The sequence below is a fragment of the Vibrio sp. QJM3NY_39 genome (assembly GCF_057785895.1).
In genome coordinates this window covers 920,020-977,690 of sequence record NZ_CM173505.1, presented here as the reverse complement: position 1 = coordinate 977,690, position 57,671 = coordinate 920,020, and the positions used below count along the sequence as shown (strand labels likewise).

Sequence of the window (57,671 nt, the reverse complement as noted above, 5' to 3'; positions counted from 1 at the left end):
TAAAGCTAGATTAGCACCTTCATATTTATCATTGTTCCACCCATGACAGATGATGACTAAAGGATTATTGACCGACTCTTTTTTGCAATAGTGTAGATATACAATCTCACCCATATTACTTTTTTCGACTACAACACCTTCCATGAACGCCCCATATATTCAATGTATCCGTTTACGAACACAATAAACCGTCAGACTTCAGAAAACAGCTAACGCCCTGTTAAGGGGTGAGCAACGCAATACAAAAGCCGCCGCAAACCACCTTAATCACTAAATTCAACGCATAGTGAAAATGCCACGCGTTGCGAATCCCTCTTGAACAGTTTGTTATACCCGTGCTATCTGCTAAGTGAAATCATGTGCAGACGTGGCTTTTTTAGCTGCTCAATGAGTACAGGGAACAACGAACTTACCAGCTTTTTTCTGACTTCGTATCTTTCGTCGAACCAGTCGATTTCCTCTAAATCCAAATGTGATTCGTCAATTTCTAAAAGTGTTGCTTTAAATCCACCTGACGGCAATCTGGTTAAACTTTGTACTGTTTCATAGAAATCTTCGACGCTATCCGGAATGTCTAAAAGTATTGCATTCTTATCTTCTGAGTACCAAAGGCTTTTGGGATAACGAGTGATGAGGTAACTTTCGAGACCTATCGTTGCATCAAATTGGTCTCTACGTTCAACTGGTAACTCTATTTTAAATAAATTATACGTACTGCTTTTAGACATAGTTGCTCCTTTTACCAAGTCATTATTTTATCGTAGGGTATAACGCCCAATTAAGGTGTGAAGCACGCTACCACAATACTCAAATTGGACGCCATAAATACTAAACTTGACCCAAACCAAAATTGCCAAGCGTGCTGAATCACTCTTAAATTGTTTGTTAGCCCTGATCTTACTTGGTGCCTAGAGGGCGGAAATTAGGAGAGCGCCACTCTGTCTGTTTCTTGGTGAAACGCTTAAATGGTTTGACGTAGATTGGCATACACTCCCACTTAACTCTCTCCCAATCATGCTTAAGCAAGAACGACATAGCATTTGAAAAGTCAGCCATAGAACCTTTGTGAGTCAGTTGATCAAACAACACCAATAAGTGTTTATCGTAATCACAATTCGGGTTAATTGATGTAGAAAGACGTGCTCTTAACTTTTGGATTTTATCATCTGCCGGAATTAAATCTGCACTAAATAGCTCTGCTACTTCTTGAGTTAATACCCGCATTTCTTGACGCCACTTAGTCCGTTCTTTTGTCACTTGCTCAATATGAACAGCTCTCTCTTCCTTTCGTAGGGACAAAAACGAAGCAAACCACCCACCTATTGCCGTTATGCTGATACCTGCAAACAACGAAATTAAATCTATATCCATTAATACCTAGCTTTATCTAAAATTTAAATTTGTGCGAAAAGGGCTAACGCCGCATTAAGGTGTGAGCGGCGCTTGGCTATACTTGAGCGAAGCGAAAATGCCAAGCGTTGCGAATCACTCTTAAATGCTTTGTTATGTGCCTGAAACGACACGAGGTTTATTTTGGCGTTATCGTAACATTGAAGATCATTTCAAGAACTTGAATTATACCGACCTTTGATGACCATACGATAAATAGTAATACGCCTAATGAAACAATAAAGCCATAAGAACCAAGAATACTTTGATAAACTCCAGTCCAAAAGCTAGGAGTCTTAGCTTGGACTTTGCGCTTGACCTCTGCTTCAAAGAACTTTTCACGATCTTCTAAATCCTCTTCCAAAAATGTTACGGCAAAGTTTTGGAGAATTTCTGCAGCTTCATTTTTATAGAATTCAATTTGAGCTGGTGACCTTGAAATATTTTGAAATGTATCTAACTCACTGTCTCCATTTTCCTTGATAAATTCGATTTTTTGCCGTTTATACACAGAGTAGGCAATAATTCCTGCAATATTATCTTTATCATCACCAACTAACTGATTATAAATGTAATTATAATTATTCGGCATTCTTCCTCGCTTTTATTGAAGCAACCCTTGCTGCTGCTTCAATGTCTTTCCTAGATTTCTTGGCATAAAAATTGGAGAACCGAGTATCAAGATCACCACTAGCGGGTTTATGACTAGAGATACGATCTAAAGTGGAATTCAGTACTTTCTTTATAGATACCTGCATATGCAAACTCCTAAACTTCTTCATATCAATTCTATATGATCCAAGCACTGATTGAAATAATGTACGCAACTGGGCACATAACATTTTAATATCGTGCCAGCACGAATTTACGTATTCAGCATATATCAAGAATCCTATCTAACCAACTGAAAATTAAACATATAATTCAGGTTGAATCTAATTTCTGGTTGAAAACCGTGCAAGCACATATTGCTTCCAATTCAAGGCATGTCATCAATCAAAAACTTCCCTTTATTTATCTATTATTCAATAACTTAGAGATAGTTGAACAACATATTCGTGCGTAAGTGTGATTGAAGGTTAGTCTGTTGTGGATTAGAACATTTAGCTACATTGTTGGAACTCTAGGCATGAGGAAAAGTAAGGCAAGTTGCAGGGTTTCAAACTGAGTTTAATCCCTCTCTGGCTCACTTTGGGGCAAATCCGTTTTAGACCTTATCTGCCCCTAACCTGCTTAGCAGTCCCAACGTAAAAAATCACTTTTTCTGCCGTGGACATTATTACCGCCACACGAATTATGATAGCGAAAATCCGACTAACGCACGAACGTGAAACCTTTGGCGGAATTAATATGAAGCAAAGACGTTCTAACAGTGCACGAAGCACATCCTTGGACAAGTACGGTTAACACACATCATAAGGAAATTAAAATTTTGTGTGATGGATCGAAGCTCGAAACTTCTTCATAGCCAACGTATCCACGCTGGTTTGTATGGAATTTAATATTGAAATCAGAAAATTCCATACAATCATGGTTGTGTCCGTAAAACCAGACTGCAATTTTGTCAGCAAGATCTGAAAATTCATCGCATTGGGAGGCAAATGCAGGACTAAGTGGGCTGCCCAAGTATTCAAGTTGTATTCCTTCTCTAGATGGAAGGTGGTGGGTAACGACAACATTGACATCCTCTTTGGCTTGACTTATTGATTCGTAAAGGAAATGCCTAGATGTTTGGTGAAGTTCTCTCGCATCCAATGGTGAAAATGGCTTTCCATGATATTGAATTTTTCGATAGTCATTCAAGCCTGAACGAGCTAATTTCATAGAATCTTTAGGGGTCTCATAAAGTTCGAAATCAGTCCACAAAGTACACCCATGAAATCTAACACCATTGATTACAACGCTATCATTTTCAAGAAAGTATACGTTGGAATAACGTTCAGCTCTGCTCCTACATTCTTCTATCAATAGCTCTAGCGATGAAGCACCATAGGCCTCATGATTACCTAGGACATACACAACAGGCACATCAAATTGTGCCGCCCAATCAATTCCTTTAGTGCCGAGGTGAATATCTCCACTAAGTACGACGACATCTGCGTCAGTTTGCGGGAACTCCATTGAACCAAATTCCAAATGAAGATCAGAGAGATGGCAGATTTCCATAAATTTCTACTTTGATAAAAATTGATGACCCCAGTGTAGTTCAGTGTTACAAATTCCTACAACCCGCAAATTGATACTTTTCAGGCGATACCAGAACCTAAGGTTATACAGCTACAGAGCGTGCTGTAGTTATGTAACGTTAGTATGCTTTTATGGACAGTTAAATACTGAATGCTAGTGGTATTATTTATTTTTGAAGACATCTGACAGACTTTCCTGACTGAAGAGATCAATTTCCACTACTAAATCAATAACCTTTCCATTCTTGATCCCGCAGGCCCCGTCACTACCGTTATTACTTTTCAGCTCTGGTTCTAATAGTGTTTCTATGATTTCAATAGCCTTGTTAAGCTGAATTCTGTCTAGCTTGTGTCCCAATGAGTGCTAGCACAGGAGAGGCGTAGCACGCCTTTGGACAGAAATCAGTTTCGCAAATCAGAACCTTAACATGTCATGAATTACGTGAAGTATGGAAAAATCGCTTAACTTGGTGTCTAGCATTGATGATGCGGATCACACGAAGTAAGCACACATTGTCTTTGGCTTGATAATATTGTGATAATTAATATGAGATTTATTACATATTTTGTATTTTTAACCATCACTATTTTTCCAATGTTGAGGTGTGCATGAGAAATCGTTCTATTTTTGGGTGGAAGCTAAGTGAGAGTAGAGTTGTTTCTGTTGTTGAGCTAGAAAGTGGCACTCAGGATGACGTTGTCTGTCCTTGTTGTGGAGACTTCATGGTTGCCGCACATAGTAATAAAGGCATAGCTAGCTACTTACGCCATCAAAGTAACGCAGAATGTCGCTATTCGTATGAGACCCAGTTGCATTTGAGTGCAAAGGAGTTCATCGAACGAGAGAAGCTCATTCCTCATCCATATTCCAGTGGCATTTTTGATTCTAGTGATTGTGAAATGGTAGGTGTGAAAGATGTCCGTCTAGAGGTCTATCGAGACGGAAGGATTCCAGATGTCGTATGCCAGATCGGTAGGGAAGAGTATTACGTGGAAGTTACTAATACTCATGAAACCCCACCAGATAAAATAGTGGACTTTCGAAAACAGGGCAGGAGTGCTCTTGAGTTATTTCTAGTTGGATTGGACTCAGATTCGCTGCTGAACAGCTATGAAAATGTAAAAGTTCAGATAACAGCATTAAATCCGCTAAATCCATTCTGGGATTTTATTGAGCAGCAAGCCGCGATGAATATCAGCAAAGAAAGAAGTATGTTGTTGAGAAAGATAGCAAGGCATCGCAAACAAGTTCAAAGAATTACTGAAAACATTTCTGAGCGTGAGGAACAAGCTAAGGAAAGGGTTGCCCGAATAAAACAAAGAGTTGAAAAGTGGCAAGAAAAAGAGCGAGAGCAAAAAGAGCTCTATAAGCAGATAAAGTCCCTAGCGAATGACCTTCAAGTTGTGGTAGTGCGGCTTGAAGAAGAGAAGTCATCTTTAAATCAAGAATTAGAACAACTCAAGCAAACCATCTATCTTAACAAGTTAGAGGCGGGAAGAATCATTAACAATGCGAGAGTTGAAGCAGAACAACAACGTGAAAAGGTCAGAGTAGAAGTTAGAGATGATGTTCTAGCTGAGTTAGCTTCGGAAATAGAAGATACTAAAAAGAATGCTCAAATGATTACCGATAATGCTCTAAAACATGAGTTATCAATGGTTGAAAGCGCTCAAAGAACAGCGCAACAAATATTAGATGGAGCACATTACAAAATCACGAGTGAGCTTGAAGCTGCACTTGATAGAAAAGGTGTATCAAATGAAGCGTTGACCGAGTTAGAAAACCGTGTCAAACGGCTAAAACAAGAAACGGAGAGTCTAGAGGAAAAGAAAGCTGAGTTAGAGAGTGGTGTTAATTTAGATAGACTTTGGAGTAAACAACAAGACTTGCAGAGAGCGATTAGTAAGGAAACAAACCGTTTGAATGATCTTAAAGAAGTCGGTGATAAGTATGTCAAAATCATTAACAGTATTGCTCTAGATTTCAAACAGCTAGATACGGCAGAGTATGCCTCTCTTTTTCCTGAACGTATTCAAAAGAAAATAAAAGTTAATCGAATGATCTTAGAGATGCAAAACTCAATAGAATACGAGCCGCTGTAACTGACTGAATGTGTTATGGATTCTATGACTGTTACTGACATTCGAGCAGAAGTTAATTGTCGAAGTCGAAGTGAATAGCAACTTACTCGATAGGCAGATACAGACCTACTTATCATATTGAATCATTAGAAAAAGTAGGTTAGTTATATACCTAATGAGGAAATTGACATAAACGATTTAGCTCCCAAGTTCTAAATAGTTTAGGCCTAATTAGAAAAGTATTTTGAAACCTTAGGCGTTTGTAATACCTGCGGTTGATATAACCATGAATTATTAGGATGAACATTAACCCCCAAATCTTCAAGCCTATCCCGTTCTTGAGTAAGATCTGAAATCACCAATCTCAATATCTTAGTTGGCACTCGATGTTTACTTAAAGTGCCATCAATAACATATAATTCTTTAGTACCATTACAAAGCAAATGACCATTCGTGATAGTACCTACAATTGAAGCATTAGGAGGAATTTCGCTAGGAATCTTTAACGAGCAACAAGGAAAGAATAATTCGTCTTTGTCATCAACAGCCTCCAAGCCACTATAAAATGCCGTTTCACTACCATGATTGGAAATAAAAATACGACCACAAAGGTAGTTGCCTCCCCCATTTTGGTTTGGCTCAATACTACGACACATTTGGATCTTGAGCTTCGGCTTACGTTGACGAAACTGAAACACATTGATAGCGATGCTTATTGCGACCACTATTGTCGAAATCACTTCATATGTGCTCATAATTTCCTCATAAGGCATAGTGCCTTGTTAAGTTGTGAGCAAAGCTACCACCTAGCCTGCCCATTATGCCGTAAACACAAGCCCAATCTTGGGCTGAAAATGCCTAGCGCTGGGAATCACTCTTAAATGTTTTTTTGGTTATACGTTTCCACGGATTCTTAACGATACTAACTCCATTAGGCGAAGCATTCGAAACTAATCGCTGAGAGCTCCCTTGAGATGGCGGCAATGCAGACAACCAGTCTAGCTTTTCAGCACTAAAAATGTTGTCTATGGCAGCATGACTTACCTTAGTATTGATTTGGTGTAAAAGTTCGCTACTAAATTGTCCGATTACAAGAGACTCTTTCGGGTTGGTTGTTGGCGTCAAAATTAGAGCGGTACTCTTCGATATAGGATACAGAATCTCAGCTAATGGGTGAGCAGGACCAATATCACCTAAATCTTGTTTACAAGAGTAAAAAACAACTGGCACATCACCAGTCACAAACGTTGAGCCAGCTGGAGCATTTATTAACACCCATTCTTTCTTGAGAAATTCAAGCGCAGCAGTTTGAGCTGCCGTAACCATATGCTCTAAACTAACCGTCGAGTTAACCTGTAGATCAACGACATTAGATAAACCTTCTTTTTCAACTAACTCTTTCAATGCAGTTGGAACCTTAGAGTTATCCCAAACTTTATTGAGAACTACTTTTGCCATCTGCCCATAGATTTGAGCAATACCATCTCGAAAACTAGGTCCACGAAACATAAGTAAAGCAATGTAAAATGCTAACTCCCCTTTCTGAGTTCCATGGATAGGCACATAGGGAAGAAATCTAGAATCTAGCACCTTATCAATGATGTTATTTCCGATCATTTCTACTTCTGAAATGACGTCTTCTAGTTGTATGTGGTCCACTTTCCCTTGTGGGTCTATTTGATAATAGTAATAATCTTCCGCGCAAACCTTATTGATTGAAGCGGTTTGGCGACCATATTCGCCTTTGTTTTTATCAAATGCCCAAATGAGAGACTTCTGCCCCTCAATGGTAAAGCGCTTCAAATGAGCTTTGGGGACATAATGCTGGTTTTTCTTTATTTTTCTATTATTCATATGACCAAATCAATTCTAAAACTAACGTCCTGTTAAGGGGTGAACAACGCAATACAAAAGCCGTCGCATACTGACTTAAACACTAAAACTAACGCATGGTGAAAATGCCACGCGTTACAAATCTCTCTCAAACAGTTTGTTGAACGAAGCCGCTACGCGGCAGAATAAAACGAGTGCAAACCATGCTCTTGTAACACCATCACCCTGATGGTCGTTCACAGGAGTAACCCCATGAAACCCGATGACTTAAAACGCTACAACACCCTTTATGAACAACACCTTACCAACCTAAAGCTGCAAGGTAAACGACCCGCGACCATTGATGCATATTCCCGTGCGGTTCGTCGGATCACCGCTCATTTCGACCGAGCCCCTGATACATTAACGACCTCAGACCTCAAACACTTCTTCGCGTCTCTTATTCAAACCCACTCGTGGAGCACCATAAAACTCGATCGTAATGGCTTGCAGTTTTTCTATCGCTACACGCTCGATAAACAGTGGGAATGGCTCAATATCGTCAAGCCGCGACAAGTAAAACGACTGCCCGACATACTGACACCGCAACAAGTCAGCTCGCTGATTAGCCACACTCGACAGACACGTTATCAAGTGTTTTTTCTTACTCTGTACAGCATGGGGTTGCGCCTTGGTGAAGGATTGAACCTCACGGTTCACGATATCGACAGCCAAACAATGCGCGTTCACATACGGGAAGGAAAAGGCGGAAAAGACCGAATGGTGCCGCTTCCGCTGCGAACGCTTAAAGCTCTTCGCGTGCATTGACTTACCCATAAGCACCCTTACTACTTATTTCCTGGCCTTGGTACATGTCGCGCCCCCCCATGGATCGTGGCGGTATTCAAAAAACCATGAAACTTGTACTCAAAGAGAGCGGAATCCAAAAACACGCCAGCCCCCACTCACTTAGACATTGCTTCGCGACGCACTTACTTGATCAAGGGTTAGACCTGCGTTCACTACAAACGCTACTGGGTCATGCAAGCCTTAATACCACTGCTCGTTACACCCGAATGACTACGCTAAAACAACACGATGCCGCGATGGCCATCAATCATTTAACTGATGCTCTAGACTTAACGTGGAGCATTACATGAGTACCTTTATTGAACTGCTTCGCCAACATCACTCTGCGCTTAAACGTCACTATTATGCGCAGATGAATGGCGATATGCATCGAGCCATTGGGGCGATGCTCCGTTGTAAAACAGAACAACAAGGTCGCTCACAATGGTTCTGCAGTCACTGTCATCACCATGACCGATTACCGCTTTCTTGTGGTTGTGGTCATCGTCATTGCCCTCAGTGCCAACAACGTACCACCGCTGATTGGCTTCAACGTCAGCAGCAAAAGCGGTTACCTGTTCACTATTTCATGGTGACCTTCACTTTGCCGTATCAACTAAGGGTCTTAGCAAGACGTCAACCTAAAGCGATATATAACGGTATGTTTAAGGTGGCATCAGGGGTATTAAAGGATTTTGCTAACCGACAACGGCAAGGTGAACTTGGTTTTACCGCCGTGTTGTATACTCACAGCCGACAACGAAACTTGCACCCACATCTGCACATTATCGTGGCGGCAGGCCAATACGACGCGTCGAGGCAAACGTGGCACAAAGGCAACAAGCATTACCTCTTCAATGCGTTTGCTTTGGCCAAAGTATGGCGAGCAAGAATGCTAGAGGCCATTAATCAACACCCAACGCTGTGGCTGCCGAGTGGCATACCCAAACAATGGGTGGTCGATTGCAGACAAGTGGGATACGGTCAGGCTGCACTCAACTATTTGGCTCGCTATCTCTATCGCGGTGTGCTGCCTGATGAAGACATCATTAGTATCACCGATGATACTGTCACCTTCCGCTATAAAGAGAGCCAGACCAATGCATGGCGAACGCGCACCTTGCCCACTCTGAAGTTCTTACTGCTCATTTTGCAGCACGCGCTGCCCAAAGGGTTGCAGCGAGTACGAGATTACGGTTTTTTACGTGGTCAAGCACACGCCTTAAGAGCCCGCATTCAACTGTTGTTATTGAACTTGCTCTATATAATGCCGCCGCTAACCGCACCGATAAGAACCAAAGCAATACGAGTATGCCCTTGCTGTCAGCATCAGATGGCGTGTGTTGGAGTAAGTCGACCCATCTAGCCGAAAGGCATTGATAACAAGGAGAATGGCATGACGAGAGCAGAGGAGATATAACGACGAAAGAAACAAAAAATAGCTAACTGGTTGATATGATTGTTATCGCAACCTTATCTTAGCTTCGCTCGCCTTGAGAAAAGCCTCAAAGCGATTTGCCCTTCAAACTCAATCGTACAATTTACTTAATAAAGTGGCTTTGGGCTTGTTCAACACTCGGGATTTAGTGTTGGCTACGCAACACCTTAATCCTTATTTGTTAAATTACAATTCTTCAGCTGACACAGATTCGCCAAGAAGTCCTCTAAACTCGATCTCAAGGTCTGTCAATGCCTCTGAAAGTTTACCTTGTACCCTATTAAATTTATCTTCGTGAGAATAGGCATATCCATGGTACTCAAGTTCGCCAATAGTACTTTCGATCTCTACTTGAAAAAGGGTTATCTTACGAGCAACTTCGTAGTTAATGTAAATCCTGTTATGGGGAAAATAAGCGTAAAGATCAACAACTGCCTTTTTTGCAATTTCTACATTTTTATCTAGTTGGTCATCAGGTTCAAAAGCTAAATGTTGAACAGCATTATAAGCAGTACGCAACAACGAATAAGTTTGAGAGATAACGTCAACTCGCCGTTCATGAAGTCGTTGAAATTTGAACTGATGTTCAAACGATAACTTACTCAATTCATCACGATACTTTTCTAACTCAAGTTCATATTTAGCCCTTTCAGTTCCAAGTATACGTTGTGCCCAAACCTTTCCTAAAAATGAACTTAACCCCAAAATTAGTATTGAGCCACCGCCAATGGAAACCAATGTCGCTGAGACTATATTTAATGCATCTTCGAAGTTCATATTGCCTCTTGTAATTTAACGCCAAATTAAGGTGTGAACAACGCTGACACCTTACCTAAATCATTGCGCCATAAACACAAACTCACTGAAAGTTAGAGCGCCAAACACCATACCTAACCCATTGCGTCGTAAACACGAACCCCAACCTTGACCTGAAATGCCAAGCGTTGGAAATCACTCCTAAATGTTTTGATATGTTTATTGACCCACTATATATATTGGAACCCAATTTTTAGGGAATTTTTGCTCATCCCAAGCTGCCACAAAACGCTTTTCACCCCAAAAATCAGTAGTCACATAAAACACAGCATAAAATATACTGAAATTTTTATCACCTGTATAACCTTTTACATCAGCGGCAATTTGCTCAATAGTAGATTTTAACTTTTCTTCCGTTGTAGCATATTTATATTCAATCGCAGTGAACAACTCTGGTATTAGAATGTCAGGCTTATACTCTTTAGTCGTTTTAAGAAAGTTACTTTTAGGAAATTTTGCTGAAGGAAAAATCGCTTCAAATACCCCTTTAACGGCTTTATAAACCTCTGTTTCCGATTTTGGAATTTCTTCTAAACGAGAAACAATTGAAGCTGTATTGTTTAATATATTTTCAAGATACTGAATCCCTGAAAGTCTTGTATACCTTGAATCATCACTATCCATAAATTCGAAGACTTGAAGAAACTGCGTCAGTTTTGCTAAAAAAACGCTATAAGGTTCATCAAACCAATAGTGTTCTATTTCAAACTTATCATGGTGCTTAATATTCTCAGAGTCATTACCAAACAAATCTTTAAATAGTGATATGTAGTGAGAATAGCCTTTCATATCCAAATAACACAAGACTGACAGGTATAATGAAGCAGTTAGGTACTTAAATGGTTTTTCGTACTCCTCGTCACCATTAAGTAGATACTCGGGAGGTCTCCCCTCGGTTTTGTCTGGGTCCCATTGAGACCAGTCTATTTGATGATGAGCGACATCTATTTCAATCCTTTTAGCTTCGCCCAATAACTTATTTATACGACTTTCCAAAAATTCCACATTTTCCTCCTAAGCAAGCATAATGCTAATTAGACGACAAGTTGTTGTTCTTTATCCTTTTATCATGAAGTTTTTTGCATATCATTTCAATTAACAATCAACTAGTTAGGTCATATGATGGGGGATTAGGCTGAAAAATTCGTCCTAATAACGAGAATACTGACTGAGCAACTGGCTCGGATGAGTTTGAGTAGGGCAAGCTCAGATTAACAAGCTATGAATGAGTGAAGGAGCAACGAAAAAAGGGAGAAAACCGAATCAGTGGCTTTGCTAAATTAGTAATCCATGAATGATTTTCTGTAAGGAAACTAACGGCTTTTACCCATTTGATCTGGTACGTAAATGCTCTCGTAATTTTGATTAGAGCTGCATACACCATAGATATGCAACTATATAAAAATAAAAAGTTAGGCATGAAGTACCGATAAATGAGTAAGAAATACATTTTTCGTAAGTTGGAATGCAAACTAACAAAAGAAGAGGTGCTAATTTGTGTTTCAAAAGCACGAGGACTTTTACTAGTAGGGAGCAAAGGTGATTGCTAAAACCCTTGGAAATACTAAAGGCTCCAGACGGAGCCTTTAGTATTTGTTCAGTGAATTACTCACTAGCAAACTCAGGAATTAAGGTTAACTCACCTTCAACATCAAACATCAGGCCGTCAACAACAGTTTTTACACGTTTGTTTTGTAATAAGATAAGTAGTTCTCTTACGTATTCTTTAGTTTCTTCAACAACGATCTTACCATGGCCATCGAACTTAATTTGCCAGTTTCCTGCCTCTTCTGCTGCCTCTCGTAATTTACGTAACCATAGATCGTTAGTGAAGTGTTGCTTATCGTAAACAGACGCCAATTGTCTCATCAAGCGTTTATCATCGCTGACAATATTCGTTAACTTTTGAGCCTCTGAAGGATTCATTGCAATGCTGGCTCCCAGTGCCGTGATTGTCTCGCTCTTTTTCTCTCGCAAGCGCTCATGGTAGTTCATCGCAGTTTCAAACTGTCGAAGATCAGAGATAAACACTCCAGAATTATATTGTATAAAATCTATATATGGCGTTATTTGGAACTTGGAGCTCTGGTCAATTTCAACTACTAACTGATTATCCTGGAAAGAAGTAGTCAAACTTTTTCCTGAGGTATTGTTTAACGACCATGCCCCTTTAAAATAACGGAATGCATAAATACTCTGTTCTGGCTGACCAAACGTCAGTTGGATCGCGTAAGCATTGTAACTATTCAGTTCTGATTCTTGAGTGATAGTCTCAAGCTCACCACCTTCAACCATCTCTTTCAATTGTGTAAGGTCTGTAGAACTAGAGTCAATGTAAAAGAAACGATTATCTTGATTAGTAGTGATTGCTTTTAATTCTTCTACATATTCATTGCCACGAATACATTCAATTACATATTGACGAAAATTATCCTTGTAACTTGAATGAATTTTTAAGTTCTTTACATCACCAAATCGTTTAGTTTTATTGCCAATAATGACTCTAGCAACCCATAGGTTTACCGTAGCACGTGACAAATCAAGTGCTTTTAGATTCGCCAGTTTTAAATCCAAGGCAGCTTGATCAAGAAGTTGTTGAACTTGTTCTTGGGCAGGTTCAGTTAGTTCTTCTGGCAGAGCTTCTGCTGTATTTGATTGATTTTGTGTCACTTTGTTACCTATCAACTGTTTCTGAAATAAAATTAATACCGGAGTTTTCTAAAAATCTAACTTTAGATTCCGATTTTTTTGCTATACCCATGCATAAAGCGTTAGCAGTATGTTCTTTGTTAGGTTGACCAACTTTTTTATAGTTAATATCGTAAAGTCGTATTCCCATGAGGAGAAACATAGGGTTTAACAAAATAATTCCTTCCTTTCTTGTAAAGCCAAACATAAAAATCAAAAAGACAATTAATGATGCGATTGATTGAAAAGTTTTGTAATCAAATGCAAATAGGCCAATTAAAAAAGGAAGTGTGTAATTGATCATATCTCCTCTAGCTACCCTTACATTAGTAAGAATGATTTCCTCCGCTCCTTCGGATCTAGTGAACAATTTTCGCATTATGCAGCCTGTTAATAGTGTGCATATCGATGAAATAAAGATGCCAATAAGTGCCCACCAACTGACATTTGACGAACCAAAAGGAACAGTTGCTGCTGGTGAACCAATATCTCGAATAAATAAAATTAGAAACAGTGGATAATAAGAGCAAAGAAAGACTAGCACTTCTACCCACAACTTTACTCCAGCATCTTGAGATCTTGTCGTTATCATTGTCTTAATCCATTGTTAAAGCAGGCTTATTATATGCCATACGTAGACTGACGCATAACAAAATGTATCTTAAACAGTTGCTACAATTTGGCGTGCTAAAAGGTCGAATTGACCCTCGTTATGCACAAAATGGTTAATAGTAAGATATCTAGACATAGGATGAGGATTTGGTCTAACTAGCTTAATAGACACTTTGAGTTACGAAGTACCAACGGTGAATTATGATTAACGATAAGGTTCTGGACTTTTCTTCTCTAACGGCAACAACTGCCTAAAGGGCAAAGTTCATCCTCTGATCTTGATTAACAACTTACTCCTCCGCATCTGTTCAATGTTCGTTGTCGAGCGTGAACAGTCTGATCAAAGCGATTTCGTTACTTAAGCCAAAATAAATTCTAACTCACTGTTTGAATTAGCCTACGCAGGGATACATTTCTTCAGCCAAGTCTTCGTCAGCCTGATGAAGGGTAAACATGACTTCCTGAGCTCAGAGAATGTTTTTACCAGATTGCTAAAGGGGAAAATGATTCGATGCGTAACTTAAATTTATGCCATGAGATCCCCTTCACACTAAAAACATCCTACAAACCCTGAAGTTGAGATCGTCCTCTCAAACATCTAAAAACAAAAAGTGTAAAGTTTAGACACCAGTAAAATAAATACAACCAATGCTAATATAACACTAATCGTAAAGTATAAATCATCATAGTTAGAATGGAGACAGAAAAAATGGAAGTGGCAAATAAAGCGAAAAATAAATTAGTTACTAATATTGAAGTGTACAAAAGAGTGCCGTTACTGCTTGAAAAACACCATAGTCACCAAATTGCATACATATGGAAATTTGGAGTTAGCACAGGTTTTCGTATTGGTGATTTACTGGCAATTAAATTTGACGACATTTCGGAAGACCAAACATTCGTAACAATCTTCAATCCGCGCACTAGAAAAACAAAAAAAGTGCTCTTGGCACCTGAAGCTATAGAGATTGTTAACTCTATAAAAAAAGCGAATCCAAGCTCAAAATATTTATTTCAATCCCATCGTAGTCGGAATGTGGACAAAAACAAAAAAAGACCACTGACAAGACAGGCTGTAAGCCTTGCTTTTAGAGAGGTTGGTGAAATATTAGGTATACCACTCACTCCCCATATGATGCGTCAAGTACACATGGTTCAACCTCTTAAACAACTACAACTAACCCCGTCTGATCAGAGGTTCATTGAATACTATCTAACTAAACGCTAAGCATGCGCAATGAAAAAAATATATACCGGATGTTTTGTTTAAGTCTTTTTGCACAACAGTGCGAGTGTACCGCTGTACAACAGCGCACCATATAAGTAGCCTGATATTGTACAAGTAACACATTTATGTCACCGGTCAGAAAGTGATGAGTGAAAAACTAATTGAGCTATTGTTATATATGAGTATATTAACCAACTTCTTTTGTCTTAAGGTGCTTTTTACATGTCTGCTAAAGCTCACGAAGCTGCTAAATTGTTCCATAGCAATAAACTTTCAGCCCTAGCAGATGGCGACTCATCATTCGTTAGACACATCGCCTCTAAGTATCTGAATTTTAATAGTGAAGATCTTGATATTAAAAGAGTTTATGACGAGGCATATCTGCGTTTAAGCAAAGAATATCGCTCTGAATATTTTTTCAAAAATACTATCGCCACACGTAAACTTCTAGGTACTCACTCTCTAAAAACAGCCACGATGTTATCAGAATTTCGAGTGGGTAAAAGTAAAGCAGATTGTGTCATTCTCAACGGCAAATCTACTTGTTATGAAATCAAAACTGAGTACGACACCCTGACTCGCTTAGAAGAACAATTAAATGACTACCTCACTCTTTTTGATGAGGTGTTCGTTGTCTGTTCAAAGAAAAATTTAGATTCTGTACTCCGTCATACTGATAAACGTGTCGGTGTGCTTGAGCTAACATCCAGAAACTATCTTAGTCAGAAAAGGCGAGCAACAACACGAACGGCTCCTATTGATATAGACATAATGATGCGTTCTTTACGTAAAGAAGAATATCTAGAATTAACCAAACGAACTACGGGGTTCGTACCAGATGTACCAAATGGTCGGTTGATGAATGAATGTCATTCCCTGCTAAAAACTGTAGATACGTCATGCATTGCAACATGTCTCATTGATGTACTAAAAAAAATGCGTATAAATGATGCAATGTTAATCAATGCGTTACCAAGTTATTTGACAAATGCAGCTATTAGTTACCAGTTTTCTTCAAAACAGGTGGAGGCGCTTAAGCAAATTTTTGGTACAAATAAGGAGCAAGAATGTACCTACCTTATCTCAGAGGAAAGCAATACGAACTAATTGCAGTCCGAGAACTATCAGAAAAACTACCAAATAATATTTTTCGTCCAATAATTGAGCCTGTTCGACAAAACCTTTCCCCTCTATTTAAAGCTATCACCACCCTAAACAATGCAGATATCTCTCCAATCATTGTCATTAACCCTAGTGTTGGAGAACTGCAAAACTCGTCCCTTGAACTGCTTCAACAATTAGATAATTATGATTATCTGCCGTGTATTGTAGTCACAGGTGGTGACATAACTCCCGCAGCAAAAATAGTCCAACATATAAACAGAGCTTTTGCCGTACAATTTACAGGTGGAATCAGCTGTGAAGCCATTAACTTTTCTAGAGATGCAGAGATAACGATTGTTGACCATGACACTTCTGTATCGGTAGTAAATCAATTAACAAACGTTATCCTTTATGGCGATTTCTTTAAAAAACAAAGAAGAAACGCAGATTATCCATCCGAATCATCCTTTTCGCACCTTCACGCAACGAGCAACAACATAGCAAATGTTTTAGGCTTCAGTGATCATACAATAATTCCAAGAGAGTATTCTGAATCTGGTGGGCCAGCATACGTTGTCGCAATTCACCTATCTTACATTGATAGCAATCGCTTTAACGAGTTATACATAAAACACTACGCCTCAACAGACAATGGCTCACCCGCAGACCCTGCCGGAAAGTTTATCGAAGCACTAGACAAAGCCATGTGTGATTATGAAAAGGGTCTATTCTTTGATTCAAGCGGTATGAAAGAACTGAAAAAACTGCATGAGAATACGCACTATGCTGGCTTAGGCTTAGTCAAAAAGCTCTCTATCAAGCACCATGTGGAGACAGTTTGTGACTATATTACAAGGTGAGTAATATGTCATATAACTGTTGTAGCGGTTGCTTTACTGATACATCTGTAATGCAATATATCGGTAGAGAAGGAACTACAGGTGATTGTAGTTTTTGTGCTGCCGAAGACACCTTGGTTATCGAACCAAACGCTCTTTCAGACCAGTTCGAGCTTATCTTATGTTGTGTAAAAGAAAGCTCTGACGGAGTTCATTTGTCACAAATTTTTGATAATGAACTAAAGACTATAGCTGATCGCGTAGGTGATAAAGAGAAACTGATAGATGTAATACTGGGCACTCTTTCAATAGGGAAATGTTATGAGCTAATCGAGTCTTTTAAGGGCTTTCAATCTGAATGGCATGACTTAAAACAAGACCTTATTACTAAAAATAGATTTTTCCCAAGCACCGCACTCTATGGGCGTATTTTTGCAAATAGAACGGTAGAGGATCAGGACCTTTCTATTGAATCATCTGCCTTTTTGCTAACCGTGGCTCAATTAGAAAGAAATGTCTGCGTGGGTAAGAAATACTATCGAGCACGAATATCAAATGAAAACCTTTTAGCTGAAGCAATGGGTTCTCCCCCGGGAGGTAAAGCCTCAGCTGGAAGAGCTAATCCCGCAGGAATTCCTTATTTGTACTTAGCAGAATCCGAAGCAGTATGCTGTCATGAGGTAAGGCCAAGTAACGGGGCAAGAATATTCATTTCTGAAGTTGAAGTTCTGGAGAGCATCAAACTCATTGACCTTTCAAACCCTAAACAAAAACTTCCCCTTTTACAATTTGAAGAGGACGAGCTAGAGCTTGTAATTAAATGTCTTCATCTACTTGAAGAATTTTCCAACGAGTTATCTGTTCCAGTATTACCTGAAAACTCACATTTGGACTATATCCCAACGCAGTTTGTTTGCGAATACCTTAGAAATATAGGGGCTCATGATGGGATAATTTTCAACAGTTCGTACGGTACTGGCAAAAACATTGTTCTCTTCTCTAGCAATAAAGTACGCATTCATGAACCACTATCAAAAACGGTAAAATCTGTGGCAGTTAGTTTAGATTGATCATTACAGAAACCTTCTATTTGTTCGAATAGGCTCTCACGCTTAACCACTAAAATAGCCAGCTACCTATCACAATGCACTAGTGAATTAGCTTTTAAGTGGTAGTCAATACTACTGCCATTGTCCAAGAATGGACAATGGCAACCTTTCAGATTTGAAACAATGACCCTTATAATTCACTTGTATTTATTTTCGCTACCTTAAGAAAATCAAGAATAAATATTGGTTAAGATGTCTTTTAATCGCTGTCTTGTATAACTAACGACTGGCTTAAGGGAGTTCGCATCCCAATTAAAACTTTCACCCTCGAATTTGACTAACTTTAGCTCGTCGTCAATTGATTGTGCCACTAACATTGAAAATAAACTCCCAACGCCCTCATCCCACGACACTAAATTATCATGTGTACTAATGTAAGAAAATGCATAGGAAATTAATCCTTCAATCTCCTCTCGCTCGCCAAATTTCTCAGCTATATCATGAATAGTAGCGTCGCAACCAAACTCATCTTTACCAACGCCTAACAATACATTAACTGCTTTCTCAACGAATGAATCTCGATAAATCATGCCCAATACTCTCTTATCAGAATAAGCCTTAGTACATTTTTGATTTTCAGTAAAAATCCTATGAAATGTATTATCTGATTGTCCTAACATAGCTTTTATGAAAGTTTCTGCATCTGACGACTCTTCATTTTGAAAACTATGGTCGACAATAGGGAGGTAACCGGGAGTGTATGAAGCCACTAACCCTATGTTGCGGAAGTTGACAGCTAATGTTTCAGTATCTGAATCTTTAACCTTTGCTACAGTAGAGGATAGAACGGGGAAAAACACCTCAATAGAGCTTCGACCAATAGCATTTATAAGAGCGAATGATACTTGTTGTGTTGTAACATCTTCACCTTTCCTCTTAAGTTCGTTCACCACAAAAAATAGCGAGGGTATCGGTAGGAAATTAAGCTCAGAATTTTGAACCTTGTGAATCATTTCACTATAATTTTTCCCAGCGACAAGTTGAGAAAACAGGTCTAAGCTAGCCGAAAATGTAGGCTTAGTCGTTGAACAAATTTGCTCAAGCTCATTCTGAAACTTTCTAGATGCTTTTTTTAAGAGTGTCTTTATATCGCTCATGTAATAGTCCCCCAAACTCCATCCAATTCTGCGACCATTATAAGCAGATGAAGATTCGGTACATTAATGAGTTAATAACTGATATTAAACTTGTATGACAAGGAGTATGTAGTGTGTGCTGGCTGGTCGAGTCGCCAAGGCGTCTATCGCCTTCATTCGAGTAGATCGAAAATCCTGAAGAGGAGCCTAGAGTTAATTTATTTTATTGTCAACTAGTTTGAACTATAGAGTATCCTGAAATGATTAATCAATCGCTACTCAAAACTCCCTAGACAGAAGGCCGAGTTGAGGTGTTGGTAATTTGTATAATACGGACGTGACTAGGAGGAGAAAAACACATACTTTTGCCAAGCGACAGAAGTAATTAAAATCGTAATCTTACTTATCAATAAATAAAAAGGAATAAGTGAAAAAGTTAAGAAAACGTTGATTATAAGGTGTTTCAAGAGATTATAACTTGGTGTAAATGATTGGAAAGCTACGCAATTAGGAGCTTTAGACATACAGGGGGATTAAGACTTCAATCAAATAACTTAACTTCGATCTGCTATTACATTTGAGTATTAGTTAAAAGTATCGCCTCAATAATGATAAACAGAGCAAAGCTATTAATACCATTCTTACATAGGCAAATTATCTCAAGCAAAAAAAACGGTATAACAATTAATGTTATACCGTTTCTTAAAATGTGGCGTCCCCTGAAGGATTCGAACCTTCGACCACCGACTTAGCTTACCACTACAGCTTTCGCTGCCATCATCACGATGTTTGTAGTCTGGACTATATCATCACCCACAACATAACTTGCTAGGGTGGAGGGCGCTAAATGATGTTTTACGCAATGTGTTCGCATTGCACCACCTAGTCTCTGCACCTTTCTTACACGCATGTAAGACTTGGCTCATGATTGCCACCGCCACTACGCGCTGAGGTTTCCATGAATTCACCCTCTACACTGTATAAGTTTCCTAATACAGGCTCCTCTCTTAAAGGTCGGTGCTCTATCCAGCTGAGCTAAGGGGACGTTCTAATTCGATGCTATAGTAATGATTTAGCTATCGATTTTCAACCATCGAAGATGATTATTTTTACTTTTTTCTATCACTTTTAAGGAAAAACTGTTTACGTAAAAGTGGTAACTTACCAATAATAAATGGTAACCATAAAAACTTCTTATGGTAACCTTACTACCACCTAAACCTTTGTATAATAGTTATTCATTCCTAAAATGGTAACTATTAGGGGGTTAGTCGTGCTCTATCCAGCTGAGCTAAGGGCGCGCTACAGGAAAGGATTATACGAATTCGAATCAGTAAAGCAACGGCTTTATCTAACATTCTGATCCAAGTGAGTAAAAAAAGGGCAATAAGATTATAAGTGTTGGAAAATAGAACAAAGCAAACGTTTGCTTGATGGTAATCAAAAAGATTTTCTGGAATAATGCGCCAAAACATCAGCCACTAACTTGAATATCAATACTAAGGAAATTCATGACTGCTCAAAATATTGATGGAAAGCTAATTTCTCAAACGGTTCGCTCTGAAGTAGCGGCACGTGTAAAAGCTCGTACTCAAGCTGGATTGCGTGCTCCGGGCCTAGCGGTTGTTTTAGTGGGTGAAGACCCGGCATCTCAGGTTTACGTTGGCAGTAAACGCAAAGCGTGTGAAGAAGTTGGTTTCGTCTCGAAATCTTTTGATTTACCAGCAACTGCCACCGAACATGAATTGCTAACGCTAGTCGATCAACTCAACGAAGACCCAGAGATTGATGGCATTCTAGTTCAACTGCCTTTGCCTGCTGGTATCGATACTACTCACGTTCTTGAGCGTATCACACCTGAAAAAGACGTTGATGGCTTCCACCCATACAACGTAGGCCGTTTGGCTCAGCGTATGCCTAAGCTACGCTCTTGTACGCCTAAAGGCATCATCACGCTGCTTGACCGTTACAACATCGATTTACGCGGCAAGCACGCGGTTGTTGTAGGCGCATCAAACATTGTTGGTCGCCCAATGACTCTAGAACTGCTTCTAGCAGGTTGTACGACAACAACATGCCACCGCTTCACCAAAGACCTTGAAGGTCACGTACGTCAAGCAGACGTTGTTGTGGTTGCCGTTGGTAAGCCTAACTTCATTCCTGGTGCTTGGATTAAGAAAGGTGCTGTTGTGGTCGATGTTGGTATCAACCGTTTGGAATCTGGCAAGCTCGTTGGCGACGTTGAATACGATGTGGCTAAAGAGAGCGCAAGCTTCATCACACCAGTACCGGGTGGTGTAGGCCCAATGACAGTGGCGAGCCTAATCGAGAATACAATGATCGCTTGTGAGCAATTTCACTCGAAATAGTCGGCAATGACAGCTTAGGTAGTAATACCTGTGGCATGAATTGCCTCGCCCTAGAGTAAAATAAGCTAGAGCAAAATTAGAAAGCCGCAGCGTGAAAACGTTGCGGCTTTTTTGATACTGAGCTATTCGTTTTTGATACAAAGCGACTCGCTTTAAATACAGAGCACTAGCTACTTATCTGGAGTATCGATACCTTCAATCTCTTCCGAAAGCGGCAATAAACTAATGACCTGACACTCCGTTGATATGAGTTTTTCCAATTCAGAACCTTGTGTCACTAAGCGAAAATCACCATCATTAATCACGCCAAGTGGAATCGCTTTAGGATACAGCGCGTTAAACTCATTAAGGTCAAATGCTTCGGTCAAACCCGTGCTCTTAATTTGGCTACCTTGAGCCATCAAGGAGTTAAGTTTGGAATAGGTAACCCCTTCTGAAAACAGGCTTCTATTACCATCGCGGCTCACCTGATGCCTTTCATGTTTATTTTCTGATGATTCAAGTTCAAACACCTTATTCTCACCAAACTCATCTTGATAGTGCATACTGACTAATGGGTTGGTTTGACGGTAAGGCGAAACGATCATGGCACGCCCTATCCCGTCCAATTCCAGATTATTTTCAGCATGGCTCGAAGCTGGATTACCGAAATAGACATTCAAGTTGTCCATGCGCGCTAAGCGAATGCTCTCCCAGTTGGTATCAGCAAGCACACTGTTGATGTTGTGTGTCGCCAGCACTTTGGCAAACTGACGTGAAAAATGAGTCGCACCAAAGAAAATAACCCCTTGTGCCTTCTCTTGAGTCACACCCAGCCTTCTAGCCCACCAACTCGCGGTTAGGCTCTGAATCACTACCGTACCAATAATGACCAAGAACACCATTGGCACCAGTAAATCTGCCCCTTCGATTAATTGCTTCTCTTGAAGCTTGATTGCAAACAGAGAAGAAACTGCGGCCGCAACGATCCCGCGAGGCGCCATCCAGCTCAAAAACCATTTATCTGCTGAAGTAAGATCCGTGCCGATCCCGCTGATCCACACACTCAGAGGACGAGCCACCAGCATGACGACCGCTAATAAGCCAATTCCGCCCCAACCTATTGAGAGGAAAGTCCCTGAATCAAGCCTGCTCGCTAACAGAATAAACAACGCAGAAATGAGTAACACAGTCAGGGTTTCTTTGAATTCAATAATGTCTTCGAGATCCAAGCCTTTCACATTGGCGAGCCAGATACCCATGATGGTCACGGTTAATAAACCGGACTCTTCACTCAGATCATTTGAGAAAGAGAACGCCGCCAGCATTAATGTCAGGACCGCCACGTTACGCAAATAATGTGGAACCCAATGCCCTTGCAGCATCTTGGCAATCAAATAGCCACCGATGATCCCTAAGCCCAAACCAATGGCTAAAGTCAGCCCCAACGCCGACAGAACATGGCTTGTAGGATCGGCTGAAGAGACAATGTATTCGTAAACGAGAACGGCAAACAGAGCGCCAATCGGGTCAATCACTATCCCTTCCCAGCGCAAGATACTGCCTAGCGAAGATTTAGGTTGAATGCTGCGCAGCATGGGAACAATCACCGTTGGGCCAGTCACCACGACTAATGCAGCAAACAACGCCGCCAATGGCCAACTGAAATCGACAAAATAATAAGCCCCCACCACGATGCACGCCCATGTAATCAACATGCCGAAACTCACTAAGTGAGTCACCATGCGGCCATGGCCTCTGATTTCTTTGAAATTAAGAGTCAATGCACCTTCAAACAAAATGATGGCGACCCCTAATGAAATCAACGGGAACAGTACATCACCAAAAATGGCATCAGGATTAAGGATGTTGAGACCGGGACCTAATAGCAGGCCAACGATAAGCAAAGGAAGAATAGCGGGAAGACGCAAACGCCAACCAAGTAGCTGGCAAGCCAAGGACAAGAGTCCAATTAACGCCAAAGAAGAAGTGATCGACAAATCCATTTGTGCCCCTAAACATTTGTACCACACCCTGTGGTACAAACTTATTCACTGAAATAAGAAAGCCTACGTTCTTACACTATAGGCTCTCTTTATCATACTAAGCGAATATTATTGTGGTTAATCAGTCACTTTACTATAGGGAGAGCAAAGCCACGATTAGCTAACTGGGTGGTTATGGCCCAGTTAGAAAGTGCTTATAAGTCACCAATGATTACTTATAGAGAAAGCACCACGCCGGCAATCGCTGCGCTCATTAGGTTGGCAAGCACACCCGCACAAATTGCTTTAAAGCCGTATTGTGAGATGAAAGAACGACGCTCTGGAACTAAGCTGCCCAAACCGCCAATCAAAATGGCCATCGTAGAGATGTTGGCAAAACCACATAGCGCGAAAGTAACGATCGCTTTTGAGTGCTCACTCAGTGCGTCTTTTACGTCCATTAACTGGATGAAAGCCACAAACTCGTTCACAACGATCTTGTTACCGATCAGCGAGCCTGCAACCACAGCCTCAGACCACGGCACACCGATCAGCCATGCAACGGGCGCGAACACATAACCTAGGATAAGTTCGAAGCTTAGGTTTACGCCAAACCAGCCACCAACAATACCTAACAAGCCATTCAGCATTGCTATCACACTGATAAAGGCCAAAAGTGTCGCACCCACTGCAACGGCAATACGAAGTCCAGACATAGCCCCATCTGCCATTGCCTCGACTACGTTTGTTGCTCGTGGAATTTCAACGTCAGACTCAATATTTTCTTGAGCCTCATCTGCGCTACCTGGTACCAAAATCTTGGCCATCAATAGACCAGCAGGAGCAGACATGAATGCCGCAGCGATCAGGTAGTTCAAATCAACACCAAGCGATGCATAACCGACTAGCGTGCCACCAGCTACAGAAGCCAAACCACACACCATGACGGCAAACAGTTGTGAATCCGTCATGTGCTTCAAGTAAGGTTTAACCACCAATGGCGCTTCGATCATGCCAACAAAAATATTCGCAGTAGCAGACAGTGACTCCGCACGGCCTGTACCTAAGAACTTTTGCAAAGCACCGCCGATTAGGTTGATCACCTTTGGCATAAAGCCGATGTGATACAAACCTGAAATCAATGCAGAGAAAAAGATAATGATGCCGAGAACGTTAATAGCGAATACAAATCCGTTATTCGTTAGGCCACCAAATAGGAAGTTAATCCCCTCTTGACCGTAGTTGATCAAGCTAGACACTGCACCAGTGGCTGCATTCAGCACTTCTTTACCCATTGGCACATACAGAACCAGTAGGGCGAATGAGATTTGCAGTAAGAAAGCCAAAGAGACGGTTCTTAGCGGGATATTTTTTCTGTCCGTAGATAGTAACCAAGCGGTTACTAAAATAGTGATAATTCCAAGTAGGGAAGCCATGTGCGTCAACCTAAAGTTGTAGGTAGGAAAGGCGACGCATTCTATAGAGGAAATCGTTTGCGGCAAGTTGAGGTTGTTAATGTGATGTTGGTTGAATCACTCTTTAATAGTGAATTTCACTAAGTAATTGAATTTTAATAATTAACTTTGATTAAAAAACAAACTTTTTCCATATGGAAATTATATTTATAGATTGGGAAACAGTTAGCGGTGCAGTTCAACGCAAGTTTTGAGGTTTTTGTCCCAATAAGTCGGCGATCCGATATGATCTTTGATGAACTCAATCACTGCTGAAAGCTTCTTCGGCATGTTCTTTCTACTCGGATACACGGCATAGAATGGCATCAGCTGACTCGCTCGCCATTCCGGTAAAACTTGGATGAGCTTGCCCGTTCTAAACTCTTCTTTGACTAAGTAAGTCGCTAGGTAAGCAACGCCCCAACCTGATACTGCCGCGTCTCGTACCGCTTCAGCCAAATCCACCGAGTAATCGCCCGCCACTTTAACACTGAGATTTTCTTGGCCGTTATCAAATGCCCATGACGTGTAATCACGTTCACGGCTGCGGTAGATAAGGCAGTTATGGTCAATCAGATCAGATGGCACGTGTGGAGTCCCTGCCTTAATCAGATAATCCGGTGATGCGGCTACCACAAACTGGCTATCGGCTAAACGCTGCGCAATGTAACCTTCAGGCAAGTCTTCATTGTTAGTGATCCAGAGATCCAAGCGCTCCTCAATCATGTCCACTTTGTAATCGAACAAATGCACTTCAATTCTCAGCTGAGGGTAAAGCTGTCTAAGCTGGTCAATCGCTGGAATGATATGCAGTGTGCCAAATGACTGAGACAAGCCTATACGGAATATTCCAGAAATGTCGTCACGCTGGCTATCCATGTCCATTTGAGCCGCTTTCACCGTATTGAACAGCTGCTCACAATGCTGATAGAACACTTCTCCAGCTTCGGTTAACGTAAGGCTGCGTGTGGTTCTTTGCACTAACTTGATACCTATCGAATCCTCGAGCAAAGCAATTTGTTTACTGATGTGAGATACCGACACATTCAAGCTTTTTGCTGCACTGGTAAAGCCTTCATGCTTGATCAACGCATGGAATATCACCATCTGTGCGGCTCTATCTGTTAGCACAAAACCACCTTCTTAAATATCTGAAATATAAAATAAAAAGGACTCCGAAGAGTCCTTTAATCTGTTCTGCCTATAGTAGGCTAAATGCTATTCAAAGCGACCTAGTTCTATTAATCAGATTGAGTCTATTAATCAAACTTAATTCTATCGGCTAGGTGGCTGACCGCCAACGCAAAGTAATAAGAACGATTCCACTTCATTAACACATTGTAGTTGTTGTAAATGAGGTACGAACGACCCGTTTCATCGTCCGGCATTATCAACCAAGCTTTTATATCTTCATCAAGTGTAGGCAGTGGGCGATCGTCATAACGCTTAATACCAAGTTCAGACCACTCTTTTAGGTATTTCGCTTTGTCTTCGTCTCGACCTTGCATCTCAATAGACACGGTTGATGGAACGTGAACCTGACGCCCCCAAGTATATTTGTCATCCCAACCCGATTGGCTGAGATAATTCGCCGCCGAAGCAAACACGTCTTCTTCAGTACCCCAAATATCTTTCTTGCCATCACCACTGCCATCAGCGGCGTAAGCTAAAAATGAGCTAGGCATAAACTGAGGTTGCCCCATCGCGCCAGCCCAAGAGCCTTTCATCTCTTTTGGTGCAATATGGCCTTGATCAAGAATCTTCAATGCCGCCATCGCTTCGCTACGGAAGAAGGCTTCTCTGCGACCTTCATAAGCCATGGTTGTTAGAGCATCAATAACACTGTAATTCCCCGTGAACTTACCAAAATTACTCTCTACACCCCATAGAGCGACAATGAATCTTGGTTGAACACCATATTCATCCCCAATACGCTTTAACGCTGTGTAGTGTTTCTTATAGAGTGATCTCGCCTGCTTCACTTTCCAGTCAGGAACCGCACGTGGAATGTATTCATCCAGAGTCAGTTTCTTTTCAGGTTGGTTTTTGTCGGCTTTTACCGCTCTTGGCTTAAACGTCACACCATCAAAAGCTTCATCAATGATCGCTTCCGAAATACCTTCTTCACGACCTTGTTGCTTTAGTTTTTCTACATATTGCTCAAAGCTAAGCTCTTCAGCTTGAACTGAGCCAATGGTCAGGCTATTACCCAATAGTAATGCCGACACAGCCAATATGGTTTTCGAAAATTTACTCAACGATCACTCCTCCTTGAATTGAGGTGGCTATCACTCTTCGTCTTGACCTTTTTTTTGAGCTTTACGCTCTTTATGAAGCTCAAGTTCGTTAACTGGTGGTGGCGGAACCTGCAAAAAGAAACCATCGGTGTTCAGTGATTCTCTCACTTTATCGATGTTCACTTGAGCCAGTTTACGACCGTCCATTTTAATTACCATTACAAAACTAGGTTTACCAAACATTTGCATCAATGCGTCAGGAACTTGTGAAAAATCATCCTTCTTAGGGATATAAAGGTATGTTCCTTCTTTCTTTGAACTTTTATATATAGAACACAGCATGACAAACCTTTTTTAAATGTTTATGACTACAAAACTCTCACTTGCGAGATCAATAGTTTATGTTAGGGAAATATTGGGAACAAAACGTTCATTTGACAACAAGATTACTTGCTGTGCTTGGTTTGGGAATATAACATGATAAACCTAGTTTCAGGCAATGCCCTTTATTTTATTGATAAAGAAATTGTACCAATCCGCTATTGAGGTCCTGTAGTTTTTCGATGTCTAGTAACCCAGATCTAAAAGGTAGCAGTTTCACGCTATCTGTTTTGCACTTATCCGATGATCAAGTCGAAAATGCAGTGTCTTTTCTTCAAGAGAAGGTAGACCAGGCACCCACTTTTTTCGCAGCTGCGCCTGTTGTTATCAACATTAGCAAAGTCGCGGGCGATATAGATTTCGTGCAACTGAAAAATGGTATATCTCAAGCGGGCATGATCCCGGTTGGTGTGGCAGGCTGTTCAGATAAACGCATGCAAAACTTAGCCAGAGATGCAGGTTTTGCCGTGATGACAGCAAGTAAATCACCTTCTCAAGCTCCGGCGAAGATGGCCCCGATAAAGGTGGTGAGAACCCCGATACGTTCTGGTCAGCAAGTGTATGCGAAAGATGGCGATCTATTGATCCTCAGCCATGTGAGCGCTGGCGCAGAAGTGATTGCCGATGGCAGCATCCACATTCATGGCACTTTACGTGGCCGTGCAATTGCAGGTGCAAGTGGTCAAACTGAAGCAAAAATAATTTGTAATGATTTACAAGCCGAGCTGGTTTCCATTGCAGGAAATTACTGGCTCAGCGATCAAATTGAAAGCGAGTACTGGCAGAAGAAAACCATGTTCAGTATGGCAAACGATGTATTACACGTTGATGTCCTCGCAATATAAGAGAAATAAAAGGAAAACAGAATGGCACGCATTATCGTTGTAACGTCGGGTAAAGGCGGGGTAGGCAAAACGACCTCCAGTGCAGCTATTGCCTCGGGTCTGGCTTTAAAAGGGAAGAAAACCGCAGTCATCGACTTTGATATTGGTCTGCGTAACCTAGATTTAATCATGGGTTGTGAGCGTCGTGTTGTGTACGACTTCGTTAATGTTATCAATGGTGAAGCGACGCTGAACCAAGCGATGATCAAAGACAAGCGTACAGAGAACCTGTTCATTCTTCCTGCTTCTCAAACTCGTGATAAAGATGCACTGACGAAAGATGGCGTCCGTCGTGTGTTTGATGAATTGGATGAAATGGGCTTTGATTTCATCATCTGTGATTCTCCTGCGGGTATCGAGCAAGGCGCTCTGATGGCGTTGTATTTCGCTGATGAAGCGATTGTGACGACTAACCCTGAAGTCTCTTCTGTACGCGATTCAGACCGCATTCTAGGTATTCTTGACTCTAAATCTCGTCGTTCAGAAGACGGCTTGGAGCCAGTGAAAACGCACCTTCTATTGACTCGCTACAACCCAGCACGTGTAACTCAAGGTGAGATGCTAAGTGTTGAAGACGTTGAAGAAATCCTGCACATCTCTCTACTGGGCGTGATTCCAGAGAGCCAGGCAGTACTGAACGCATCGAACAAGGGTGTGCCAGTTATCTTTGACGAAGCAACCGACGCAGGTATGGCTTACAATGATACTGTAGAGCGACTACTGGGTAGCCAAGTGGACTTCCGTTTCTTAACGGAACAGAAGAAAGGCATCTTCAAAAGACTGTTCGGGGGCTAATACGCAATGTCATTATTAGAGTTTTTTAGACCACAGAAAAAGACAACCGCAAACCTAGCCAAAGAGCGTTTGCAGATCATTGTTGCCGAGCGACGCAGCCATGACGACCCTGCACCGTCATACTTGCCGCAACTGAAAGAAGACATCTTGAAGTGTATTGCGAAGTACGTTGAAGTCGATCCATCAATGGTTGATCTGACATTCGAACATAAAGATGACGACATCTCAGTATTAGAGCTGAACGTTAAGCTTCCAGAAGAAGATCGATAAGTCGAGCCTGAGCTGTGCTTATCAATACTCAATAAAAAAGAGAGCCTAGGCTCTCTTTTTTATGTCTGAAACTTTTATCTCTAAAGCATTCGTTGCTTACTACAAAACTAAAGTTACTTGATTGCTTTATTTAGCTTCTCGCCAACGACATCTAGACGCCAACCTTGCATGACATCAGGCAGCTTCTCTGGGTTACGATCGTACTTCCAAATCCAGCTTAACATTTGGTTAAGTTGCTTCTTCGACGCCAAAAACTCAGTCGCTAAACCACTGTGTTGCGATGCTGTTTTCACTTCATCTTTCAACACTTTGAAAAGTTGCTTGTAACCTGGGTAGTCCATTAGACGTTCTACTGGCGCTGGGTACTCTTCTTCTGGCGTATGCTCAGCCAATTTCACGATTGAGCTGATCTTCGCACCATGGCGACGTACAGAGCGGTAATCAAACCCTTCCTGCTCCATATGCTTAGGATCTTTCATTGCAAATCGAGCTACAGCCCATAGGTCTTGTTCTTTAAAAACAAAGTTCAACGCTAAATCACGCTTAATCGCTTCTTTTAAACGCCAAGTTGCTAGAGGTCTTAAAATCGCTAGCTGTTGAGGTTTTAGCTGCCACGCGCCTTTAATATCAAGGTAAGCGTTGTCTGGGTTTGCTTTACGGATGCGCTTAGCCACTTGTAAATCAGACTCTTGTTGCGCCGCTTCCCACCAGCCTGCTTCCATCACTTTTTCGAGAAGCTTGTTGTACATTGGCATCAAGTAGTGAACGTCTGCCGCTGCATAGTCGAGTTGCTTTTGAGAAAGCGGACGCGCTAGCCAGTCAGTACGAGATTCACTCTTATCTAGGTCAACACCTACAAACTCAGAAACTAGAGCCGCAAAGCCAGTTGAAAGACCATGACCTAAGAAGGCTGCCATGATCTGCGTATCAACCATTGGTGTTGGCGTACAGCCAAATGCGTTCTGGAATACTTCTAGATCCTCGCCACACGCATGTAACACTTTCAGTACTGAAGTGTCTTTCAACAGCCCAACAAACGGGGTCATTTCATCAAGAGCAATAGGATCAATCAGTGACAGCGTTTCACCATCAAATAACTGAATTAAGCCTAATTGAGGGTAATAGGTTCTTGTACGAACGAACTCTGTATCAAGCATAACAACATCGGCTTCACGTGCTTGTTGGCAAACTCGCTCAAGGTCTTTAACTTGGGTAATGATTTGATAATCCACAAAAACTCTCACTGATTTTACTTTGATCGCCGGATACAAAAATGCCGACATTAACTGTCGGCATTCTAACACCATTTTTCAGCGCTCGCTTAGATTAAGCGCCTGAATGGTTTGGGGGGCTAATTTCTTGCAAACCCGAGCATTACTCGCTTGCGCGTTTGGCAAGCTCTGCGTCGTTTTCTTCACGAAGTACTCGGCGCAAGATCTTACCTACATTGGTTTTTGGTAGTTCTTCACGGAACTCAATCAATTTAGGGATCTTGTAGCCAGTTAGGTGTTCACGACAGTGCGCGATAATGTCTTCTTTGGTTAGGCTAGGGTCACGTTTCACAACGTAAATCTTAACCAGCTCACCAGACACCTCATGAGGTTGGCCGATAGCCGCAACTTCTAACACTTTGCCATGCAGAGCCACTACGTCTTCGATCTCGTTCGGGTAAACGTTGAAGCCCGACACTAGAATCATGTCTTTCTTACGGTCTACGATGTACAACAAGCCTTCGTCATCAAACTTAACGATATCACCAGTCGATAACCAACCGTCTTGGTCGATCACTTCTTTGGTCGCTTCTGGACGTTGCCAGTAGCCTTGCATCACTTGAGGACCACGAACCTGCAATTCACCCACTTGGTCATTACCAACCACTTTACCTTCATCATCAACAATACGAACTTCTGTTGAAGGTACTGGTAGGCCGATTGCACCTGTGTAGTCTTTCAGATCATATGGGTTACCCGTGACCAAAGGAGCACATTCGGTTAAACCATAGCCTTCAAGTAGGTGGACACCTGTCGCTTTCTTCCATTGCTCAGCAACAGCGCGTTGAACCGCCATACCACCGCCAACAGATAAACGCATATTACTGAAATCCAACTCGTGGAAATCTTCGTTATTGACTAGCGCATTGAACAAGGTGTTTACGCCAGTAATCGCGGTAAATGGAACCTTTTGCAGCTCTTTAATAAAGCCAGGAATGTCACGAGGGTTAGTAATCAGAAGGTTACGACCACCCATCTCAACAAACAGTAAGCAGTTCACAGTCAGTGCGAACACATGGTAAAGCGGCAATGCCGTTACGACTAATTCACGGCCTTCTTGCAGAACAGGGCTATATGCCCCTTTCGCTTGAAGTACGTTCGCAATCATATTGCGGTGCGTTAGGATTGCGCCTTTCGCTACGCCCGTTGTACCACCCGTGTACTGTAGGAATGCGATGTCATCGCCAGCCATAAATGGCTTCACATACTGGAGGCGACGGCCTTTATGCAGCGCTTTTCTGAATGAAATAGCACCCGGCAGATCGTACTTAGGCACCATGCCTTTTACGTATTTCACTACAAAGTCGACAATCGTACCTTTTGCTCGTGGCAGCATTTGCCCCAAGCTGGTTAGCACAACGTGTTTAACCGGAGTTTTATCAACAACTTTCTCTAGTGTGCTCGCAAAGTTAGAAACGATAACAATCGCCTTTGCACCAGAATCATTCAGTTGGTGTTCAAGTTCACGAGGCGTGTACAGTGGGTTGACGTTCACTGCAATCATACCTGCACGCAGTACACCAAAGAGTGCAATTGGGTATTGCAGCAAGTTTGGCATCATAAGCGCGACACGATCGCCTTTCTTCAGTTTTAGATCATTCTGCAAATAAGCAGCAAAAGCACGACTGCGCTCTTCAAGCTTACGGAATGTCATGATAGAACCCATGTTCTCGAATGCTGGTTGGTCTGCGTACTTCTGTACCGACTGTTCGAACATTTCAATAAGAGATGGGTACTGATCTGGGTTGATCGTCTCTGGTACGTCACTTGGATAACGTGAAAGCCAAGGTTTGTCCACTATGTTACTCCTCGTTTATCAGCTGACGACTGCTTCGCCGCTTTTTATCATTGCGGTATTACAGCACAGCTTTAGTGCATGAGCACTAAAAGGCTCAAACACTTGTTTAAATTTTGTTAACTACACCAAGAATTAGCTCTGAAACTAGCTCTGGGCTCTCTAAATGGCAATGATGTCCGCCAGGAACAGTCTCTATATTCAGAGAACTATGGGCTGATTTGTAGCGATTATGCTGCAAATGTCGGAATCCATCATTTCCTAAAACTATTAATTGAGGGCATTCAATAGCCGCCATGATCGCTTCAGCATGCGCTTGTGACATTCGATATAACGAGTCACATTTTAGGTTAGGGTCGCATCGCCATTGCCAAGAGTTATCAAACTCGGCACTACCTTGAGCTACAGTCGTTTGATCAAAAGCAGCTTGATCTACTGTCGCTTCCTCAAAAGCAACTTTAGCAACAACAGCTCGATCAACAGTACTTAGCTCAACGATTCCTCGTTCAACAATAGGAGCAATAAGTTCTGCTTTGATTTGGTTGGCGTGAGCTCTCAGCTTAATAGCATCCTCAAGACTTGCTAGAGGACGTGAAGGCTTTCTTCGCTGTCGAAGACGACTGAGTACCCCATCCCTCAAACGAGAGACTGTTTCGTGGGGAGCTTCTGAAAGAGGTCCATGACCTTCAATTTGAATTAATCCTGACACCTTTTCAGGAAAGGCGGCACTATAGCAACTTGCGATCAATGCACCAAGTGAATGTCCTACCAGTACCAGTCTGTTTGGCGATAATTTAGTCACCAACTGATGCAAATCATCAATATAGTCGTGAAATGGGTAATAACTCCCCGGTTTATGCGACGAGAAACCGTGTCCGAAGAGATCGATAGCAACGAGGTGAGTATCTGGAGAAAGCTTGGCTATTTGCGGCATAACTTGAGTGAAACTTGCAGAATTATCTAGCCAACCATGAATAAAAACGACCGTCGTTGCGGTCGTTTTCGGGTTGCCAATCTGTTGTGTTGCAAGCGTCCCGCTCGCAAGGGAATATGACTTTTCAATCATTGATTGTATGGTGTCCCTATCGTTTAGTGTGTCGATCTCAGGTTCGACTATTCCACATCTTGAATCACACGACCTGACTTAGGCATGGTTTGAAAGCTGCGACAATGCAAACTGCGGCAAGAGTAATAGGTTGGCGCAAAGTCGTTGATGACCACTCGCTCGGTGATCTGCCATAAGCGTTGGTTGTAGACATTCATTACTGGGAAGGTATAAGGATATTCACCAACGGTGCCATCTTCAGTGCCATTTGATGTTCCAACCAAGGTGATTAAACGGCCTTCAGCAAAGCTCAAAGGTTCTACATAACCATCAATGTAAGCGACAAAGCGCCCTTTTGGCTCGGCATCAATATCTGGCTTACCGCTGCTTGAGATCGGCATGTTAACCACTTCAACACGAGTCTTATCTTGTAAATTTGTCACCTTGGCAATCACACCACCTAAGCGAACATCACCAGCGTCTGGCACTGTGTTTACCCACTCTTGGTAGTCCGTCACGACTTGTTCAGAGTTTGCATTAAGTTCTTCAGGCAAAGAGGAGCAGCCCATCACCATCGAAGAGAAAGCGACAAGGAAAAATAAGCGAGATTTAGAAATGAGAGAAAACATAATGCTGGTCCTTAGAACAGGATAAATAAAAGCACAAAGCTAGATATAAATATCGACCCCAATAAGCTTCGCAAGTTCCTCTTTTTTAGCTTGATTCATCACATCCATATACTCTTCCATCGCACGTCGTCCACGCCCTTCTGGAAGATCATATTGAACCTGAGCTTTGTGAATCTCAGATTCTTTGACTTGGCGAATGGAATGCGAGACAGCATTCGCTACCTTAGTTGGCTGACCAACTGAGGTTTTTGCATCGCCTTTTTTTACCTCGTTCTTTTTATTGGTTCGATTGGTTTTGGATGTGTTGCCTATCGAAGAAGGAGGTAAGCCGTTTATTGAAACCATGCTTAAGGAATTTTGTACCTAATTTTAATGATTTTGTATCTGTTTTAATTTTGGCTCTGCAAAGTGAATGCAGAGCCAAAATAATACGTATTTACTCGCGACCTGGCAGTTTCTTCCACGTCACTTTGTCACGCAGGTAAACTGGCTCAGACTCTTCAGCTGCAACCGCTTTGCCTTCTGCATAAGCAAATTGAGCAAGGAACGCCATATCTTGAGCTTCTGGGAACAGAACCTCACACGCTTTAGTGTTGATCGCTAGTGTGTCCATGTGCTCTGCGTACGCTTCCCAACCGGTGCCTACTTTTGCCCATGTCTCAGAATCCACTTCAAGCTGCGCAGCCAATTCGCTTGGAGGTGTGACACATTCAGCATCAACTGCAGTCCAACGACCATCGTCTTCACGGCTGTAACGAGCCCAGTAGACTTCACTCATGCGAGCATCAATCGCTGTAGCTACGTGAGTTTCCCCAAATTTACGGTAGCTGCCTTGCGCCATCGCTGCCAATGTAGACACACCGATCATCGGTAAATCAGCACCAAAAGCCAAGCCTTGAGCAATACCGATACCAATACGCACACCCGTGAAACTGCCTGGGCCTTGGCCAAACGCGATTGCGTCGATATCGGTTAAAGCGACATTCGCTTCTTTCAGTACTTCATCAACCATAGGTAGAATTTTTTTCGTATGGTCTCGAGGAGCCTCTTCGCTACGTGCGAACACCTGGTCACCCATTACTAGTGCAACTGAACAGTTTTCAGTTGCGGTATCTACTGCAAGAATTTTCGCGCTCATTCGTGTCTCAAATATTCGTTATCTAATCTAAAAATAATGGCTAAGCTCAACAATGCCAATTACTCAGCAGCGGTTGAATGGTCTTTAGCTAAGAATTCTCTAATGATCCCTAAGTCACGGGTACGTGGGATAGGCGGTAAACTCGCCAAAAACACACCACCGTAATCGCGGGTCACCAAGCGGTTATCGCAAATAATCAAAGCACCATTATCACGCTTATCACGTATTAATCGGCCAACACCTTGTTTCAAGGTAATCACTGCGTCTGGTAACTGTACTTGTGCAAACGGATCACCCCCTTTTAGTTTACAGTCCTCGATTCGAGCCTTAAGTAATGGGTCGTCTGGGGCGGTAAAGGGCAATTTATCGATGATAACACAGCTTAACGCGTCGCCCCTAACATCGATACCTTCCCAAAAGGCACCAGTGGCCACCAGCAATGCGTTACCTAACTCCATGAATTCGGCTAAGGTTTTTTGCTTACTTGTCTCACCTTGTAACAGAACTGGAACCGAGAGCGTTTCACGGAATCGCTCCCCCAACTCTTTCATCATGCTGTGTGAGGTGCACAAGAAGAAACAGCGACCTTGGTTTTGCTCAATCACAGGGGTCAACATTCTTACTAGCTTATCCGCTAAGCCCGGGCTATTTGGTTCGGGAAGATAGCGAGGCACACACAAGCGCGCCTGATTTGGATAGTCAAACGGGCTTGGCAGTGAAAACTGTGCTGACGGTTTTAACCCGAGTCGAGAAGTAAAATGGTCAAAATCATCCGACACAGCCAAAGTTGCAGAGGTAAACACCCAGGCACCCGGTTTCAGCTCAATCTGCTCATGGAATTTATCCGCAACCGAAAGAGGCGTGATGTGCAAAGCAAAGTGTCGAGGCGTGGTGTCATACCAATAGGAATAACCGGTAATCGACACGTCACATACACGTTCAATGCGCGATTTGATCATAGTGGCACGTTCAAAAGCCGTGTCTAATAACTGGCTTCGACCCAATGCTAATTTCAATACATCGACTGCAAGCTGCAACGCATCTTGTAAACGCACTAGCTCTCTTGCAATCGACTCTGACTTCAACGCCTCACGCCAGTTACCGCGAAATCCTGTGTCGCCGAGCACAATACGTAGGTCAGCAGCTGATTGAATTAGCCTCTCGCCAACCTTTTGCAACTGACGCATGTCTTTGGCTTCAGTGCGGTAAGCAATTTCAATGTCTTTAGCTAGTTCTTGGATTTGTCGGCTTGATACTGATTGTCCAAAGTACTGACTGGCGATATCTGGAAGTTGATGCGCTTCATCGAAGATAAACACATCAGCCTCTGGAATAAGCTCACCAAACCCGGTTTCTTTAATCGCTAAATCCGCAAGAAACAGATGGTGGTTTACTACGACCACATCCGAATCCATCGCTTTTTTGCGCGCTTTCAGCACAAAGCAATCGGTGTAGCTTGGGCATTCTTTACCTAAGCAGTTGTCGTTGGTTGAGGTAATAGTTGGAATAACTGGGCTATCTTCAGCAATGTCATCACAATCGCCTAAGTCACCAGTTTGAGTCGCCGAAGACCAACTGCGCACTTTCACCAACTGCGCTAACAATGTTGGATCGGTATGAGTGCCATGACTTTCGATCATCTGGCGGCTCAAGCGGTCTAAACACAAATAGTTTGAACGACCTTTCAGCAGGGCAACCTGACCATAAAAGCCAAGCGCATCAACCATTAATGGTAAGTCACGATGAAACAACTGCTCTTGAAGGTTTTTAGACCCCGTACTGATGATAGTTTTCTTGCCACTTAGCAGCGCTGGCACGAGGTAAGCAAACGTCTTGCCGGTACCTGTCCCCGCCTCAACAACCAGTTGGCTTTGTTGCTCAATGGCTTGTGAGATCGCTTCAGCCATATCCAGCTGAGCTTGTCGTGGTTGAAACCCAGGGATCGCTTTACCCAGAGCACCATCAGCAGAAAACGTTTTAGATATCATAGAGTACGTGGTTTAGAAAAATAGAAGGCGAATTATGGCAGGTTTAGTGAGCCGGCGCGAATCAGAAATGACTGCGCACCGGAGGTGTCTATCGAATAGAACATGGCAGGCTAAGTCCTTCTTACCAACCTAGCCCAAAACAAATGAAAGGGTTGTTTAACTACTTGCGATTCAAATAACGAGATAACCAAGGCGCACCAGAAAAACCGGAATCACTTGGTTGCATAGCTTTAGCAGCATCAGTCGGAGAGGCCTTGTTTTCCCACATTTCATCAAGAACGTTGCCGTCCACCTGAACATCACCCACTAATGAATTTACACGCTTACAGTACAACTTTTTCGCTAGTAACTCTTTATCCATAAATGATCACCTATGCATGGCTGAAATGTTGGCTCGCTCTAGTGAAACTTGACCGAGAATATCGGTTAAAACCGTCAGAAATCTAACCTCTACCTGAATTTATTAAGCTTCTCAATTTATGAATCCCCTAAATGAACGGTAGATTTTGTTGAAACCAAATTGATAATAGATTAATTATAACGGTGATATTGCGGCTCAGTTCACCGTTCGACGGCCTGCATTAAATTTGAAGAATCCCGATTTCATATAATAAGTGCAACATTTCATGGAAGTAAGATGCAAATGGAAAGAAAAACTTTATTAACACATTGTACTGACGCCCCAGGCCTCATCTCAAAGATCACCAACATTTGTTACAAGCACCAACTCAATATTATTCACAACAATGAGTTCGTTGATAACACTAGCGGCCACTTCTTTATGCGTACCGAGCTAGAGGGTTACTTCAATGACGAAACCTTGCTTGCCGATTTAGACCAAGCGCTGCCAGAGAATGCGAAACGTAAGCTGATGGGCTCTTCTCGTAAGCGTGTCGTGATACTCGTGACTAAAGAAGCTCACTGCCTTGGCGATATTCTAATGAAAAACTTTGATGGCAGCTTAGATGTCGAAATCGCAGCGGTGGTTGGCAACTACGATACTCTGCAAAGCTTGACCGAGCGTTTTGATATTCCTTATCATCATGTTTCTCACGAAGGATTAAACCGTGAAGAACATGAGAAGAAGATGCTTAAAGTGATTGACCAGTACGAGGCGGACTATCTGGTGCTTGCTAAATACATGCGAGTGCTGACTCCGGGGTTTGTTGAGAAGTACAACCACAAAATCATCAACATTCACCACAGCTTCTTACCAGCATTCATTGGTGCTAAACCATACCAACAAGCTTATGAGCGCGGCGTAAAAATCATTGGCGCAACAGCGCACTTCGTGACAAACGATCTCGATGAAGGGCCAATCATCAAGCAAGACGTGATTCCAGTGGATCACAACTTCAGTGCGAAAGACATGGCTCAAGCGGGTCGTGACGTAGAGAAGAACGTGTTGAGTAAGGCTTTAAACAAAGTGATCAATGATCACGTGTTTGTTTACGGTAACAAGACTGTGATTCTGTAAGTCGCTTATTTAAGTAATACTTCCAGTTAGAACCCAATAAAAAACGCGCAACAGAGTTAACCCATTGCGCGTTTTTTGTATCTGGTGATTAGACTAGCTTTTAGAGATTCCCAACTACGCTCCTTCGTCGCTATCGGGAATGACGAAGTCGGGAACCTATTTCCAGCTATTCTCTGCTCAAATTAAGCCTGTTCTGACTCAACAATCTTCTTCAAAGAGTGTGGATGCAGCTTGATGCAAATACCTTGATGCTTAAAAGCTACCGTTGGGTTATTCAAACGTTCACCCTCGCCTTTCGGGCTAGAGAGTTTTATCTTAATACCTTGCTCTGCCAGAGTTTCAAACTTAGCAGCGAACTGTGGATAGGTTTCTTTAAGATCCGCTAGATACTCATCGGCAGTCTGTGCGTGAGAAGGAATCACGAACTCAACGTGCTCCCAGTCTTGAGACGGGTAAGTTTTACCTTCTGCAGGGTACGGAAGCTCTAAGCACTCAATCTTCCAACCAAGACTTTGCAGTGGTTCATCGAAAGCCAACACCACAATTGGACGACCGTTGATCATCGCTTCTGAAATCGTCGAGCCGTATTCAGACCATGCTTGATGTGCTGATTTCGCAAGCTCAGTTTCATTGATTCTTAATGCAATATGATCCGCTTGAGCAAAGCTTAAATCTAAACCCAATGTATTTCCTAGGTTCTCAATTTTCGCCATAAACGTATCAAGGCGCGCAATCATTTGTTGTGGTTCTAGTTCGGCTTGCTTCAGGCTCATCGTCATTGTCTTTGTTCTCCAAATAATGACTGCATGGTATCAGTTTTACTTGCAGCAACAAGCGTTGCTTTTACAAAAAAACGTTCAAAAAGTACGGTGTCTTACTTTCCTAAATAGACAAACTTGGCTTGGTCAAAGTCGATTGTCAAAAACCCCTCAGGAAATGTTAATTTTCTATCAATTCGACCTATAAGAAACCCCACAAAATTGGTATGATTAACGCCATTTTTGTGAACTTAAACAGAGTCTGCTGTTCATTTCGGCATTAAATCGTTAACTCGAAGCATAATTAACCAAGTTTAATACCCACGAAATAACGGCCACTCTTATTCATCCTTGAATTGAAGGAAACGCGTGTGAATATCCAAGCACTGATTAATGACAAAGTATCTCAGGCTCTAGAAGCCGCTGGCGCACCTGCAGGCTCTCCTGCGGCTGTTCGCCAATCTGCAAAACCACAATTTGGTGACTACCAAGCAAACGGCGTTATGGGTGTTGCTAAACGACTAGGCACTAACCCACGAGAATTTGCTCAAAAAGTATTGGACGTTCTAAACCTAGACGGTATCGCTTCTAAAGTTGAAATCGCAGGTCCAGGTTTCCTAAACATCTTCCTAGATGAAGCATTCCTAGCACAACAAGCAGACGCAGCACTGGCTGACTCTCGCCTTGGTGTTACAGCGGCTGAAGCACAAACGATTGTTGCTGACTACTCAGCACCAAACGTTGCAAAAGAAATGCACGTTGGCCACCTACGTTCAACGATCATCGGTGATGCTGTTGTTCGTACACTAGAGTTCTTAGGCCACAAAGTTATCCGTGCTAACCACATTGGTGACTGGGGCACTCAATTCGGTATGCTTATCGCAAACCTTGAGCGCATCCAAGCTGAAACTGGCGAAGTTTCAATGGAACTTTCAGATCTTGAGCAGTTCTACCGTGAATCTAAAAAGCTTTACGACGAAGACGAAGAATTCGCAGTGAAAGCACGTGGCTACGTAGTGAAACTGCAAAGCGGCGACGAGTACTGCGCTGAAATGTGGAAAAAGCTGGTTGACGTAACCATGGTTCAAAACCAACGTAACTACGATCGCCTGAACGTATCACTGACACGTGATGATGTAATGGGTGAAAGTATGTACAACCATATGCTTTCAAACATCGTTTCTGACCTACAAACACAAGGTCTAGCAAAAGAGTCTGACGGCGCACAAGTTGTATTCCTAGACGAATACAAAAACAAAGATGGCGACCCGATGGGCGTTATCGTGCAAAAACGTGACGGTGGCTTCCTATACACCACCACCGATATTGCCTGTGCTAAATACCGTTTTGAAGAACTGGGCGCAGACCGCGTACTTTACTTCATTGACTCTCGTCAGCACCAACACCTAATGCAAGCTTGGACTATCGTTCGTAAAGCGGGTTATGTTCCTGAATCTGTATCTCTTGAGCACCACGCGTTTGGCATGATGCTAGGTAAAGATGGTAAGCCATTTAAAACTCGTGCAGGCGGTACAGTACGTCTTGCTGATCTTCTGGACGAAGCAGAGGTGCGTGCAACTCAGCTGATTGAGTCTAAAAACCCTGAGCTAGCAGAAGACGAGAAGAAAACCATCGCAAACACAGTTGCAATGGCGGCGGTTAAATACGCAGACCTTTCTAAGCACCGTACCACTGATTACGTGTTCGACTGGGAAAACATGCTGGCATTTGAAGGTAACACGGCACCGTACATGCAGTACGCGTACACTCGTGTAGCTTCAATCTTTGCTAAAGCAGGCATTTCTATGGACTCTCTTGAAGGTGAAATCAAAATCACTGAAGAGAAAGAGAAAGCACTTATCGCGAAACTTCTACAATTTGAAGAAGCGGTACAGTCTGTTGCTCGTGAAGGTCAACCGCACATCATGTGTAGCTACCTGTTCGAACTTGCTGGTCAATTCTCTAGCTTCTACGAAGCGTGCCCTATCCTTGTGGCTGAAGATGAAACAGTTAAACAGAGCCGCCTGAAGCTTGCTGCACTGACAGCTAAGACTATCAAGCAAGGTCTGTCGCTTCTAGGTATCGAAACTCTAGAGCGCATGTAATTCCCTTCGGGTTACAATGAATAAATACAAAGGTTGATGTGAGAGCATCAACCTTTTGTTTTATCTGGAGTTTTCGTTTACTCGTTTATCTTTGCGACTAGTCGGCCTACGCAGCAAGAGCTCTCCTACTACGCTCCTTCGTCGCTATAGGAGATGACGAAAATAAGTGTCGTTAGTCCAACTCTTATCAAACTACACCGAATCGTTACCCCCTATAGTTAGGGACAAACGTAATAGAAAATCTCCTCCAAACGCGTAACACAAGCAAAGCCATTCGCTAAAACTCTCCCCGCCCGTCATTCCCTACAGTGAGGAACGAACGTGATAGGGAATCTGCTTATTGAGAACGTAAGCGCTAGCCACATCCCAACTCCAACCTTATACTCAAGTAAAACAATTAATTGGAAAGATCATGAGCTTTGAACTTCACCCACAGTTAGCAAAAGACACCACGCTTATCGGCGAATTTCCACTAAGCTTGGCACTGCTAAGCAAAGACAGTGCAGTGCCTTGGGTTATCTTGGTACCCAAACGCGCCAACCTAAAAGAGTTGCACCATCTGCCAATGAAAGAACAACAGCAGTTCTTGCTTGAGTCTCAAGCGGTAAGCCAAGCATTAGAAGCGACGTTCCAACCAGACAAGTTAAACCTAGGCGCGCTGGGTAACATGGTGCCACAACTGCACATTCACCATATTGCACGTTTCAAAGACGACATCGCGTGGCCAAGTCCAGTATGGGGCAACACCAAAGGAGAACAGCGCAGTGAAGAAGAACAAGCCGCAATCCATACTCGCATTCAAAACGTTTTATCGCTGAGCTCTATCTTCAAGAAAGTGTAATTCGAGTTCATCTCATTACGCTTTAAAGCAAGGCTGTTCAGAATAGACACATGACAAAAAACCGCTCATCTAAAATAGGTGAGCGGCTTTTTTATTGTCTAATCTCGTCGTTTTCAACGAGAGTATTGAGCTCTGAACTACATCATCACATTCAGTGACAAACCATCTTGTTTGCTGATGGTGTAACGAATACGTGTTGTATGTCCATGCTTGTTGGTGTCAACCAAGCGAGATATCTTACCTTTCTTGACCCACACACTCAGCATCGCATCGACACCGTCTTCACTCATTCCAAACTTAGACGCCAGTTCACTACGAGCAGCGACACCTTCGTTATCAATGTATTGATGAAGTTCAGTTAAAATCATACTACTTGCACCTCTAGCGCTTTTTGCTTACTGCCGATTTTCTTGAAGACGCGATACGTCACCACAAAGCCACCAGCAATTGCCACCATCCACACAGCACTACTTACTGGGTGTACAGCGAAGTTTGCTGCTTGGTAGTAGAAGGTTGCACCGAAGTAACCAAGAGCCATTGTCCATACCGCAATGAAGCGGGCAAACGTCTGACCAAACTCACGAACATAAGCGCCCATCGCAGCAACACAAGGTGTGTAAAGCAGGATAAGAATCAAGTAAGCAAACGCAGCGTGGCCTGATACAAACTTGTCTTTCAAGTTACCAAAGATCGAAGTATCAACCTCTTGATCCGCAGCCACAGAGCTTGAGTCAGACAAGTCGCCCACTTCAATGCCTAATGGATCTGAATAGCTCAAACCAGCTAGGTTTTCAGGGATGGTCATGACGGCTTCTTGCAAGCTTGCTGCTAAATCGAATTCAGCCGCTTCTTCGTCTGATGGCGTCGTGTACAAGCTGTTTAATGTACCAACAACGGCTTCTTTCGCAAAAATACCCGTAATAATACCAACCGTTGCAGGCCAGTTCTCTTCAGTAATGCCAATAGGTTGGAACACTGGAGTCACAACTTGAGCCGCTTTAGATAGCACAGAGCTTTCGCTGTCTTCGTTACCAAAACTGCCGTCCATACCTAATGAGTTCAGGAAGCTAAGAATAGCCACAACCATTACGATGGTTTTACCTGCGCCAAGCACGAAACGTTTCAGCTTCTGCCAAGTTTTCAGCATCACGTTTTGCACGGTCGGCAATTCGTAATCCGGCATCTCCATAACCAAGCTATCACTGCTACCAGGATAGATAGTATTTTTAAGGAATAAGCCCGTAAATACAGAAGCAACAATACCCATGATGTACAGAGCGAATACGACATTTTGTCCCGCACCAGGGAAAAACGCAGCTGCAAATAGTGCATATACTGGCAAACGAGCACCACATGACATAAACGGAGCCATTGATGCTGCCAGTTTACGTTCACGCTCTTGGTCAAGAGTACGAGTTGCCATGATTGAAGGTACGTTACAACCAAAACCAAGTACTAACGGAACAAACGCTTTGCCCGGTAAACCAATCTTCTGCATCACTTTATCAAGTACAAATGCTGCACGAGCCATGTAACCCGAGCTTTCTAATACCGCTAAGAACAAGTAAAGCGCGGCAATAACCGGAATAAAGGTCGCAACCGTTTGAATACCACCGCCGATGCCATCGGCAAGAATGGTGACTAGCCAAACCGGTAAATGGCCATCTAATAAGTGGTGTCCACCATCAACTAATATTGCGCCAACACCAATATCAAAGAAGTCGATAAACGCACTACCGATATTGATAGAGAACATGAACATTAGGTACATGATGACGAAGAAGAAAGGAATACCGACCCATTTATTCAAAATGAATTGGTCTGCTTTCTCAGTAAAGTTACGGCTTAGTTTACCTTCACTGCGACGAACACGTTTACAAAGGTCATGTAAGAAAGTGTATTTAGCGTCAGCAACAGCAAGGTCAATATCGAAATCGGCACCTAGGCGCACACTGTCGATTTGAGTACGAGTTTGAGGAGCCAATCCGTTCAATACTAAGTAATCATTTTCTAAAGCACGAATAGCCAGAGCTCGGTGAGATACGTCAGCATCATCAAATTGTGACTCAACAGAAGGGATAAGAGCTTCTAACGCGGCATCGTAATCAATAGAGATAGGATCAAGACTCACACCTTGAACAAGCAGTTTATGCAGACGCTCTTTAAAACGTGCAACTTGGCCTTTGTCGTTTGCAGACAAGCTTAAAACTGGACAGCCAAGCTCTTTCTCTAGCGCTTTAAGGTTAATCACCTGACGCTCACGCTTTAATACATCCATCTTGTTCAATACAACGATCATTGGGCGACCCAACTCTCGTAATTGTAATGTCATGTATAAGCTTCGTTCTAAGCAGCTTGCATCTACAACATTGATGATCACATCTGCAGGGTGAGTTAGCACAGCACGAGACGCGATAGATTCATCGATACTGTTCGCATCATTACCACTGTCTAGTGCGTAGATACCCGGTAAATCCGTTAGCTGAAACTGATCACCAGCGTGCGAATACAAACCCGTCTTCTTTTCTACAGTTACACCAACCCAGTTACCAACGTGCTGCTTAGCACCAGTTAAGGCGTTAAATAATGTTGTTTTACCACTATTCGGGTTACCAACGGTAAGAACTTGATAATCCATTTAGATAACCTCGATTTGTTCTGCAATGCTTTCACGAATGGCGATAGAAACACCTCTCACCTCCACTTGAAGTGGATCACCCATCGGCGCACGACGGATTAGCGTCACCTCAGTTTTTGGCAACATGCCCATAACCATAAGTTTTTTTCTAACGTCCGGTGTTAAGCCTGTTAGTGCAACAATAGAAGCCGCTTTTCCTTGCTCGAGTTGTGAGAGTTTCATAAATGCCCAATTCGTGACTGATAATGAGAAAGATTGTTATTACCGCCATAATACACATACATGACCACAATTCCATTGTGTGAAATCAATGTTTTCGAAAATACATACTCGTAAATTTCGTTAAAAACGTTTACGTCAAAAACGTTACTTTCAACAAACAACGAGAACTACCTCACTAGTACCAATCAAGAAAAACCAACACAAATCATTAATTATCAATAACTTAAAATAATGTCGGTTTTCTCATGGCCATCTGTCGTTAATTTTATAAGTAAAATAAGTGGGCAGACGTATAGTTACTCCAACGAAGAGAAACTACTTCTCTTTAATTTTATTCCAGAGGTGATGTGGCTTGCCATATCACTCCGGCAGCAAGCGAAGGTGTCCTTGGCACCCGTGGTATAGTCCCCCCGGCTATACCACGATATTTTTTTTCTTCCTTTTGTTTTATCCCAACAGCCTTTTAAACGCCCCACAGCTCTCTATCTCGTATCTCGTATCTCGTATCTCGTATCTCGTATCTCGTAGAAGCATAAAAAAGCCCCAACACGAATGTCGAGGCTTAGAGTATCTTTATCTATGTGGAAGTAGAGTAAATCCGCAGCTCACTACTCTTCGCTGTTTTCAGCAAACTTAGATGGCGACATACCAAAATGGTGCTTAAACCTCTGACTGAAATAGGAAGGGTCATTAAAACCAGAATCAAACGCGACGTCTGAGATCTTCTCTCCCGCAAGTAACCGCTCGCACGCATGCTCTAAACGCACTTCATTCAAGTGCTCTTTAAAGGTCTTGTTATAAGCCGATTTAAAGCGTCTCTGTAAGCTTCTCTCTGACATGAACAAGTACTTAGCAGCAGTTGTAGTACTGAACTCTGCATCGGCGTAGTTTTCGCTCACAAGCTGCGACACTCTGTTTTTCCACTCTTGTTCAGCACTCAACCTTTGTTGCTCTGGCGTTGAAGCGGCAAGTTTAATGGTTTCTATCTGCTCAATTGTGCTGGCTTCCAGATTATCCAGCACTTGATATTCAATCGGCCACGAAAGCTGAACCTTATTTTGATAGTCAGAAACAAACGCGTTCAGTTCACCACCACTCTGATTCATCAATAGAGGTAATTTTTCGATATTTAGATCAGTCGATTTTCCGGTGTTGTCACTCATGCTTGATGCCAATTTAGGAAAAGGCATCCCATGATCTCGAATCGTAACGACAAGATGCTCCTTCACTTCTTCAACCAGAACCACCATGCTTTGTGACTTAAAGTTTCTCTTGATGATGCTCGCAACCAAGTTGTTGAAAATAATATCGAGATTAAAATACAGTAAGGATACGTATCGTTGTTTGGTATCAACTCTGATATCCAGTTCAATACCCGCTTTGGCTAAATCATCTTGCCAAGCTTTGAGTACCGCTTCTAAGATCAAAATTATATCGTAACTGACCTTCCCTTCTCCTTGAGGTGTATTGCTCAATTGAGCCAAGCCATTTTTCAGCGTTAAGATTGGCGACTTGCCTTTCTCATTCCAATTCGGGAGCATCGCTGCAATATGATTAACTTCAGATGAGAGTTCATTTGCTGTGTGCGACACAAGCGCACTCTTAACTGATAGCTGCTTTTTAAGCTGTTGATTGGTCGTCAACAGAATGCGACTTTGGTGCCTCAGTTGATCGGTTTTTAATGCAACTTGCGCTTTTAGGTGTCTATTAGCAAAAGTGACATAACGCGAACGCCAAAAGACCAAGATAGTCACGACACCAATCAACAGCACCAGAGAGCTTGCGGCAGCCCAATTGGTCAGATACCAAGGCTCAGCGATTGAGAAGCTTTGATTCGTTGACACAAAGCGATAATGCGAGTCCTTAACGGGTTTAACTTCCAGTGTATAGTCCCCAGGAAGAAGATGATCGAGCGTTAACAAACCTCCTTCAAATTCACTCCAAGGTTCATCGTCGTTCAGGCGATACTCCATCGCAGGGGCAAACGTCGCAGGTAGAATACCCAACTTAAAACTCATAGATGAACCATAAGGGATCTCATCCAAATCAGCTGTCTTACCACCTAGTGATACGGTTTGCTGATCAACACTGATCTTACTCAATAATGCTCGACTATGGGGTGTTGTTGATACCAATAACTCATCAGATAACGCACTGACTACGCCATACTTTGATCCAAAAATAAGCCTCGTAGATTGGCTGCCTTCGCTGTCAAACAAGTCGCATGCCCCTGCCGCCAGTTCATTAGTGATCAAGCCAAATGGTGAACCGATATGTTTATGCAGTTGCCCATCCAGTCCGTAATAGCTGATACCTTTCGAAGAACCTAACCACACACCATTGTCATCGCTTATTAGGCAATTTGGGCTAATATTGTCTTCAACAAGCGTGACCTCTTGAATAATAGAGCTGTCATAAGGGATTCGATACACGCCATAACTGCTCGCAAACCATTGAGCCCCATCCTTCGCTTTTTCAATATCGACCACTTTGCCAAATCGTTCGCTTGAGCGACTAAAGCTAATTCGTTTATCAATAAAAGAGTAAAAGCCGTGGTCAGTGCCTATATATATACGACCTTGTAACCCTATATTGAGAGCCGTTATTTTTGCTGGCAAAAACTTATCAACTAACCAGTCAGTACCGTACCCCGTCAGCTTCATGGTTTCGATAGATAACGAATAGAGGTTTTGCCCCGATGTTATCCAAAGTACGTTATCAGCTTGAAGCGCAAAGTTCTCAACGTGTACCCCCTTGATAGACCTTGGTAAACCGAGCTCTTCAGGCTCTAACGTATTGGTATTAAAACTAATAATACCTTCTTCAGTAGCCAACCAAATGGAAGAACCAAAGATCTCAAAGTCCTGTACCGAGTTGGAATAAACACGAATTGGATTCTCTTTGCTTTGAGCATCGACCAAATAGAGGCCCAGTGAGGAAGCAACCCAAGATAATTGTTCACTAACCGGCTGTACTTTGTTTATCACGACACTACTTGAGTGCATCCCCATACCCGTTAATGGCGTTCTTGAGAATGTCTTACTGAACAGTGAGAAATATCGGATGCCGTTATTTGTCGCAACCCACATCCCACCAGCATGGTCGTTGATTAACGAATATATTTTCTCTCCCGGTAACGAGAAATCTTGGTTAGCGGCTTGTTCGAATCGTGTAATTTGACCCGTAATGAAGTTGTAACTAATGAGTCCATGCTCTGTGCCAATCCAATATTGGTCTGAAGTTTCAGCAAGCGAGAGAACGTGCGACCCTTTTATTTTGTTCTCTTTATCTGGATTCGCGAGATCAACAATCACCGCCCCATTTAAAGTGCCGATCACTAACTCTCGTCTAGCATTAGAAAAATAAACCGTCTCAATATGGTGCTTATCTGATGCAGTGATGTGAGTAAACTCTTGCGCCTCGGAAAGGTAAGCACCAGAACTGGTCGCGAGTACCCATTTTGACAACACCCACTCCGCATCGTTAATCGCAATATCACTGCTATTGTTGTATCGATACAGTTTGAGTAGTGAGTAGGTGGTAAATTCTAAAGATTGAGTGTTGTATGTATAAAAATTACTGCCATCTGTGACCCAAATATAATCACCGGATGAGCCTATATTCGTGATCTCAGCACCCGGGCTTAAACTAAACGCAAGTTCATTGCCAATCCCCGGATTATGTCGGTACACCTCATTATCAAAAAATGTCCAAAACTCATCGTTAAGAAACGCGACTCTTTCTGAAGAAAATTGCAGAAGGCTACCCTTTCTAGGGAATAGGGTTCGGCCATCATAAAAGAGTACTTTTCCATGGACATCATGAACCCATAGCCCGCCACCGGCACCTAAGTACAAGTTTTTAGCCGCAAGAAAATTCCCTTGCGCTTGAACGGGCAAAGGGTAGAAAACGGAGGGTGATGTATTTACCGCGAGAACGCTAAATGAAATGCTCATTAACATGAACATTCTGAAGATAATTCGATACAACTTTTCATCCTGAACAGCAATAACACATGAAATTATGGTGTCCACAACGTCTTATTCGCTGCTTAACCAAAAATCCAGTTTTTTTGTGCTTATTATTATCTTTCTATTTTAGCGGAAATTAACAAAGGAGAAAGGAGGTTTGCTATTTGTTGAGAGGTTTTATCTTAGCGGTCACGAAAATGCCGCAAAAAGCGGCATGATTCATAAATTAACGAGAGCAAAGTGTCGTTAGGAATATTGGTTATTGATTACTTAGCACTCAAGCAGCTTGTGTAGCTGTCTGTAAGTTGCTGAAGAAAATCGAAATAACTTCCACTCTTCACTTCAACCTGTGAACCAACAGGATCAAGTTGCCCTTGCTTAGCATTGCTTCCACGAGTCACCGATTCGATCACAGCTGGTGTAAATTGAGGCTCTGCAAATACACATTGAACATTTTCACGCACCAAGGTTTTCTTGATAGCTATCAAGCTTTTTGCACCCGGCTTGCGCTCTGGGCTCACGGTAAAGTGACCTAAGTTATTTAACTCAAACTCCTGTTCGAAGTAGCCGTACGCATCATGGAATACGTAGTAACCTTTGTCTTTCACTGGCGCAAGTTGTTCATTAATTGACTGCTTCTTTTCTTTCAAAGCAATCAAGAATGAGTCTAGGTTCTCTTGATACGCCATTGCGTTATCAGGGTCAGATTCAATCAACTTAGCTGAGATATATTTTGCCGCGACTTCAACTTGGTCGATGCCCAACCAAAAATGCGGGTCATGGCTACCATGATGATGTCCTTCATGAGCATCGTGGTCTTCATGCCCAAACTCTCTCAAGTTGATTCCAGGAATCTCACTGATCTTGATAACATTTTCTTTTGAACCAATCACCTTAGTCAAAAAGGCTTCTAGGTCAGGGCCGAACCAGATAACCATATCGGCACTATGAACTTTTTTGACATCCGATGGCTTAAGCGCATAATCATGCGGCGAAGCATTGCTGTTCATCAACACATCCGGCTCACTAACGCCTTGCGTTAATTCTGTCACAATCATTTGAATCGGTTTAAAGCTTGTTAGAATAGTATTGGCACTTGCGACACTTGGCGCTAAAAGCAAAGTAGCAAGTATAAAAGATGAACGTGACATAATCCCTCGATAATAGAAAAGTAGCTTAGGCTTGAGGTAAATGTTACATTATAACATTAGCGAATTGCAAATGAGTTCTATTCATGGATAACTTAATCCAACTAGATTCTGTGAGCGTCGAGTTTGACGGTCGAAAAGTTCTAGACAACATCTCTCTAAATATAGAGCGCGGCAGAATCACCACCCTCATTGGGCCAAACGGTGCAGGAAAGTCGACATTAGTAAAAGTGGTACTGGGTTTACAAACCAAATTTTCAGGCACAATAACAAAAGCTAAAAAACTGAAAATTGGCTATGTACCACAAAAATTAAAGCTTAATGATTCACTACCGCTTAATGTAGAACGTTTTCTAAAGCTCACTGGCAAGTTCAGTCAGCAAGAGATCCTTGAAGCATTGAAGCTCGTTGGTGCTGAACATCTGCAAAAGAGTAACATGCACCAGCTATCTGGCGGTGAAAACCAACGTGTGCTGATTGCTCGTTCACTGCTAAGAAGACCAGACCTACTGGTTCTTGATGAACCTGCTCAAGGCGTTGATGTACAAGGACAAATTGACTTGTATGACCTAATTGACACCATTCGTCACCGTTTTGGTTGTGCCGTATTTATGGTTTCACATGACCTGCATTTAGTGATGGCCAAAACAGACGATGTTATCTGCTTGCACCACCATATCTGTTGCTCAGGCGCACCTGCAGACATCAAACACCACCCTTCGTATATTGCGCTCTTTGGCACCGCGACCCAAGAAACACTAGCGTTTTATCATCACCAACACGAACATCACCATCATGATCTTGCAGGCCAGCCTGTCGAAGGCGACGTGCATGAATGTTCAAACCATAAACACGGACATCACTAATGCTTGAGTTTCTTCTTCCCTCTATTTTGGCGGGTTTGGGTATTGCGCTAATTGCAGGCCCATTAGGGTCGTTCGTAGTATGGCGCAAGATGGCTTACTTTGGTGACACGCTTGCTCACGCTTCTTTGATGGGCTTAGCACTTGGCTTTCTGTTCAACATTAACTTGTATTTCGCGCTGCTGATTTGTTGTTTGATGCTGGCCGTGTTGCTAGTGACTTTACAAAAACAAAAGCTAGTCGCGACCGATACCCTACTCGGTATATTGGCGCACAGTGCACTCTCTTTAGGCCTTGTTGCTGTCAGCTTCTTAGACAATGTTCGTGTCGATCTAATGAGTTACCTATTTGGTGACTTGCTTGCGGTGTCTCCAACAGATTTGGTGTTCATCTACGCGGGTGCTGCAGTGATTGGTTTAGTGCTTGCGATATTTTGGCGACCACTGCTATCAACGACAGTAAATGAAGATCTTGCAGCAGTAGATGGCATCAACATTGACTTAATGCGCCTAATCCTGATGTTGCTGGTTGGTATCGTGATTGCGGTCGGTATGAAATTTGTTGGTGCATTGATCATGACGTCATTGCTGATAATCCCAGCAGCAACGGCAAGGAAATTCGCCAATACACCCGAACAAATGGCATTCCTCGCCTCTGTAATTGGTTCTATCGCTGTGTTCGGAGGGTTGAGCTTGTCTTGGTTCTATGACACGCCAGCCGGCCCTTCTGTTGTTATCAGTGCTGCGGCAATGTTTATGCTATCTCAAATGTACAGAACCCGCGCCTAAAGTGAAAAGTCGGGATTCATTCTGGCTTTTAACAACACAACAGTTAACGCGGCAGTCGTTTATAAAAGAACCGTTTACAAAAAAATCGGTCACAAAAGAAAAAGGCTTGGTCAATGACCAAGCCTTTCTTATATCGTTCAGTTAGCTTCTATCTCGTTAGATAAAAGCCAGCTGATTACCAACCCGTGATTTCACGTAGGCCTTTACCGATGTCAGCAAGAGACTTAACAGTCTTAACGCCTGCTGCTTCTAGTGCTGCGAATTTATCTTCAGCAGTACCTTTACCGCCAGAGATGATTGCGCCAGCGTGGCCCATACGTTTACCCGGAGGAGCAGTAACACCAGCGATGTAAGATACAACTGGCTTAGTTACGTTTGCTTTGATGAACTCAGCAGCTTCTTCTTCCGCAGTACCACCGATCTCACCAATCATTACGATTGCTTCAGTCTCTGGGTCTTCTTGGAAAAGTTTTAGGATATCAATGAAGTTTGAACCTGGGATAGGGTCACCACCGATACCAACACATGTAGACTGACCAAAGCCTTCATCTGTTGTTTGCTTAACTGCTTCGTACGTCAGAGTACCTGAACGAGATACGATACCTACTTTACCCTTCTTATGGATATGACCAGGCATGATACCAATCTTACACTCGTCTGGAGTGATAAGACCTGGACAGTTAGGACCGATCATGCGAACGCCAGTTTCTTCTAGCTTCACTTTAACGTCGATCATATCTGTAGTAGGGATACCTTCAGTGATCGTTACGATCAGTTCGATACCTGCATCAATTGCTTCTAGGATTGCATCTTTACAGAAAGGTGCTGGTACGTAGATAACTGTTGCTGTTGCGCCAGTTACTTCTACTGCTTCACGTACTGTATTGAATACTGGAAGGCCTAGGTGAGTTTGACCACCTTTACCAGGTGAAACACCACCAACCATTTGCGTACCGTATGCGATAGCTTGGTCTGAGTGGAATGTACCTTGACCGCCAGTGAAACCCTGACAGATTACTTTAGTGTCTTTGTTAATTAATACAGACATTATTTAGCCTCCGCAGCAGCAACAACTTTCTGTGCAGCATCTGTTAGAGATACAGCAGCAATGATATCAACATCAGAATTAGCAAGTACTTCGCGACCTAGGTCTGCGTTTGTACCTTCTAGACGAACAACGACAGGAACTGTTACGCCAACTTCTTTAACTGCACCAATAATACCTTCAGCGATCATGTCACAACGAACGATGCCACCGAAGATGTTTACTAGTACTGCTTTAACATTGTCATCAGAAAGGATGATCTTGAATGCTTCAGCTACACGCTCTTTTGTTGCGCCGCCGCCTACATCAAGGAAGTTTGCTGGCTTGCCGCCGTGTAGGTTTACGATATCCATCGTACCCATAGCAAGGCCTGCACCGTTAACCATACAGCCAACGTTGCCATCAAGTGCTACGTAGTTCAGTTCCCACTGAGCTGCGTGCGCTTCGCGCTCGTCTTCTTGTGAAGGATCGTGCATTTCACGAAGCTTTGGCTGACGGTACATTGCGTTTGAGTCAATGTTGATCTTGCCGTCTAGACAAAGAAGGTTACCTTCATTTGTAATAACAAGCGGGTTAATTTCTAGTAGAGCTAGGTCGTACTGAGCGAACATTTCACCAAGACCCATGAAGATCTTAACGAACTGTTTAATTTGATCGCCAGCTAGGCCAAGTTTGAATGCCAATTCACGGCCTTGGTAAGCTTGAGGGCCAACTAGAGGATCGATCGCAGATTGGTGAATCAACTCTGGAGTTTCTTCAGCGATTTTCTCAATGTCCACACCGCCTTCAGTTGACGCCATGAATACAATTTTGCGCGTTGCACGGTCAACAACAGCACCTAGGTAAAGCTCGTTAGCAATGTTCGATGCTTCTTCAACTAGGATCTTTGTTACAGGCTGACCATTAGCGTCTGTTTGGTAAGTCACTAGGTTTTTACCTAGCCACTTTTGTGCAAACTCTTTAACGCCTTCTTTAGTGTCATGTAGCTCTACGCCGCCCGCTTTACCGCGACCACCAGCGTGTACTTGACACTTAACAACTTTCTTGGCTGTACTAATACGGCCTGCAGCTTCGAAAGCTTCTTGTGCTGTGTCACACGCGAAACCTTCAGGTACAGGCAAACCGAATTCTGCAAACAGCTGTTTGGCTTGGTATTCATGCAAATTCATTTTGATATTCCGTTTATTTTCCCTTAAGGGATTATTATTTCCATAACGACACAGTTTCCTGTGGTACGTCTGTAGGGTCTTCTCAAATCAACTGCTGTCCATTTTCTAATGGCTTTACAGTTCAAGTGAAGGCCAGACGTTGAGCAGCCTAGCCTTTGAAACTTTTTACGTCTAGCTAACGGGGTTAACTAGACGTTTTAGAGATACTAAACGTCTAATAGCAGACGTGCAGGATCTTCTAGAAGCTCTTTGATTGTCACTAGGAAGCCAACTGATTCACGGCCATCGATTAGACGGTGATCGTAAGAAAGCGCTAGGTACATCATTGGTAGAATTTCTACCTTGCCATCAACAGCCATTGGACGATCTTGGATTTTATGCATACCCAAAATTGCCGCTTGAGGCGGGTTGATGATTGGCGTAGACATTAGAGAACCAAATACACCACCGTTTGTGATAGTGAAGTTACCGCCCATCAGCTCATCAACTGTTAGCTTGCCGTCACGGCCTTTGATTGCTAGCTCTTTGATGCCTTTTTCGATTTCAGCAAAACCTAGTGTGTCACAGTCTTTCAGTACTGGAGTCACTAGACCACGTGGCGTAGATACCGCCATGCTAATATCGAAGTAGTTGTGGTAAATGATATCTGTACCATCAATTGAAGCGTTAACTTCAGGGAAACGCTTCAGCGCTTCTGTTACTGCTTTCACATAGAAAGACATGAAACCAAGACGCGTATCGTGACGCTTCTCGAATTGGTCTTTGTACTGCTTACGAAGGTCCATGATTGGCTTCATGTTCACTTCATTGAAAGTAGTCAGCATCGCTGTGCTGTTCTTCGCTTCTAGAAGACGGTTTGCAACTGTCTTACGTAGGCGAGTCATTGGCACGCGCTTTTGGCTACGAGCCGCTGCTGGCGCTTCAACTGCAGGTGCAGATGCTGCTGCCGGAGCCGCTTTCGCTGCTGCTAGGTGTGCGTCGATGTCTTCACGAGTAATACGACCACCAACACCAGTGCCTTTGACGTCAGCTGGTTGTAGGCTGTGTTCTGCAAGAAGACGACGAACAGCAGGGCTTAGTGCGTCGTTGCTTTCTTCTGTCAATGCCGCTTTGTGGCGCTTATCAGGAGAAGCTTCTGTATCTTCAGTGGTATCTTTCGTTGGTTCACCAGCGACAGCACCAGGTTTGATCTTTGCAAGAAGCTGCTTAGAAAGTACCGTAGCACCCTCTTCTTCTAGGATAGCTTCCAGAACACCCGCTTCAGGAGCCGGTACTTCTAGAACTACTTTATCTGTTTCGATGTCTACAATGACTTCATCACGTGCAACGGCTTCGCCTGGTTTTTTGTGCCAAGTCGCCACTGTTGCATCAGCCACAGATTCAGGTAAATCTGGAACCAGAATTTCAATTGTCATGTGCGTATTTTCCTTTTACTTCTAGTTCTTAAGTAGGGTCAAAGCGTCGTCAACTAACGCTTTTTGTTGTTTCAAGTGTACCGACATATAGCCAACAGCTGGTGATGCTGATGCAGGACGACCTGCATATTGAATATCAGCACCCACTGGGATAGCAGCTCGGAAATTATGTTGGCTACTGTACCAAGCACCTTGGTTTTGTGGCTCTTCTTGACACCAAACGTAATCGACTACATTTGTGTACTGTGCGATTGCAGCTCTCACGTCCTCGTAAGGGAACGGGTAAAGTTGCTCAATACGTACAATAGCGACATCGTCTTGCTCGTTCTTACGTCTTTGATCAAGCAGGTCAAAGTAAACCTTACCTGAACAGAACACGACGCGTTTTACGTTCTCAGGAGCCAGATCATCAATTTCTGCGATAGCTGGTTGGAACGTACCTTCTGCTAAATCTTCCATAGAAGACGTACATAGAGGGTGACGAAGCAATGACTTAGGTGACATTACGATCAGTGGACGACGCATTGGTCGAACAACCTGACGGCGAATCATGTGATAAACCTGTGCCGGTGTTGAAGGAACAACAACCTGCATGTTTTGTTCAGCACATAATTGAAGGTAACGTTCAAGACGTGCAGATGAGTGCTCTGGGCCTTGGCCTTCATAGCCGTGAGGAAGCAGCATAGTTAGACCACATAAACGTGCCCACTTTTGCTCACCTGACGAAATGAATTGATCGATTACAACTTGTGCACCGTTTGCGAAATCACCAAATTGCGCTTCCCAAAGGGTTAGACCGCTTGGTTCTGCCGTTGCATAACCATACTCAAATGCGAGTACCGCTTCTTCAGATAACACAGAGTCAAATACTTGGAATGGCCCTTGTTTATCATGAATGTTCGCAAGAGGAACATACGTGCTTGCATCTGATTGATTGTGCAGTACTGAGTGACGGTGGAAGAACGTACCACGACCTGAATCTTGGCCTGAGATACGAATACGCTTACCGTCATCAACAAGTGTTGCGTAAGCCAGAGTCTCGGCCATACCCCAATCGACTTGTTTCTCACCATTCACCATGGCAGTACGATCGTTGTAAAGTTTGTTTACTCGGCTTTGCAGCTTATGGCTGTCTGGGTATTGGCAAAGTTTGCTACCAAGCTCTTTCAGGCGCTCGATGTCAATCTTGTTGTCCCATTCGATGTTCCAGTCGTGACCTAGGTAAGGTGACCAGTCCACTGAGTGAAGTGCCATTGGGCGCCACTCTTTAACCACAACTTCACCGTGATCAAGTGCATCACGATATTCGTTAACGAGTTGAGTTGCCGTATCAATACCAAACTCACCGCGTTCCATTAGCACGTCAGCATAAAGCTTACGTGGCGTTGGATGCTTCTTGATTTTTTGGTACATCAAAGGCTGCGTTGCATTCGGCTCATCGGCTTCATTGTGACCGTGGCGACGGTAACAAACCAAATCAATAACAACATCACGCTTAAACGTATTACGGTAATCTAATGCAAGACGCGCTACGAAAGCGACAGCTTCTGGATCATCAGAGTTAACGTGGAAAATCGGAGCCTGAACCATCTTCGCGATATCGGTACAGTACATCGTAGAACGAGTATCGCGAGGGTTAGACGTTGTAAAACCAACTTGGTTATTTACAACGATACGAACCGTACCACCAACACAGAAACCACGAGCTTGAGACATGTTGAACGTCTCTTGTACTACACCCTGGCCAGCGATAGCTGAATCACCATGGATAGTAATTGGAAGT

General features: G+C 42.7%; 50 protein-coding genes and 1 pseudogene (2 of these 51 only partly in view). 16 read left to right on the top strand and 35 right to left on the bottom strand.

The window, feature by feature from the left end:
• From AC3CHU_RS04545 to AC3CHU_RS04525, 5 genes are all read right to left on the bottom strand, one after another.
• Nucleotides 1-144 carry the start of an alpha/beta hydrolase family protein gene (locus tag AC3CHU_RS04545; RefSeq protein ID WP_488525152.1) on the bottom strand. Its footprint begins 624 nt before the window's first position, so 144 of the gene's 768 nt are visible here — the first part of the coding sequence; the start codon lies at nt 142-144; the stop codon falls past the left edge of the window.
• 194 nt (nt 145-338) lie between these two features.
• Nucleotides 339-728 carry a hypothetical protein gene (locus AC3CHU_RS04540; protein ID WP_488525151.1) on the bottom strand — a complete coding sequence of 130 codons (390 nt, stop codon included), beginning with the start codon at nt 726-728 and terminating at the stop codon, nt 339-341.
• Between the two features lie 169 nt (nt 729-897).
• Nucleotides 898-1,371, bottom strand: coding sequence for a hypothetical protein (locus AC3CHU_RS04535; protein ID WP_488525150.1), 474 nt, complete (start codon nt 1,369-1,371; stop codon nt 898-900).
• Nucleotides 1,372-1,528: 157 nt separating this feature from the next.
• Entirely contained in the window at nt 1,529-1,981 is a 453-nt protein-coding gene (locus AC3CHU_RS04530) for a hypothetical protein (protein WP_488525149.1), read from the bottom strand.
• Nucleotides 1,982-2,802: 821 nt separating this feature from the next.
• Nucleotides 2,803-3,555: a metallophosphoesterase gene (locus AC3CHU_RS04525; RefSeq protein ID WP_488525148.1), complete on the bottom strand. Its 753-nt coding sequence runs from the start codon at nt 3,553-3,555 to the stop codon at nt 2,803-2,805.
• A gap of 629 nt (nt 3,556-4,184) precedes the next feature.
• On the opposite strand from AC3CHU_RS04525, the gene AC3CHU_RS04520 reads away from it, so the two are divergent.
• Complete coding sequence (locus AC3CHU_RS04520) at nt 4,185-5,678, top strand: competence protein CoiA family protein (RefSeq protein WP_488525147.1); 1,494 nt, start codon at nt 4,185-4,187, stop codon at nt 5,676-5,678.
• A gap of 206 nt (nt 5,679-5,884) precedes the next feature.
• Here AC3CHU_RS04520 and AC3CHU_RS04515 read toward each other — a convergent pair whose 3' ends face one another.
• Nucleotides 5,885-6,412: a peptidase T gene (locus tag AC3CHU_RS04515; RefSeq protein ID WP_488525146.1), complete on the bottom strand. Its 528-nt coding sequence runs from the start codon at nt 6,410-6,412 to the stop codon at nt 5,885-5,887.
• Nucleotides 6,413-6,515: 103 nt separating this feature from the next.
• Nucleotides 6,516-7,511, bottom strand: coding sequence for a DUF4238 domain-containing protein (locus AC3CHU_RS04510; protein ID WP_488525145.1), 996 nt, complete (start codon nt 7,509-7,511; stop codon nt 6,516-6,518).
• Between the two features lie 231 nt (nt 7,512-7,742).
• Here AC3CHU_RS04510 and AC3CHU_RS04505 point away from each other — a divergent pair.
• Nucleotides 7,743-8,629: pseudogene (locus AC3CHU_RS04505) on the top strand (tyrosine-type recombinase/integrase).
• Nucleotides 8,626-9,684, top strand: a complete 1,059-nt coding sequence (locus tag AC3CHU_RS04500) for an IS91 family transposase (RefSeq protein ID WP_488525144.1) — start codon at nt 8,626-8,628, stop codon at nt 9,682-9,684. Before AC3CHU_RS04505 ends, AC3CHU_RS04500 begins: the two are co-directional and overlap by 4 nt.
• Nucleotides 9,685-9,942: 258 nt before the next feature.
• Here AC3CHU_RS04500 and AC3CHU_RS04495 read toward each other — a convergent pair whose 3' ends face one another.
• The 4 genes from AC3CHU_RS04495 to AC3CHU_RS04480 form a co-directional block, all read right to left on the bottom strand.
• Nucleotides 9,943-10,533 carry a hypothetical protein gene (locus AC3CHU_RS04495; protein WP_488525143.1) on the bottom strand — a complete coding sequence of 197 codons (591 nt, stop codon included), beginning with the start codon at nt 10,531-10,533 and terminating at the stop codon, nt 9,943-9,945.
• A gap of 198 nt (nt 10,534-10,731) precedes the next feature.
• Nucleotides 10,732-11,577: a hypothetical protein gene (locus AC3CHU_RS04490; protein ID WP_488525142.1), complete on the bottom strand. Its 846-nt coding sequence runs from the start codon at nt 11,575-11,577 to the stop codon at nt 10,732-10,734.
• 600 nt (nt 11,578-12,177) lie between these two features.
• Nucleotides 12,178-13,242 (bottom strand): Kiwa anti-phage protein KwaB-like domain-containing protein, encoded by a 1,065-nt coding sequence (locus AC3CHU_RS04485; RefSeq protein ID WP_488525141.1) that lies wholly within the window; start codon nt 13,240-13,242, stop codon nt 12,178-12,180.
• A gap of 4 nt (nt 13,243-13,246) precedes the next feature.
• The gene (locus AC3CHU_RS04480) at nt 13,247-13,852 is read right to left on the bottom strand and encodes a hypothetical protein (protein ID WP_488525140.1); all 606 of its coding nucleotides are present in this window, start codon (nt 13,850-13,852) and stop codon (nt 13,247-13,249) included.
• A gap of 729 nt (nt 13,853-14,581) precedes the next feature.
• On the opposite strand from AC3CHU_RS04480, the gene AC3CHU_RS04475 reads away from it, so the two are divergent.
• From AC3CHU_RS04475 to AC3CHU_RS04460, 4 genes are all read left to right on the top strand, one after another.
• Complete coding sequence (locus AC3CHU_RS04475; protein WP_488525139.1) at nt 14,582-15,100, top strand: tyrosine-type recombinase/integrase; 519 nt, start codon at nt 14,582-14,584, stop codon at nt 15,098-15,100.
• A gap of 222 nt (nt 15,101-15,322) precedes the next feature.
• Nucleotides 15,323-16,207 (top strand): sce7726 family protein, encoded by an 885-nt coding sequence (locus AC3CHU_RS04470; RefSeq protein WP_488525138.1) that lies wholly within the window; start codon nt 15,323-15,325, stop codon nt 16,205-16,207.
• Entirely contained in the window at nt 16,168-17,064 is an 897-nt protein-coding gene (locus AC3CHU_RS04465; RefSeq protein ID WP_488525137.1) for a sce7725 family protein, read from the top strand. The genes AC3CHU_RS04470 and AC3CHU_RS04465 overlap by 40 nt, the downstream gene beginning before the upstream one ends.
• 5 nt (nt 17,065-17,069) lie before the next feature.
• Nucleotides 17,070-18,113: an RES family NAD+ phosphorylase gene (locus AC3CHU_RS04460; protein ID WP_488525136.1), complete on the top strand. Its 1,044-nt coding sequence runs from the start codon at nt 17,070-17,072 to the stop codon at nt 18,111-18,113.
• Between the two features lie 209 nt (nt 18,114-18,322).
• Here the strand turns inward: AC3CHU_RS04460 and AC3CHU_RS04455 are convergent, their stop codons facing one another.
• Nucleotides 18,323-19,249: a hypothetical protein gene (locus tag AC3CHU_RS04455; protein WP_488525135.1), complete on the bottom strand. Its 927-nt coding sequence runs from the start codon at nt 19,247-19,249 to the stop codon at nt 18,323-18,325.
• A 1,490-nt stretch (nt 19,250-20,739) separates the two neighbouring features.
• On the opposite strand from AC3CHU_RS04455, the gene folD reads away from it, so the two are divergent.
• Nucleotides 20,740-21,597 carry a bifunctional methylenetetrahydrofolate dehydrogenase/methenyltetrahydrofolate cyclohydrolase FolD gene (gene folD, locus AC3CHU_RS04450; RefSeq protein WP_004734180.1) on the top strand — a complete coding sequence of 286 codons (858 nt, stop codon included), beginning with the start codon at nt 20,740-20,742 and terminating at the stop codon, nt 21,595-21,597.
• Between the two features lie 170 nt (nt 21,598-21,767).
• Here folD and AC3CHU_RS04445 read toward each other — a convergent pair whose 3' ends face one another.
• The 5 genes from AC3CHU_RS04445 to AC3CHU_RS04425 all read right to left on the bottom strand — a co-directional run bounded on the left by AC3CHU_RS04445 (nt 21,768) and on the right by AC3CHU_RS04425 (nt 27,594).
• Nucleotides 21,768-23,582, bottom strand: a complete 1,815-nt coding sequence (locus AC3CHU_RS04445) for a cation:proton antiporter (RefSeq protein WP_488525134.1) — start codon at nt 23,580-23,582, stop codon at nt 21,768-21,770.
• A gap of 215 nt (nt 23,583-23,797) precedes the next feature.
• Complete coding sequence (locus AC3CHU_RS04440; RefSeq protein ID WP_004734178.1) at nt 23,798-24,997, bottom strand: NupC/NupG family nucleoside CNT transporter; 1,200 nt, start codon at nt 24,995-24,997, stop codon at nt 23,798-23,800.
• Between the two features lie 204 nt (nt 24,998-25,201).
• Nucleotides 25,202-26,122, bottom strand: coding sequence for a LysR family transcriptional regulator (locus tag AC3CHU_RS04435; RefSeq protein WP_004734177.1), 921 nt, complete (start codon nt 26,120-26,122; stop codon nt 25,202-25,204).
• 152 nt (nt 26,123-26,274) lie between these two features.
• Entirely contained in the window at nt 26,275-27,273 is a 999-nt protein-coding gene (locus tag AC3CHU_RS04430; RefSeq protein ID WP_017079489.1) for a lytic murein transglycosylase, read from the bottom strand.
• Nucleotides 27,274-27,303: 30 nt separating this feature from the next.
• Nucleotides 27,304-27,594 carry a YcgL domain-containing protein gene (locus AC3CHU_RS04425; RefSeq protein WP_017084079.1) on the bottom strand — a complete coding sequence of 97 codons (291 nt, stop codon included), beginning with the start codon at nt 27,592-27,594 and terminating at the stop codon, nt 27,304-27,306.
• Nucleotides 27,595-27,815: 221 nt separating this feature from the next.
• Between AC3CHU_RS04425 and minC the strand changes: the two genes are divergently transcribed.
• The 3 genes from minC to minE are packed head-to-tail and all read left to right on the top strand — an operon-like array spanning nt 27,816 to nt 29,582.
• Nucleotides 27,816-28,478 carry a septum site-determining protein MinC gene (gene minC / locus AC3CHU_RS04420; protein WP_017084080.1) on the top strand — a complete coding sequence of 221 codons (663 nt, stop codon included), beginning with the start codon at nt 27,816-27,818 and terminating at the stop codon, nt 28,476-28,478.
• A gap of 21 nt (nt 28,479-28,499) precedes the next feature.
• Complete coding sequence (gene minD / locus AC3CHU_RS04415; protein WP_009848498.1) at nt 28,500-29,312, top strand: septum site-determining protein MinD; 813 nt, start codon at nt 28,500-28,502, stop codon at nt 29,310-29,312.
• 6 nt (nt 29,313-29,318) lie between these two features.
• Nucleotides 29,319-29,582: a cell division topological specificity factor MinE gene (gene minE, locus AC3CHU_RS04410; RefSeq protein WP_010436847.1), complete on the top strand. Its 264-nt coding sequence runs from the start codon at nt 29,319-29,321 to the stop codon at nt 29,580-29,582.
• 113 nt (nt 29,583-29,695) lie between these two features.
• Here minE and rnd read toward each other — a convergent pair whose 3' ends face one another.
• The 8 genes from rnd to AC3CHU_RS04370 all read right to left on the bottom strand — a co-directional run bounded on the left by rnd (nt 29,696) and on the right by AC3CHU_RS04370 (nt 37,809).
• Nucleotides 29,696-30,814 carry a ribonuclease D gene (gene rnd / locus AC3CHU_RS04405; RefSeq protein WP_371722691.1) on the bottom strand — a complete coding sequence of 373 codons (1,119 nt, stop codon included), beginning with the start codon at nt 30,812-30,814 and terminating at the stop codon, nt 29,696-29,698.
• Nucleotides 30,815-30,956: 142 nt separating this feature from the next.
• Nucleotides 30,957-32,651, bottom strand: coding sequence for a long-chain-fatty-acid--CoA ligase FadD (gene fadD / locus AC3CHU_RS04400; protein WP_004734190.1), 1,695 nt, complete (start codon nt 32,649-32,651; stop codon nt 30,957-30,959).
• A gap of 106 nt (nt 32,652-32,757) precedes the next feature.
• Complete coding sequence (locus AC3CHU_RS04395) at nt 32,758-33,714, bottom strand: alpha/beta hydrolase (RefSeq protein WP_171314092.1); 957 nt, start codon at nt 33,712-33,714, stop codon at nt 32,758-32,760.
• Nucleotides 33,715-33,761: 47 nt separating this feature from the next.
• Nucleotides 33,762-34,322 (bottom strand): Slp family lipoprotein, encoded by a 561-nt coding sequence (locus AC3CHU_RS04390; RefSeq protein ID WP_474356249.1) that lies wholly within the window; start codon nt 34,320-34,322, stop codon nt 33,762-33,764.
• A 39-nt stretch (nt 34,323-34,361) separates the two neighbouring features.
• The gene (locus AC3CHU_RS04385; RefSeq protein WP_017074520.1) at nt 34,362-34,667 is read right to left on the bottom strand and encodes a hypothetical protein; all 306 of its coding nucleotides are present in this window, start codon (nt 34,665-34,667) and stop codon (nt 34,362-34,364) included.
• Between the two features lie 91 nt (nt 34,668-34,758).
• Nucleotides 34,759-35,460, bottom strand: a complete 702-nt coding sequence (tsaB, locus tag AC3CHU_RS04380; RefSeq protein ID WP_017079483.1) for a tRNA (adenosine(37)-N6)-threonylcarbamoyltransferase complex dimerization subunit type 1 TsaB — start codon at nt 35,458-35,460, stop codon at nt 34,759-34,761.
• A 59-nt stretch (nt 35,461-35,519) separates the two neighbouring features.
• A complete protein-coding gene (gene yoaA / locus AC3CHU_RS04375) occupies nt 35,520-37,448 on the bottom strand; it encodes a DNA repair helicase YoaA (RefSeq protein ID WP_488525133.1) in 1,929 nt (642 codons plus the stop codon).
• Nucleotides 37,449-37,608: 160 nt separating this feature from the next.
• The gene (locus tag AC3CHU_RS04370) at nt 37,609-37,809 is read right to left on the bottom strand and encodes a hypothetical protein (protein ID WP_054547191.1); all 201 of its coding nucleotides are present in this window, start codon (nt 37,807-37,809) and stop codon (nt 37,609-37,611) included.
• A 282-nt stretch (nt 37,810-38,091) separates the two neighbouring features.
• On the opposite strand from AC3CHU_RS04370, the gene purU reads away from it, so the two are divergent.
• Nucleotides 38,092-38,925, top strand: coding sequence for a formyltetrahydrofolate deformylase (purU, locus tag AC3CHU_RS04365; RefSeq protein WP_488525132.1), 834 nt, complete (start codon nt 38,092-38,094; stop codon nt 38,923-38,925).
• A 182-nt stretch (nt 38,926-39,107) separates the two neighbouring features.
• On the opposite strand, the gene AC3CHU_RS04360 is transcribed toward purU, so the two are convergent.
• A complete protein-coding gene (locus AC3CHU_RS04360) occupies nt 39,108-39,704 on the bottom strand; it encodes a VOC family protein (protein ID WP_017110320.1) in 597 nt (198 codons plus the stop codon).
• Nucleotides 39,705-40,054: 350 nt separating this feature from the next.
• On the opposite strand from AC3CHU_RS04360, the gene argS reads away from it, so the two are divergent.
• Nucleotides 40,055-41,788 carry an arginine--tRNA ligase gene (gene argS / locus AC3CHU_RS04355; RefSeq protein WP_017088029.1) on the top strand — a complete coding sequence of 578 codons (1,734 nt, stop codon included), beginning with the start codon at nt 40,055-40,057 and terminating at the stop codon, nt 41,786-41,788.
• Between the two features lie 412 nt (nt 41,789-42,200).
• Nucleotides 42,201-42,629 (top strand): HIT family protein, encoded by a 429-nt coding sequence (locus tag AC3CHU_RS04350; protein ID WP_488525131.1) that lies wholly within the window; start codon nt 42,201-42,203, stop codon nt 42,627-42,629.
• A 137-nt stretch (nt 42,630-42,766) separates the two neighbouring features.
• Here AC3CHU_RS04350 and AC3CHU_RS04345 read toward each other — a convergent pair whose 3' ends face one another.
• The 5 genes from AC3CHU_RS04345 to znuA all read right to left on the bottom strand — a co-directional run bounded on the left by AC3CHU_RS04345 (nt 42,767) and on the right by znuA (nt 50,611).
• Nucleotides 42,767-42,997 (bottom strand): FeoC-like transcriptional regulator, encoded by a 231-nt coding sequence (locus AC3CHU_RS04345; protein WP_086049824.1) that lies wholly within the window; start codon nt 42,995-42,997, stop codon nt 42,767-42,769.
• Nucleotides 42,994-45,267 carry a Fe(2+) transporter permease subunit FeoB gene (gene feoB / locus AC3CHU_RS04340; protein WP_004734202.1) on the bottom strand — a complete coding sequence of 758 codons (2,274 nt, stop codon included), beginning with the start codon at nt 45,265-45,267 and terminating at the stop codon, nt 42,994-42,996. Before feoB ends, AC3CHU_RS04345 begins: the two co-directional genes overlap by 4 nt.
• Complete coding sequence (locus AC3CHU_RS04335) at nt 45,268-45,489, bottom strand: FeoA family protein (protein ID WP_004734203.1); 222 nt, start codon at nt 45,487-45,489, stop codon at nt 45,268-45,270. It abuts the gene before it with no gap.
• A 608-nt stretch (nt 45,490-46,097) separates the two neighbouring features.
• A complete protein-coding gene (locus AC3CHU_RS04330; protein ID WP_488525469.1) occupies nt 46,098-49,457 on the bottom strand; it encodes a helix-turn-helix domain-containing protein in 3,360 nt (1,119 codons plus the stop codon).
• A gap of 269 nt (nt 49,458-49,726) precedes the next feature.
• Nucleotides 49,727-50,611 carry a zinc ABC transporter substrate-binding protein ZnuA gene (gene znuA, locus AC3CHU_RS04325; protein ID WP_017079474.1) on the bottom strand — a complete coding sequence of 295 codons (885 nt, stop codon included), beginning with the start codon at nt 50,609-50,611 and terminating at the stop codon, nt 49,727-49,729.
• An 83-nt stretch (nt 50,612-50,694) separates the two neighbouring features.
• Between znuA and znuC the strand changes: the two genes are divergently transcribed.
• Together znuC and znuB are read left to right on the top strand one after the other, a co-directional pair.
• Entirely contained in the window at nt 50,695-51,474 is a 780-nt protein-coding gene (znuC, locus tag AC3CHU_RS04320; protein WP_004734207.1) for a zinc ABC transporter ATP-binding protein ZnuC, read from the top strand.
• Complete coding sequence (gene znuB / locus AC3CHU_RS04315; protein ID WP_004734208.1) at nt 51,474-52,259, top strand: zinc ABC transporter permease subunit ZnuB; 786 nt, start codon at nt 51,474-51,476, stop codon at nt 52,257-52,259. Before znuC ends, znuB begins: the two co-directional genes overlap by 1 nt.
• A 175-nt stretch (nt 52,260-52,434) precedes the next feature.
• On the opposite strand, the gene sucD is transcribed toward znuB, so the two are convergent.
• The 4 genes from sucD to sucA all read right to left on the bottom strand — a co-directional run.
• Complete coding sequence (gene sucD, locus AC3CHU_RS04310) at nt 52,435-53,307, bottom strand: succinate--CoA ligase subunit alpha (RefSeq protein WP_004734209.1); 873 nt, start codon at nt 53,305-53,307, stop codon at nt 52,435-52,437.
• Nucleotides 53,307-54,473 carry an ADP-forming succinate--CoA ligase subunit beta gene (sucC, locus tag AC3CHU_RS04305; RefSeq protein ID WP_004734210.1) on the bottom strand — a complete coding sequence of 389 codons (1,167 nt, stop codon included), beginning with the start codon at nt 54,471-54,473 and terminating at the stop codon, nt 53,307-53,309. Before sucC ends, sucD begins: the two co-directional genes overlap by 1 nt.
• Nucleotides 54,474-54,679: 206 nt before the next feature.
• Nucleotides 54,680-55,888 (bottom strand): 2-oxoglutarate dehydrogenase complex dihydrolipoyllysine-residue succinyltransferase, encoded by a 1,209-nt coding sequence (gene odhB, locus AC3CHU_RS04300; RefSeq protein ID WP_488525130.1) that lies wholly within the window; start codon nt 55,886-55,888, stop codon nt 54,680-54,682.
• A 21-nt stretch (nt 55,889-55,909) separates the two neighbouring features.
• Nucleotides 55,910-57,671 carry the 3' portion of a 2-oxoglutarate dehydrogenase E1 component gene (sucA, locus tag AC3CHU_RS04295; RefSeq protein ID WP_017079473.1) on the bottom strand. 1,058 nt of this gene lie beyond the right edge of the window, so 1,762 of the gene's 2,820 nt are visible here — the last part of the coding sequence; the start codon falls outside the window, past its right edge; it ends in the stop codon at nt 55,910-55,912.

Bases quoted from the DNA above. Each gene is read 5' to 3' on its own strand.
- AC3CHU_RS04345 (WP_086049824.1), bottom strand. From the start codon at position 42,997: ATGATTTTAACTGAACTTCATCAATACATTGATAACGAAGGTGTCGCT.
- AC3CHU_RS04465 (WP_488525137.1), top strand. From the start codon at position 16,168: ATGTACCTACCTTATCTCAGAGGAAAGCAATACGAACTAATTGCAGTC.
- AC3CHU_RS04455 (WP_488525135.1), bottom strand. From the start codon at position 19,249: ATGAGCGATATAAAGACACTCTTAAAAAAAGCATCTAGAAAGTTTCAG.
- sucC (WP_004734210.1), bottom strand. From the start codon at position 54,473: ATGAATTTGCATGAATACCAAGCCAAACAGCTGTTTGCAGAATTCGGT.
- AC3CHU_RS04445 (WP_488525134.1), bottom strand. From the start codon at position 23,582: ATGGATTTGTCGATCACTTCTTCTTTGGCGTTAATTGGACTCTTGTCC.
- AC3CHU_RS04475 (WP_488525139.1), top strand. From the start codon at position 14,582: ATGGAAGTGGCAAATAAAGCGAAAAATAAATTAGTTACTAATATTGAA.
- purU (WP_488525132.1), top strand. From the start codon at position 38,092: ATGGAAAGAAAAACTTTATTAACACATTGTACTGACGCCCCAGGCCTC.
- folD (WP_004734180.1), top strand. From the start codon at position 20,740: ATGACTGCTCAAAATATTGATGGAAAGCTAATTTCTCAAACGGTTCGC.
- AC3CHU_RS04370 (WP_054547191.1), bottom strand. From the start codon at position 37,809: ATGGATAAAGAGTTACTAGCGAAAAAGTTGTACTGTAAGCGTGTAAAT.
- minD (WP_009848498.1), top strand. From the start codon at position 28,500: ATGGCACGCATTATCGTTGTAACGTCGGGTAAAGGCGGGGTAGGCAAA.
- AC3CHU_RS04530 (WP_488525149.1), bottom strand. From the start codon at position 1,981: ATGCCGAATAATTATAATTACATTTATAATCAGTTAGTTGGTGATGAT.
- minE (WP_010436847.1), top strand. From the start codon at position 29,319: ATGTCATTATTAGAGTTTTTTAGACCACAGAAAAAGACAACCGCAAAC.
- AC3CHU_RS04350 (WP_488525131.1), top strand. From the start codon at position 42,201: ATGAGCTTTGAACTTCACCCACAGTTAGCAAAAGACACCACGCTTATC.
- odhB (WP_488525130.1), bottom strand. From the start codon at position 55,888: ATGACAATTGAAATTCTGGTTCCAGATTTACCTGAATCTGTGGCTGAT.
- AC3CHU_RS04520 (WP_488525147.1), top strand. From the start codon at position 4,185: ATGAGAAATCGTTCTATTTTTGGGTGGAAGCTAAGTGAGAGTAGAGTT.
- feoB (WP_004734202.1), bottom strand. From the start codon at position 45,267: ATGGATTATCAAGTTCTTACCGTTGGTAACCCGAATAGTGGTAAAACA.
- znuB (WP_004734208.1), top strand. From the start codon at position 51,474: ATGCTTGAGTTTCTTCTTCCCTCTATTTTGGCGGGTTTGGGTATTGCG.
- AC3CHU_RS04330 (WP_488525469.1), bottom strand. From the start codon at position 49,457: ATGTTCATGTTAATGAGCATTTCATTTAGCGTTCTCGCGGTAAATACA.
- AC3CHU_RS04395 (WP_171314092.1), bottom strand. From the start codon at position 33,714: ATGATTGAAAAGTCATATTCCCTTGCGAGCGGGACGCTTGCAACACAA.
- AC3CHU_RS04360 (WP_017110320.1), bottom strand. From the start codon at position 39,704: ATGACGATGAGCCTGAAGCAAGCCGAACTAGAACCACAACAAATGATT.
- znuA (WP_017079474.1), bottom strand. From the start codon at position 50,611: ATGTCACGTTCATCTTTTATACTTGCTACTTTGCTTTTAGCGCCAAGT.
- AC3CHU_RS04510 (WP_488525145.1), bottom strand. From the start codon at position 7,511: ATGAATAATAGAAAAATAAAGAAAAACCAGCATTATGTCCCCAAAGCT.
- yoaA (WP_488525133.1), bottom strand. From the start codon at position 37,448: ATGATATCTAAAACGTTTTCTGCTGATGGTGCTCTGGGTAAAGCGATC.
- AC3CHU_RS04495 (WP_488525143.1), bottom strand. From the start codon at position 10,533: ATGAACTTCGAAGATGCATTAAATATAGTCTCAGCGACATTGGTTTCC.
- sucD (WP_004734209.1), bottom strand. From the start codon at position 53,307: ATGTCTGTATTAATTAACAAAGACACTAAAGTAATCTGTCAGGGTTTC.
- AC3CHU_RS04470 (WP_488525138.1), top strand. From the start codon at position 15,323: ATGTCTGCTAAAGCTCACGAAGCTGCTAAATTGTTCCATAGCAATAAA.
- minC (WP_017084080.1), top strand. From the start codon at position 27,816: ATGTCTAGTAACCCAGATCTAAAAGGTAGCAGTTTCACGCTATCTGTT.
- AC3CHU_RS04500 (WP_488525144.1), top strand. From the start codon at position 8,626: ATGAGTACCTTTATTGAACTGCTTCGCCAACATCACTCTGCGCTTAAA.
- AC3CHU_RS04540 (WP_488525151.1), bottom strand. From the start codon at position 728: ATGTCTAAAAGCAGTACGTATAATTTATTTAAAATAGAGTTACCAGTT.
- tsaB (WP_017079483.1), bottom strand. From the start codon at position 35,460: ATGAGCGCGAAAATTCTTGCAGTAGATACCGCAACTGAAAACTGTTCA.
- AC3CHU_RS04335 (WP_004734203.1), bottom strand. From the start codon at position 45,489: ATGAAACTCTCACAACTCGAGCAAGGAAAAGCGGCTTCTATTGTTGCA.
- AC3CHU_RS04535 (WP_488525150.1), bottom strand. From the start codon at position 1,371: ATGGATATAGATTTAATTTCGTTGTTTGCAGGTATCAGCATAACGGCA.
- AC3CHU_RS04435 (WP_004734177.1), bottom strand. From the start codon at position 26,122: ATGGTGATATTCCATGCGTTGATCAAGCATGAAGGCTTTACCAGTGCA.
- AC3CHU_RS04525 (WP_488525148.1), bottom strand. From the start codon at position 3,555: ATGGAAATCTGCCATCTCTCTGATCTTCATTTGGAATTTGGTTCAATG.
- AC3CHU_RS04460 (WP_488525136.1), top strand. From the start codon at position 17,070: ATGTCATATAACTGTTGTAGCGGTTGCTTTACTGATACATCTGTAATG.
- znuC (WP_004734207.1), top strand. From the start codon at position 50,695: ATGGATAACTTAATCCAACTAGATTCTGTGAGCGTCGAGTTTGACGGT.
- AC3CHU_RS04390 (WP_474356249.1), bottom strand. From the start codon at position 34,322: ATGTTTTCTCTCATTTCTAAATCTCGCTTATTTTTCCTTGTCGCTTTC.
- AC3CHU_RS04515 (WP_488525146.1), bottom strand. From the start codon at position 6,412: ATGAGCACATATGAAGTGATTTCGACAATAGTGGTCGCAATAAGCATC.
- AC3CHU_RS04385 (WP_017074520.1), bottom strand. From the start codon at position 34,667: ATGGTTTCAATAAACGGCTTACCTCCTTCTTCGATAGGCAACACATCC.
- AC3CHU_RS04480 (WP_488525140.1), bottom strand. From the start codon at position 13,852: ATGATAACGACAAGATCTCAAGATGCTGGAGTAAAGTTGTGGGTAGAA.
- AC3CHU_RS04440 (WP_004734178.1), bottom strand. From the start codon at position 24,997: ATGGCTTCCCTACTTGGAATTATCACTATTTTAGTAACCGCTTGGTTA.
- AC3CHU_RS04425 (WP_017084079.1), bottom strand. From the start codon at position 27,594: ATGCTGTGTTCTATATATAAAAGTTCAAAGAAAGAAGGAACATACCTT.